Annotated in this window: 50 protein-coding genes and 4 pseudogenes (2 of these 54 cut by a window edge); 49 read left to right on the top strand and 5 right to left on the bottom strand. The window is 30.0% G+C overall.

Going from position 1 to position 57,671, the window contains the following annotated elements; genetic code table 11:
* From FMG_RS05075 to FMG_RS09580, 15 genes are all read left to right on the top strand, one after another.
* Positions 1 to 10: the end of a leucine-rich repeat protein gene (locus tag FMG_RS05075; protein ID WP_004817210.1), read on the top strand. The gene continues 2,342 nt to the left of window position 1, outside the view; the window shows 10 of its 2,352 coding nt (coding positions 2,343-2,352); the start codon falls outside the window, past its left edge; it ends in the stop codon at positions 8 to 10.
* 14 nt (positions 11 to 24) lie between these two features.
* Entirely contained in the window at positions 25 to 891 is an 867-nt protein-coding gene (locus FMG_RS05070) for a CD1107 family mobile element protein (RefSeq protein WP_002836659.1), read from the top strand.
* A 63-nt stretch (positions 892 to 954) separates the two neighbouring features.
* On the top strand, positions 955 to 2,676 hold the full coding sequence (locus FMG_RS05065; protein WP_012290743.1) for a DNA topoisomerase 3: 1,722 nt from the start codon (positions 955 to 957) through the stop codon (positions 2,674 to 2,676).
* A complete protein-coding gene (locus tag FMG_RS05060) occupies positions 2,669 to 3,631 on the top strand; it encodes a DNA cytosine methyltransferase (protein ID WP_002836657.1) in 963 nt (320 codons plus the stop codon). The genes FMG_RS05065 and FMG_RS05060 overlap by 8 nt, the downstream gene beginning before the upstream one ends.
* 35 nt (positions 3,632 to 3,666) lie before the next feature.
* The gene (locus tag FMG_RS05055) at positions 3,667 to 5,880 is read left to right on the top strand and encodes a hypothetical protein (RefSeq protein WP_002836656.1); all 2,214 of its coding nucleotides are present in this window, start codon (positions 3,667 to 3,669) and stop codon (positions 5,878 to 5,880) included.
* 82 nt (positions 5,881 to 5,962) lie between these two features.
* The gene (locus tag FMG_RS05050; protein WP_012290742.1) at positions 5,963 to 13,606 is read left to right on the top strand and encodes a helicase-related protein; all 7,644 of its coding nucleotides are present in this window, start codon (positions 5,963 to 5,965) and stop codon (positions 13,604 to 13,606) included.
* Positions 13,607 to 13,649: 43 nt separating this feature from the next.
* Positions 13,650 to 14,306 (top strand): hypothetical protein, encoded by a 657-nt coding sequence (locus FMG_RS05045; protein WP_012290741.1) that lies wholly within the window; start codon positions 13,650 to 13,652, stop codon positions 14,304 to 14,306.
* A 178-nt stretch (positions 14,307 to 14,484) separates the two neighbouring features.
* Positions 14,485 to 14,691, top strand: coding sequence for a helix-turn-helix domain-containing protein (locus FMG_RS05040; RefSeq protein WP_012290740.1), 207 nt, complete (start codon positions 14,485 to 14,487; stop codon positions 14,689 to 14,691).
* Between the two features lie 22 nt (positions 14,692 to 14,713).
* A complete protein-coding gene (locus tag FMG_RS05035) occupies positions 14,714 to 16,342 on the top strand; it encodes an ATP-dependent nuclease (RefSeq protein WP_012290739.1) in 1,629 nt (542 codons plus the stop codon).
* Positions 16,332 to 17,435 carry a UvrD-helicase domain-containing protein gene (locus tag FMG_RS05030; protein WP_012290738.1) on the top strand — a complete coding sequence of 368 codons (1,104 nt, stop codon included), beginning with the start codon at positions 16,332 to 16,334 and terminating at the stop codon, positions 17,433 to 17,435. Before FMG_RS05035 ends, FMG_RS05030 begins: the two co-directional genes overlap by 11 nt.
* A gap of 181 nt (positions 17,436 to 17,616) precedes the next feature.
* A complete protein-coding gene (locus FMG_RS05025) occupies positions 17,617 to 18,267 on the top strand; it encodes a response regulator transcription factor (RefSeq protein WP_012290737.1) in 651 nt (216 codons plus the stop codon).
* 1 nt (position 18,268) lies between these two features.
* Entirely contained in the window at positions 18,269 to 19,129 is an 861-nt protein-coding gene (locus FMG_RS05020) for a sensor histidine kinase (RefSeq protein WP_012290736.1), read from the top strand.
* 52 nt (positions 19,130 to 19,181) lie between these two features.
* Positions 19,182 to 19,862 carry an ABC transporter ATP-binding protein gene (locus FMG_RS05015; RefSeq protein ID WP_012290735.1) on the top strand — a complete coding sequence of 227 codons (681 nt, stop codon included), beginning with the start codon at positions 19,182 to 19,184 and terminating at the stop codon, positions 19,860 to 19,862.
* A complete protein-coding gene (locus FMG_RS05010; RefSeq protein WP_012290734.1) occupies positions 19,855 to 22,290 on the top strand; it encodes an ABC transporter permease in 2,436 nt (811 codons plus the stop codon). Before FMG_RS05015 ends, FMG_RS05010 begins: the two co-directional genes overlap by 8 nt.
* A 73-nt stretch (positions 22,291 to 22,363) precedes the next feature.
* Positions 22,364 to 22,579 (top strand): hypothetical protein, encoded by a 216-nt coding sequence (locus FMG_RS09580; protein WP_012290733.1) that lies wholly within the window; start codon positions 22,364 to 22,366, stop codon positions 22,577 to 22,579.
* 74 nt (positions 22,580 to 22,653) lie between these two features.
* Here FMG_RS09580 and FMG_RS05005 read toward each other — a convergent pair whose 3' ends face one another.
* Positions 22,654 to 23,985: a relaxase/mobilization nuclease domain-containing protein gene (locus FMG_RS05005; RefSeq protein ID WP_041250602.1), complete on the bottom strand. Its 1,332-nt coding sequence runs from the start codon at positions 23,983 to 23,985 to the stop codon at positions 22,654 to 22,656.
* Position 23,986: 1 nt separating this feature from the next.
* Entirely contained in the window at positions 23,987 to 24,343 is a 357-nt protein-coding gene (locus FMG_RS05000; RefSeq protein WP_012290731.1) for a plasmid mobilization protein, read from the bottom strand.
* Between the two features lie 330 nt (positions 24,344 to 24,673).
* Here FMG_RS05000 and FMG_RS04995 point away from each other — a divergent pair, with 330 nt between their 5' ends.
* The 13 genes and pseudogenes from FMG_RS04995 (at position 24,674) to FMG_RS04935 (ending at position 38,008) form a co-directional block, all read left to right on the top strand.
* Entirely contained in the window at positions 24,674 to 25,267 is a 594-nt protein-coding gene (locus FMG_RS04995; protein WP_012290730.1) for a TetR/AcrR family transcriptional regulator, read from the top strand.
* A 17-nt stretch (positions 25,268 to 25,284) separates the two neighbouring features.
* Entirely contained in the window at positions 25,285 to 25,866 is a 582-nt protein-coding gene (locus tag FMG_RS04990) for an MptD family putative ECF transporter S component (RefSeq protein WP_002836642.1), read from the top strand.
* Between the two features lie 24 nt (positions 25,867 to 25,890).
* Positions 25,891 to 26,592: an energy-coupling factor transporter transmembrane component T gene (locus tag FMG_RS04985; protein ID WP_012290729.1), complete on the top strand. Its 702-nt coding sequence runs from the start codon at positions 25,891 to 25,893 to the stop codon at positions 26,590 to 26,592.
* Positions 26,585 to 27,976 (top strand): ATP-binding cassette domain-containing protein, encoded by a 1,392-nt coding sequence (locus tag FMG_RS04980; protein ID WP_012290728.1) that lies wholly within the window; start codon positions 26,585 to 26,587, stop codon positions 27,974 to 27,976. The genes FMG_RS04985 and FMG_RS04980 overlap by 8 nt, the downstream gene beginning before the upstream one ends.
* Before the next feature lie 35 nt (positions 27,977 to 28,011).
* The gene (locus FMG_RS04975) at positions 28,012 to 29,754 is read left to right on the top strand and encodes an ABC transporter ATP-binding protein (RefSeq protein ID WP_012290727.1); all 1,743 of its coding nucleotides are present in this window, start codon (positions 28,012 to 28,014) and stop codon (positions 29,752 to 29,754) included.
* A complete protein-coding gene (locus FMG_RS04970) occupies positions 29,751 to 31,484 on the top strand; it encodes an ABC transporter ATP-binding protein (protein WP_012290726.1) in 1,734 nt (577 codons plus the stop codon). Before FMG_RS04975 ends, FMG_RS04970 begins: the two co-directional genes overlap by 4 nt.
* Positions 31,485 to 31,520: 36 nt before the next feature.
* Complete coding sequence (locus FMG_RS04965; protein WP_041250601.1) at positions 31,521 to 32,870, top strand: MATE family efflux transporter; 1,350 nt, start codon at positions 31,521 to 31,523, stop codon at positions 32,868 to 32,870.
* 319 nt (positions 32,871 to 33,189) lie between these two features.
* Positions 33,190 to 33,600, top strand: coding sequence for a sigma factor-like helix-turn-helix DNA-binding protein (locus FMG_RS04960; RefSeq protein ID WP_009345230.1), 411 nt, complete (start codon positions 33,190 to 33,192; stop codon positions 33,598 to 33,600).
* Positions 33,601 to 34,035: 435 nt separating this feature from the next.
* Complete coding sequence (locus FMG_RS04955; protein ID WP_009345237.1) at positions 34,036 to 34,245, top strand: excisionase; 210 nt, start codon at positions 34,036 to 34,038, stop codon at positions 34,243 to 34,245.
* A 77-nt stretch (positions 34,246 to 34,322) separates the two neighbouring features.
* Entirely contained in the window at positions 34,323 to 35,558 is a 1,236-nt protein-coding gene (locus FMG_RS04950) for a tyrosine-type recombinase/integrase (protein WP_012290724.1), read from the top strand.
* A gap of 144 nt (positions 35,559 to 35,702) precedes the next feature.
* Positions 35,703 to 36,161: pseudogene (locus FMG_RS04945) on the top strand (lysine--tRNA ligase); the annotation flags it as partial.
* A 207-nt stretch (positions 36,162 to 36,368) separates the two neighbouring features.
* Positions 36,369 to 36,806, top strand: a complete 438-nt coding sequence (locus FMG_RS04940) for an FMN-binding protein (RefSeq protein WP_041250651.1) — start codon at positions 36,369 to 36,371, stop codon at positions 36,804 to 36,806.
* A complete protein-coding gene (locus tag FMG_RS04935; protein WP_002840495.1) occupies positions 36,806 to 38,008 on the top strand; it encodes an ABC transporter permease in 1,203 nt (400 codons plus the stop codon). Before FMG_RS04940 ends, FMG_RS04935 begins: the two co-directional genes overlap by 1 nt.
* A gap of 230 nt (positions 38,009 to 38,238) precedes the next feature.
* On the opposite strand, the gene FMG_RS04930 is transcribed toward FMG_RS04935, so the two are convergent.
* The 3 genes from FMG_RS04930 to FMG_RS04920 all read right to left on the bottom strand — a co-directional run bounded on the left by FMG_RS04930 (position 38,239) and on the right by FMG_RS04920 (position 40,781).
* Positions 38,239 to 39,120 (bottom strand): IS3 family transposase, encoded by an 882-nt coding sequence (locus tag FMG_RS04930; protein ID WP_012290721.1) that lies wholly within the window; start codon positions 39,118 to 39,120, stop codon positions 38,239 to 38,241.
* Between the two features lie 28 nt (positions 39,121 to 39,148).
* Positions 39,149 to 39,418, bottom strand: a complete 270-nt coding sequence (locus FMG_RS04925; protein WP_012290720.1) for a helix-turn-helix domain-containing protein — start codon at positions 39,416 to 39,418, stop codon at positions 39,149 to 39,151.
* A 769-nt stretch (positions 39,419 to 40,187) separates the two neighbouring features.
* Positions 40,188 to 40,781 (bottom strand): Crp/Fnr family transcriptional regulator, encoded by a 594-nt coding sequence (locus tag FMG_RS04920; protein ID WP_002837989.1) that lies wholly within the window; start codon positions 40,779 to 40,781, stop codon positions 40,188 to 40,190.
* Positions 40,782 to 40,875: 94 nt separating this feature from the next.
* Between FMG_RS04920 and FMG_RS04915 the strand changes: the two genes are divergently transcribed.
* From FMG_RS04915 to FMG_RS04825, 21 genes and pseudogenes are all read left to right on the top strand, one after another.
* Entirely contained in the window at positions 40,876 to 41,634 is a 759-nt protein-coding gene (locus FMG_RS04915) for a class I SAM-dependent methyltransferase (RefSeq protein ID WP_002840481.1), read from the top strand.
* Between the two features lie 59 nt (positions 41,635 to 41,693).
* A pseudogene (locus FMG_RS09960) lies at positions 41,694 to 42,413 on the top strand (iron chelate uptake ABC transporter family permease subunit).
* Positions 42,400 to 42,846: pseudogene (locus FMG_RS09840) on the top strand (ATP-binding cassette domain-containing protein); the annotation flags it as partial. The pseudogenes FMG_RS09960 and FMG_RS09840, both read left to right, overlap by 14 nt.
* Entirely contained in the window at positions 42,826 to 43,146 is a 321-nt protein-coding gene (locus FMG_RS09835; protein ID WP_316242554.1) for an ABC transporter ATP-binding protein, read from the top strand. The pseudogene FMG_RS09840 and the gene FMG_RS09835, both read left to right, overlap by 21 nt.
* Before the next feature lie 57 nt (positions 43,147 to 43,203).
* On the top strand, positions 43,204 to 43,488 hold the full coding sequence (locus FMG_RS04900; protein ID WP_012290714.1) for a hypothetical protein: 285 nt from the start codon (positions 43,204 to 43,206) through the stop codon (positions 43,486 to 43,488).
* A 37-nt stretch (positions 43,489 to 43,525) separates the two neighbouring features.
* Positions 43,526 to 43,681 (top strand): annotated as a pseudogene (locus tag FMG_RS09570) (MobA/MobL family protein); the annotation flags it as partial.
* A gap of 138 nt (positions 43,682 to 43,819) precedes the next feature.
* Positions 43,820 to 44,392 (top strand): uracil-DNA glycosylase family protein, encoded by a 573-nt coding sequence (locus tag FMG_RS04895; protein ID WP_012290713.1) that lies wholly within the window; start codon positions 43,820 to 43,822, stop codon positions 44,390 to 44,392.
* Between the two features lie 67 nt (positions 44,393 to 44,459).
* Positions 44,460 to 44,747 (top strand): AraC family ligand binding domain-containing protein, encoded by a 288-nt coding sequence (locus FMG_RS04890; RefSeq protein WP_012290712.1) that lies wholly within the window; start codon positions 44,460 to 44,462, stop codon positions 44,745 to 44,747.
* 197 nt (positions 44,748 to 44,944) lie between these two features.
* On the top strand, positions 44,945 to 46,222 hold the full coding sequence (locus FMG_RS04885; RefSeq protein ID WP_012290711.1) for an ABC transporter permease: 1,278 nt from the start codon (positions 44,945 to 44,947) through the stop codon (positions 46,220 to 46,222).
* A 10-nt stretch (positions 46,223 to 46,232) separates the two neighbouring features.
* A complete protein-coding gene (locus FMG_RS04880) occupies positions 46,233 to 46,877 on the top strand; it encodes an ATP-binding cassette domain-containing protein (protein ID WP_002841853.1) in 645 nt (214 codons plus the stop codon).
* A 10-nt stretch (positions 46,878 to 46,887) separates the two neighbouring features.
* A complete protein-coding gene (locus FMG_RS04875) occupies positions 46,888 to 48,264 on the top strand; it encodes an ABC transporter permease (protein WP_012290710.1) in 1,377 nt (458 codons plus the stop codon).
* 78 nt (positions 48,265 to 48,342) lie between these two features.
* On the top strand, positions 48,343 to 48,999 hold the full coding sequence (locus FMG_RS04870; RefSeq protein ID WP_012290709.1) for a response regulator transcription factor: 657 nt from the start codon (positions 48,343 to 48,345) through the stop codon (positions 48,997 to 48,999).
* On the top strand, positions 48,996 to 50,309 hold the full coding sequence (locus FMG_RS04865; protein ID WP_012290708.1) for a histidine kinase dimerization/phospho-acceptor domain-containing protein: 1,314 nt from the start codon (positions 48,996 to 48,998) through the stop codon (positions 50,307 to 50,309). The genes FMG_RS04870 and FMG_RS04865 overlap by 4 nt, the downstream gene beginning before the upstream one ends.
* Before the next feature lie 11 nt (positions 50,310 to 50,320).
* Positions 50,321 to 50,887: a hypothetical protein gene (locus FMG_RS04860; RefSeq protein WP_012290707.1), complete on the top strand. Its 567-nt coding sequence runs from the start codon at positions 50,321 to 50,323 to the stop codon at positions 50,885 to 50,887.
* Between the two features lie 138 nt (positions 50,888 to 51,025).
* Complete coding sequence (locus tag FMG_RS04855; RefSeq protein WP_012290706.1) at positions 51,026 to 52,057, top strand: metal ABC transporter solute-binding protein, Zn/Mn family; 1,032 nt, start codon at positions 51,026 to 51,028, stop codon at positions 52,055 to 52,057.
* Position 52,058: 1 nt separating this feature from the next.
* Positions 52,059 to 52,700 (top strand): metal ABC transporter ATP-binding protein, encoded by a 642-nt coding sequence (locus tag FMG_RS04850; RefSeq protein WP_012290705.1) that lies wholly within the window; start codon positions 52,059 to 52,061, stop codon positions 52,698 to 52,700.
* Positions 52,693 to 53,499 carry a metal ABC transporter permease gene (locus FMG_RS04845; protein WP_012290704.1) on the top strand — a complete coding sequence of 269 codons (807 nt, stop codon included), beginning with the start codon at positions 52,693 to 52,695 and terminating at the stop codon, positions 53,497 to 53,499. Before FMG_RS04850 ends, FMG_RS04845 begins: the two co-directional genes overlap by 8 nt.
* A 116-nt stretch (positions 53,500 to 53,615) precedes the next feature.
* On the top strand, positions 53,616 to 54,506 hold the full coding sequence (locus tag FMG_RS04840) for a YitT family protein (protein ID WP_012290703.1): 891 nt from the start codon (positions 53,616 to 53,618) through the stop codon (positions 54,504 to 54,506).
* 12 nt (positions 54,507 to 54,518) lie between these two features.
* On the top strand, positions 54,519 to 55,376 hold the full coding sequence (locus FMG_RS04835) for a CvfB family protein (protein ID WP_012290702.1): 858 nt from the start codon (positions 54,519 to 54,521) through the stop codon (positions 55,374 to 55,376).
* Complete coding sequence (locus tag FMG_RS04830; RefSeq protein ID WP_012290701.1) at positions 55,357 to 56,109, top strand: peptidylprolyl isomerase; 753 nt, start codon at positions 55,357 to 55,359, stop codon at positions 56,107 to 56,109. The genes FMG_RS04835 and FMG_RS04830 overlap by 20 nt, the downstream gene beginning before the upstream one ends.
* Positions 56,110 to 56,128: 19 nt before the next feature.
* Positions 56,129 to 57,671, top strand: the 5' portion of a protein-coding gene (locus FMG_RS04825) for a cell wall-binding repeat-containing protein (RefSeq protein WP_012290700.1). It continues 17 nt past the right edge of the window; only the first 1,543 of its 1,560 coding nucleotides appear in the window; the start codon lies at positions 56,129 to 56,131; the stop codon falls past the right edge of the window.

Genomic DNA, 57,671 nt, shown 5'->3' with positions numbered 1-57,671 from the left:
TGTAAAATAAGAAAGGATAGAAAAATGAATAAGAGTATTAAACGAGGAGTAGCCATAGCGTTACTCCTTTTTACATTTACAGTACCAGCAACTACATTTGCAATGACAAATGAAGGGCAAATAGAAAGTCAAAACGAATCAATCTATGAACCACAAAAAGAAGAATTTGAAAAAATGTTGAAAGATGATGTTTTTACACCGTCAAAAGAAGAAATTCCTTATCAAGATGTTCCAAGAATACCAGGAAATACAAGTGAAGCAAATAAGCCTTCAAATAATCCTCCAAAGAAAACCCCACTTGTAAAAGGTGGTAATACAAAGGCAGTAAATAATCTTGCGACACAAGAAAATAAGGCAAGAGGTTCAGTAATTGAAAATGTAGATAGGAATGGAAAAGATATAACACCAAGTGGAGATACAGAAAAAGATAAAGAAAATCCAGTAGATGTGAGACAATTTTTAACATTTCAAACTAAAAGTGGAAAAACTATGCACCTAATAGTGGATCACTCATCAAATCAAGATAATGTAAGGCTATTGACAGAAGTAGGAGAGAAAGACCTACTTAATATGATTGAATCAGAAGACAAAAATACTATAAAGGTTGAAGAGCCTAAGAAAGAAGAAGTAAAAAAAGAAGAACCTAAGACTGTTCCAGTAAAAGAAGAAAAGAAAAGTGGAATAGGTTCATTTCTAATTATTGCACTTGTAATTGGAGGAGTTATAGGAGCAGGATACTATTTTAAGGTAGTCAAAGCTAAGGAAGATAAAATGTTGGAAGACTTTGAAGAAGATGATAAGGATTATATTAGTGAGTCAGAAGATGAATCTGACAATGAAGAAAGTAATGAAGAATCTTTAGATGAAGACGATGAAGATGAACTATTATAATAATTTTTAAAAGTTTGAGCGAGAGAGAAATCTTTCGCTCTTTTTTTATTTATGGAGGTATTAATGAAATTAGTAATAGCAGAAAAGCCAAGCGTAGCAGTTACAATTGCAAAAGTAATTGGAGCAAGAACAAGAAAAAACGGATATTATGAGGGGAATGGATACATTGTTTCTTGGTGTGTCGGTCATTTAATTCAAATGGCAAGTCCAGAAAGACACGACGAAAAATGGAAGAAATGGACAATAGAAAATCTTCCTATAATTCCAGAAGAATATATTTATGAAGTATCTAAAAGCACTAAAAAACAATATGGAGTTTTAAAGAAACTTTTAAACGATAAGAATATCGACACAGTTATAAATGCTTGTGATGCTGGAAGAGAGGGAGAACTTATTTTTAGGCTTGTATATAATCAAGCTAAATGTAAGAAGAAAATTCAAAGACTTTGGATATCTTCAATGGAAAACAAAGCTATTGAAGATGGTTTTAGAAATCTTAAAGACGGAGAAAAATTTGAAGACTTATATGGATCGGCAAGTGCAAGAGCTATTGCAGATTGGCTGGTAGGAATGAATTTAAGTAGGCTTTATTCTTGCATTTACAAGGAAACATATTCAGTTGGTAGAGTACAAACACCAACTCTATATTTAATAGCTAAAAGGGATAGTGAAATAAATCTATTTAAGAAGCAAAAATATTATACAGTTGACCTATCTTATAAAGGATTGAAACTTGTATCAGATAGGATTGATAAAATCGAAGTGGCAGAGCAACTTTTAAACTTGATAGAAGATGAAATAGTTATTACAGAGGTAGAGGATAAAGAAATAAGCACAAAACCAGATAAGCCTTATGATCTCACTACCTTACAGAGAGAAGCAAATAAATATTTTGGATATTCAGCAAATGACACTTTAAATATGGCACAAGGTCTGTATGAAAAAAAGCTAATCACATACCCAAGAACAGATAGCAGGTATTTAACCGATGATATGGTTACTACTATGAAAGAATTATTAGAAGGACTTGAAGAAGGTTTTAAAATCAACGAATCAAACTTTAAGTCTATTTTTAATTCATCTAAGGTTACAGACCACTATGCGATTATTCCTACTATATCAGGTATTGGAAAAGTTAAAGATTTATCTGATAAAGAAAGCAAAGTCTATAATCTAATTAAGGATAAACTACTTGCTTCATGTTCGGATAACTTAAAGGAATCTAGTAGAAAAATCAGATATGAATATGATAAATTTAACTTCAATGCAAGTGGAAAGACTATAATCGATGAAGGTTATACCAAGTATCTAAAGGCTTATGGAAAAGAAAAGCAAGAAAATGAATTACCAGATGTAAAGACTGGAGATAAAATTAAGCTAACTTCTAAAAATATATCGGAGAAATTTACAAAAGCTCCAAGTCATTATAATGAAGATACACTTTTAAAGGCTATGGAGAATGCAGGGATTGAATCACTGGATAAAGATATAGAAGTGGAGAGAAAAGGCTTAGGAACACCAGCTACAAGAGCAGGAATTATTGAAAATCTTATCCATAAGGACCTTATAAGAAGAGATAAGAAAAATCTACTTGTAACAGAAAAAGGCAATAGACTTGTATCAATTGTAGAGGATAAGTTTAAGTCAGCTAAAACAACATCTGAATGGGAAATGAAACTTGCAAAGATTAGCTCTGGTGAAGTAGATAAAGAAGACTTTTTAAGAGAAATAGAAGATAGTATAAGGGAGCTTGTAGATAGGTACAAGAATAATCTAAATGAATAAGGTAAAAATATTGGAGCTTTTCGGTGGCATAGGTGCTATTAGAAAGGCTTTTATTAATTTAAAGATATCTTATGAAGTAGTTGATTATGTAGAAATAGATAAGGCTTGTGTTAAATCATACAACGCACTTTATGGAGAGGCTTATAAGCCAAAATCAGTAGTAGGATATAAAGCTCCTAATGAGAAGATAGACTTAATTATGCATGGAAGTCCTTGCCAAGACTTTTCAAGAATAGGGAAAAAGCAAGGAGGAGTAAAGAATTCAGGAACTAGATCAAGCTTACTATTTGAAACAATTAGAATAATCAAAGAAATGAAAGATAAACCTAAATGGATAATTTGGGAAAATGTAAAAGGAGTCCTTGATAGAAATATGAGGGACTCCTTGTTTATTTATCTAAAGGAGTTAGAAGACCTTGGATATGAAAGTAAGTATGAAATTTTAAATGCAATGGACTTTGGGATACCTCAAAAAAGGGAGAGGATATTTGTTGTTTCATGTCTAGGAGCAAATAACTTTTCTTTTAATAAATTGGAGAGGAAAGAAACTAGACCACTAAGTGAATTTTTAGAAAAGGATGTAAGTGAACTTTATACAATGACCCAACCCTATATGCTGAAATTTTTAAATAAAAGCATAGATAACAGTTTTAGAGGGCGACTCAAAGTGATTAAAGATTTTTCTTATACTATTTCTACAAAACAAATGAGAGTACCTAATTCTGGAATAATAGATATTGGAAATGGTAGGTATAGGTATTTAACAGAAAGAGAATGCCTAAGACTCATGGGTTTTGATGATAGTGATATAGACAAATTAGAGGAAGTGCATTCAAGAAGAAAAAATTGCACTTCAAGCAAACTATATAAGCAGGCCGGCAATTCTATTGTGGTTGATGTTTTAATGTGCATTATTAGTTCAATAATGCATGTTAGTGCAAACTTATTATTGTGAATGATATAATAAAATAAAAGACAGGAGGATATGATATGGATATTCTAGAATGTAAATTAAAGAATTGTTATGGAATAGATGAGTTTAACCATGAATTTGATTTTACAAATACAAATGTGATTACAGTATATGCAAAAAATGGATTGATGAAAACTTCTTTTGCAAAAACTTTTAAGAAAATTCAAGATGGTAAAGCTGACGAAATACGTGATGAAATATTCGATATAAAAGCAGAAGTTAATGTGAGCATAGATGGACAAGATATAAGAAAAGAGCAAGTGTTTGTAATAAAAAGCTTTGAGAATTATTATGAATCTAGTAGTGTAGCAGATTTATTAGTAGACGAAAAAACAAAAAAATCTATCACAACTTTATTAAAGCAAAAAAATAATTTTTTAAAAAAGTTAGTGCAATATTCAGGATTAAAAATTGAAAAAACACAACAAGGAAGAAAAATTTATGAATTAGAGCCTACAGTAGTTTCTGACATGAATTTAAGTGAAAAAAGTTTTTTATTAAGCTTGAAAGAATTATGTGAAGCTGAAAATAAAACGTATTTACCTAATGTTAAATACTCTACAATTTTTGATGATAGTGTAATTAAAAAAATAAAAGACAGTAGTTTTCAAAATAAAATAAAAGAGTTTTGTGAAGCTGCTGAAACTATATACAGTAGTTATACTTTTTTTGAAAAAGGTCAATTCACATTTCCAAAATTGAAGAATGTTGCAAAAAATTTAGATTCAGATAATTTTTTTGTAAGAGATAATAAACTTAATTTAAATAATAGCATAGTAATTGGTAATAATGATGAACTACAAGAGAAAATATATGAAATAGAGGGGAAAATTAAAGATATTCCAGAATTTCAACAGATAGAAAAGTTACTAAGTGATACAAAAGGCATATTATTAAGAGATACAATAGAAAACAATCCTGAACTAATAGAGTTTTTGAAAATAGAAAATTTAGATAATTTAAAAAAAGAATTATGGACTTCATATATAAAGAAAGAAAAGAAATCTTTTGATGATTTATTAGAGATATATAAAGAATTAGAGGAGAATATTAAAAATCTCAATATAGACAATACATTGTGGAATCGTTCTTTAGAAATATTTGAAGATAGGTTCACTGTTCCATATAAGATGAAAATATCAAATTTAAAGGGAGCGATAATAGGAGAAAACCTACCACGTGTGGAGTTTATATTTGAAAAGGGTGAAAATCAAGCAAGTTTAGATAGATCAAATTTAGAAAAATTAGACGTGTTAAGTCAAGGAGAGAAAAGATCTTTATATTTGTTAAATATAATATTTGACATAGAAAAAATAAAAAAAGAAAGCAATGAAGTCCTATTTATAGTAGACGATATAGCAGATTCTTTTGATTATAAAAATAAGTATGCTATTGTAGAATATTTGTATGAAATGGCAACAATTGATAATTTTAGAATGATAATTTTATCTCATAATTTTGATTTTTATAGAACAATTTCTTCTAGACTAAATGTACCTCGTACATCTAGATTTATCGTTGAAAACAAACAAGATTTAAATTTGATAGAAGAGAAATATCAAAAACAACCTTTTATAACATGGAAAACTAAACCAGATAAATATTCCTTATTTGCACTTATACCATTTGTTAGGAATCTAATTGAATATAGTTTTGATAAATCTGTTAATGATTCAAATTATTATGATAGCGATTATGAGCTATTAACTAATTTACTACACAAAAAAGAAAATTCAGGAACTATTAATTTTAAAACTTTAGGGAAAGTATATAAAGAATATATAGGGAGATTTGATATACCAAGTGAGTTTAAAGAGGATGATCTGGTTATAGAAAAGCTTTATGAAACTACTGAAAACTTAACTAGTAACTTAAATTTGCTCGAGCATAAAGTTTTATTATCAATGGCTTGTAGACTTAAAGCTGAGGAAATAATGTTAGATAAAATTAATAATTATAATGGTATGCTAAATTGGAAAGTGAAAAATAATTTGAAAACAGGAGATAAAGCGGAATTTCTGAATCATGTAGATAAAACTAATAATATGACCAGGGTATTATTTGATGCATATAAGCAGATTGCGAATGAAGAACAAATTAATATAGTTAATGAAGTTAATATAATGACTCCAGAAAATATTCATATAAACTCTTTTATGTATGAGCCTATAATGGATATGGATATTAACGAATTATTGAACTTATATGGAAAACTTAAAGAATTAATATAGGTCATTTAATTATATTACATTATAGACGGTAGATTATTTAAAATCTATCGTCTTTTTTATTACTCAAAAAAGGAGGTAGGAAATGCAAGTAAATGATTTTAAGAACATACAAGAAGCAATAAAGTATGAAGTTTTACAAGATGAAAAAGAATATTTAAAACTCTTAAAAGTTATAGGTAACAATCAGAAATATGATTTTTCTAGCCAACTAAGTATATACAACAAAGAACCTGAAGCTAGAGCTTGTGCGACATTTGATATGTGGAAGAAATATTTTGGTCGAGTTGTTATGAGAGGTCAAAAGGGTATTCCAATTTTAGTTGGAAGTGATGTAAATCAAAGAATTTCATATATTTTCGATATTAGTCAAACCACATCAATGGATAGGAATATTAATGAGGTTAGCTTATGGCAGTTTGACCACGAAAACCATAACGAGGCTTTAAAAGAAATAATAAGAGATTCTTCATTTGAAGCTAGTGATTCACTAAACGAAAATATATTTTCTTTAAGTCGAATTTATGGAGATGAATATATTAATTTGGCTATTGCTGATTTGAGAATAGATGTAGAGGATAGACTGAGTTTTGAAAAGTTTATGAGAGACTCAATATCCTATGCGATAGCTAATAGGTTTAATACAGCCTATCCTATGGATATGGAAAATTTAAAAAATAATTTTTCTAGGATTAATACAATTTCTTTAGAACAGATAGGTCTTGTAATATCAAGAGTTAGCGAAGATATTATAGATAGCACAATAGAAAAATCTAAGGAAATGGATCGAGCTAGGCTGCTGACAGAAAGGGCCGGTGGCGACTATAATAGAGATATAGAAAATATAAATGAAGATAGAGGAGGTCAAGATGATTTATATAGACGAGATGATAGGTCAAGAAGTAGAGATGGACGAGTTTTCACAGATGGAAGCGACAGAAGAAATAGCAATGAAGATCGAAGAGAAAACCTTGGACATGATGGAGAAGGATCTGGAATTTATGGAGAGATTTCCGAATCCAACATACGCAGTTCTAAGACTGTCTTACCTGGTAGGGAGCGAAGACATGGAGAACTGGAAGAAACTTCAGAAAATGTACGAGGAGAAAACACTTTTGAACCACCTGAAGGAAATTCAGAATCAGGCAGTGGACTTTATCAAGAGAGAGAAAGTCAAGATGATGAAAGCACAAGGATTGACAGAGAAAATGATGAGAGGGAATCCAGAGGAATACCAAGGACAGATGAACAACTTGATGGCAACAGTGAAGAAAATGGCAATCAAGGAATACGTGGAAGCTTAGAAAATGAAATAAGTCCAGAAAAGGAAGCTGATGAAGCTTCTTTTTTTGATGGCAAAAACACTGAAAATAGAAAAGATTACTGGATTGTAGAATTTAATGAAAATCACGAATTAGTTCCCGATTATAGTGGGCAGATAGTAACTAAAGACTTAATCAATATCCTAAGACAAAAGGATATTGATATTAAAGACCATAATCAAACTCATGGAGAAAATGAATTTGGAGAAATGACTGATGATTATATCGGATATTTCAAATTCTATTTTGATCACTATGTAGACGGCGAAATTGTCGAACATTATAGAATTGACCTTGGAGATGGTGAAGAAGTTAATGAGCGTGAATTTTCATATTTAGAAGAGCAAGTTGCACTAAGTGAGGAAAAAGCTTCACAAGAAGAAGTTAAGGAAAAGATAGAGCCTAAGTTTAAGATAGGTGATCAGGTTAGATATAAAGATAAGGACTTTACCATTACAGATTTTGATGAACTAAGTGGAGGACTTAAAACTGTAACCATTAGAGATAATATGGAGTATATGGGAGGTATGATTAGGGGTTCGGAAGTAATTCCATATAGAAACGATTCATACCTTGAAGAAATCTTTGAAAATCTAACTCAAACATCAGAAAAATTAGCAGTAAAGGTTGGAAAAGAATTTATTTTAGAAGATAAGAATACCTTTGATGGAATTAACTTAATTGAAGCTGGAACTAAGGTAGAAGTTAATGGGGAAGAATTCCCTTTATATAAAGGTGAAACATTTGAAGAAAGTAGAAAGATTGATGACCTTTTAGATAGTGGAAATTATGAGATATACAAATTATCTGAGCATGAAAAACAAATTGAAAGACAAGTAGAGCAAGAAAGCTTTATAGATAACCACAATCTTGAAATTGACCAAATGATGGATAGATACAATGTTCCAAGAGAAGCAGCCGAAAACTTATTGAGGGGTAAAGAGGATTTAAAAAATCTAGGCTATGAACCTAATAAGGAAAGGCTAAGTTTTGCTAGAAATTATGACTTGAAAAATCATATCTACTCAGAATACCTAACACCATCAGAAAAGCTAGATAAAAATATAAAAGCTATTAAGATGCTCAAAAGACTTGAAAATGAAAATAGGAGTCCAAGAGAGTATGAACAAGCCTATCTTGCTGATTATCTAGGATGGGGTGGTCTTGCCGATGTCTTTGATGAAGAAAAGGGAGGACAATGGCTTGAAGCAAGAAATATTTTAAAAGAAAATCTAACAAATGATGAGTATTTGAATGCTAAAGAGTCTACTCTAACATCATTTTATACACCTAGAGAGGTAATGGATGGAATATATAAGACCATAACAGATATGGGTTTTAAGACTGGGAATATCCTTGAACCATCTGCAGGAGTCGGTAATTTTATTGGAAGTATGCCAAGTGAAATACAAAGCTCTAAAGTCTATGGAGTAGAAAAAGATAGTCTAAGCGGAAGAATAGCAAGAGAACTTTATCCTGAAGCTAATATTCAAATTAAAGGTTTTGAAGAAACAAACTTCTCAAATAATTTCTTTGACTTGGTAATAGGAAATGTTCCCTTTGGAGATTTTAAAGTTAACGATCGTGAATATAACAGAAATAACTTTCTGATTCACGATTATTTTTTTGCAAAGTCAATAGATAAGGTTAGGAATGGAGGAATTATTGCCTTCATAACTTCATCTGGAACTATGGATAAAAAAGATGAATCTGTTAGAAAATATATTAATGCAAGATGTGAGTTTTTAGGAGCTATGAGGCTTCCTAATACAATATTTAAAGGACTTGCTGGTACAGAAGTTACTTCAGATATTATTTTCTTGAAAAAGAGAGATTCAGTTATAGAAAGAGATGATGATTGGATTCATCTAGCAACTGATAAAAAGGGTTTGACTTATAATAAATACTTTGTAGATAATCCTCAGATGGTATTAGGGAATATGAAAGAAGTATCTGGCAGATTTGGCAATACTATTACTTGTGATGAAAAAGAAGATGAAAAGTTAAAAGACTTAATGGATATTGCAAGTAAGGAAATATCTTCAAATTCAAAATATGAAGAGGTCGAACTATTGGAAGATGAAGAATTAAGTCTTCCAGCAACAGATGATGTTAAGAATTTTTCTTACACTATTATTGATGAAGAGGTCTACCTAAGAGAAAACTCAGTCTTAATCAAGCAGAATATATCAGATAAAAATAAAGAAAAGATAAAAGATTATCTTGATGTAATGAATGCTTTAAAAGATGTAATAGAAAAACAAAAGGACTATTTTTCAGACGATGAAATAAAAGAGTCACAAGCAAAGTTAAATGAAGTCTATGATAACTTTTCAAAGAAACATGGCTTTATTAACTCCTTATCAAATACTAGAGCCTTAAAGGAAGACTCAAACTTTCCTTTGGTTTCATCAATAGAAATACTTGATGATGAGGATAATTTCAAAGCTAAGAGTGATATATTCTCAAAAAGAACAATAACAAAGGCAAAGGTAGTAGATCATGTAGACACTTCCCTTGAAGCTTTAGTCTTATCAGTTTCACAAAAAGGATATGTAGATTTTGAATATATGGAATCTATCACAAGTAAAGATAGGAACACCTTAATTGGTGAGCTTGAGGGCGAGATATTTTTAGATATTAAGGATACAGACCTAATAAATAACAGAATGCCCTTTGAGAACTTTGACAATGACGATCCATTTCATTTTTCATATGTATCGGCTGATGAATATTTAAGTGGTAATATCAGAGAAAAGATTGGCTACCTCAATTCATATATCGGAGAAATTGAAAATGTAATAGATTTAGCACCTTCTGAAAAGAAAGATACACTATTAAACGAGTTAGGCAAACTCAAATATCAAAGAGAAAAATTACAAGAAGTTATGCCTGAAGAACTTACTGCTTCTGATATAAATGTAAGGTTAGGAGCAACCTGGATACCTCAAAAAGATATAGAAGACTTTACTTTTAACCTTTTAAAAACACCAGGTTATGATAGGTGGAATATAAATGTTAGGTTCTCGCCACACTCAAGTGAATGGAATATTGAGGGTAAAAGTGTTGACTCGACTAATGACCTTGCTAACATGACTTATGGTACAAGTAGAGTAAATGCCTATAAGCTGATTGAAAATGCTCTTAATCTAAAAGATACAAAAGTATTTGACCAAATAATAAATGATGATGGGTCTAAGACTTCTGTATTAAACAAAAAAGAAACTATGCTAGCAAGTCAAAAGCAAGAACTGATAAAAGAAGAATTTAAGAATTGGATATTTGAAGATCCTGATAGAAGATATAGGCTAGAGAAGATTTATAATGAAAAATTCAATTCAATTAGAAATAGAGAATTTGATGGTTCTAACTTAACTTTTGATGGAATGAATACTGAAATTAGACTTCGAGAACATCAAAAAAATGCAATAGCTAGGACTCTTTATGGTGGAAATACACTACTTGCCCATGTAGTAGGAGCAGGAAAAACTTTTGAAATGGTAGCTTCTGCTATGGAATCTAAAAAGTTAGGACTTGCAAGTAAATCATTATTTGTAGTTCCTAACCATCTAACTACTCAAATTGGTAGGGAGTTTATGCAATTATATCCGTCAGCAAATATTATGGTGGCCGATAAAAAAGACTTCCAACCTAAAAATAGAAAAAGATTTATTGGCAGGATTGCAACGGGAGAATATGATGCAGTTATTATAGGACACTCTCAATTTGAAAAAATACCAATGTCTAAGGAATACCAGGTAAGGCATATACAAGATCAAATAGATGATATAGTTTCCTTTATTGATGAGAACAAAAGAAATAGAGGAGAAAATTTCACAGTAAAACAACTGGAAAAGACAAAGAAGAAACTCTTGGTAAGACTTGAAAAACTAAATGATGACTTTAAAAAAGATGATGTAATAACCTTTGAAGAACTAGGAGTAGATAAGTTATTTATAGACGAAGCTCATAATTACAAAAACTTATTTTTGCATACCAAGATGAGAAATGTTGCGGGTATCGGTCAGAGTGAAGCCTTTAAGTCTTCGGATATGTATATGAAATGTAGGTATATGGATGAAATGACAGATGGCAAGGGAGTTGTTTTTGCTACTGGTACACCAATATCAAATTCAATGACAGAGCTTTATACCATGCAAAGATACCTTCAGTATGACGATTTAAAGGCAAGAGGATTAGAACATTTTGACGCTTGGGCTTCTACTTTTGGAGAAACAGAAAACACCTTTGAATTATCTCCAGAAGGCACTGGTTATAGGCAAAAGACAAGATTTTCAAAGTTTTATAACTTGCCAGAGTTGATGAGCATGTTTAAAGAAGTAGCAGATATAAAGACTTCAGATATGTTAAATTTGCCAGTACCAGAAGCAAACTTCGAAGTTATTAAAACAAAACCTACTGAGGAACAAAAAGAAATATTAGAAGCTATTTCAGAAAGAGCTGATGCGGTTAGAAATAACCAAGTCGAGCCTACAGAAGATAACATGCTAAAGATTACAAATGATGGTAAAAAACTTGCCCTTGACCAAAGATTAATAAACCCACTACTTCCAGATGATCCTAATTCGAAGGTAAATGTATGTGTAAAAAATATCTTTTCAATCTGGGATAAGACAAAAGAAAATTCATCGACCCAATTAGTATTTTCAGATATGTCTACACCAAAAGGAGATGGAGAATTTAATATCTATGATGATATTAGAAATAAGCTAGTGAATATGGGAATACCTAAAGAAGAAATAGCCTTTATCCACGAAGCAGATACAGACAAACAAAAAGATGAATTGTTCTCTAAGGTAAGAAGAGGAGAAGTAAGAGTCTTATTAGGTTCTACTCAAAAAATGGGAGCAGGTACAAATGTACAAAATAAACTAATAGCCTTACACGATTTAGACGTCCCATGGAGACCGTCTGACCTAGAGCAAAGAAGTGGTAGAATTGTTCGTCAAGGTAATGAAAATGATAAAGTCAATATCTTTAGATATGTAACAGAAAATACCTTTGATTCTTATTTGTGGCAGACGATAGAGAATAAGCAGAAATTCATTTCTCAAATTATGACTTCAAAAACTCCAGTAAGAGTTGCAGAAGATGTTGATGAAGCAAGTCTATCTTATTCAGAAATTAAGGCTTTAGCTACAGGCAATCCTCTGATTAAAGAAAAGATGGATTTAGATAACGAAGTTACAAAATTAAAAATGCTTGAAGCAAACTACAAGTCTAATAAATACAAGCTTGAAGATAAGGTAAATAAAATTTATCCTCAAAGTATTTTAAAAACTGAAATGGAAATACAAGCAGTTAAAGAAGATATTAAAAGTGTTGAGAAATTAGGAGAAGGAGATAGTAAATTCACTTCAATCAGTCTTGGTGCAAATAAAATTTTAGATAAGAAAGAAGCTGGAGAAAAGCTATTAGAAGAAATAAAAAAAGTAAAGATAAATGATAGCAAGGTCATTGGTAAATATAGAAATTTAGACTTACAAGTTTCATATAACTTTATGACTAATACTCACACTTTTAAACTCCTAGGAAAAGCAGAATATTTAGGGGAGTTTTCAAACTCTACTGATGGTAATATAACAAGGCTTGATAATGCAATTGAAAAAATGCCTTCAAGACTTGAAAGGTTAAATCAAAACCTTGAAAACTATAAAGAATCTTTAGAAAATGCCAAAGTAGAATTAACTAAACCATTTGAAAAAGCAGATGAGTTAAGGGATAAGACACTAAGACTAGCTGAGATTAATAAACTTTTAGATATGGGAGAAGTAGAAGAACTAGAAAACCAATCGCCATTATTAGAAGATTTAAAGAGGGCGATAGTTGATTATTCTAACTACGAGTTTTCAGAATCTAATAGCTATGAAGACTTTGACAAACTATACCCTGATTTAAGCCATATAGGACTTGCCTATACAGAAACACCTGATGGGAAGCACTCTATTCAATATGAGGTAAATTTGGAAGAAAAAACATGGACTCAGTATGTAGATAATGTTGCTATTAGAACAGAATCTTTTGTAGAAGAAGATATATCTAATTCACAAGCTCTTAAAGATATGACTGAAGCCATAAAGATGTCAAGTTTTGATGATCTGGTATCAGTAGATGAAGAAGATTTAAAACAAGCTTTAGGATTAGAAATAGATGATGATGGAAACTTCTATGATCCGCTAGCAAAAGATCTTGACAATGATGGAATACCAGATAGGTATGACAATGATTTTAAAGATAGTGATTACTTTGAATCAACTTATGATGTAGAGGATAATCTTCATGCAAGAGAAGAGAAACCATCAATATTGGGGCAAATATCAAAATTCAAATCAGAAGAAGAAAAAGATAAAAATCAAGAAAAAAGTGAAAAAGGACAAGAAAGATAGAGGAGGGCGAATAGCTCTCCTTATTTAGTACAAGGAGGAAATTATGGAATACAAAGATATTAGAGAAAATTTAGAAGAAATGATGAATGATAACTACAAGGATTTTATAAAAGCACTTGTGAGCATAGAAAAAGGTGTTAATGATGAAAAGGCACTTGAAGAAGTCTATGTTTTATATATGAACAATGACACAACAGGTCTACTAAGTGATGACTTTGACTATATGATTAATGATATGAAAGAACAAGGAAAGCTTATTGAAAATACCAACGAACTTGAAGAAAAAGATGATCTTATAAATCTCGTGGGTAATATAGCAGGTCAAGTAGAAAATCTTGAACGAGAAAATACAAATGGAGAAAAGTTCAAAGTAAGTAATTTTTCAATTGTTTCAAAAGATGACGATGGGAATAAGGTATATACAAATTGTTCAGCCTATGGAGATAAGACAAAAGATATAGAGAACTTAAAACAAGGCGATTTTGTTAAAATATTTGGACAAGTAAAAACAAGTATTGATAACAACGGAAAGGAACATAAAAATGTTCGTATTTTGTCTTCTAAGCTCTTAAAAGCAAAAGAACAAGTAAAGAGTCAAGATAAAGATAAAAAGTCCATATTAGGGCAAATAAAAAGCTTTAAGACAGATGACAAAACTAAGTCAACTAAGAAAGACCATAACAAAGGTGCAGAGAGGTAAATATCGGCAGTCTTCGGGCTGCCTTTATTTTTTTGCTTTTTTAAAGTGATATATCAATTGATTGAAAATAACCTATAGTTAATGTTATAATAAATTTGTATGTAATAACAAACATAAGTATATTTTAAATGTATATATGTACGAGATTAGCTATCGAAAAAACAATCTTGGAGGTTATATGGAATTAAGTTATAAAAGGTTATTTAAAAAACTTATTGATTTAGATATGCAACATAATGAGCTTATGGAAAAAGCAAATGTAAGTAGGAGTACATTTTATAAATTAAAGAATGGTGAGAATGTAACTACCGATGTTTTGCTCAGAATTTGTGATGCATTGGATTGCGACATATCAGAAATTGTGGAGTGTATTAAAAATGATTGAAATAATAAACGGAGATTGAAAATTGATAAAAAAAGTTAGGATTAAAAATTTTAAATGTTTTAAAGATTGGTTTGAATTAGACTTAAATGGTGGCATAAATATTTTGGTAGGAAATAATGAAGAGGGTAAATCAACTATACTTGAAGCTATACATTTAGCATTAACTGGTTTTTATAGAGGTAATTATATTAATCGAGAATTATCTCAATATTTATTCAATAGAGAAGTTGTAGAAGAATATTTAACAAATATTAATTCCAACAGTCCTTGTGCATTACCAGAAATTATAATAGAAATATACTTCTCTGAGTTAGATGATGCAAATTTGGAGGGTAGTGGTAACGACTTAGGATTAAAAGAGGAAATAGGATTTGCATTTAAAGTATTATTTGATAATTCGTATGAAGATGAATATAAACTATTTATGGAAAAAGGAGAGTTGAGCAGTTTACCTATAGAATATTATAAAAGTGAATGGCTAGGCTTTAATAGAGAAAATATTACTACTAGAGGTATTCCTTCAAAATCGTTTTTAATAGATAATTCTTCTTATAAATATAAGGATGGTTCAGATCAATATATTTCTAATATGATAAGAGGAACATTAGATAATGAAGATTTAATTTCCATATCAAAAGCTTTTAGAGAAACTAAAGATGATTTTAGTAAGAATGAAAGTGTTAAGAATATTAACGAAAAATTAAGTGAATCCAAATCAAATTTGGGAAAAAAAGTTAGTTTAGGTGTTAATTTAGGGAGTAATTTCAACTGGGAATCAAGTATGATAACGGAATTTGATAGTATTCCATATTCCAATGCTGGTAGAGGGCTACAATGCTTATTAAAAACTGAGCTTGCTTTAAATAATATTAATACAAATAAAGATAAAATAATTTTAATTGAAGAGCCAGAAAACCATTTGTCATATTCTAACATGAATAATTTAATTAATATTCTACAAGAAAATAGTAATAAGGAATCTAATCAAATAATTATTTCAACTCATAGCAGTCTTGTTTTAAATAAATTAGGCTTAGAAAATTTAATACTTTTATCAAACAAGAAAAGCTCTAAAATTACAAATTTAAGTAGTGATACAGAAAAATATTTTAAAGCTGTTTCAGGATATGACACATTACGAGTATTATTATGTGATAAAGCTATACTGGTTGAAGGTCCTTCAGACGAACTAATTATACAAAGAGCATATAAAGATAGATATGGCAAATTACCAATTTTTAATGGTATCGATATAATTTCTGTTGGAACATCTTTTCTAAGATTTTTGGAACTAGGAGATAAATTAGACTTAAATCTCTATGTAGTTACAGATAATGACGGAGATGTAGAAGCTTTAATTAGAAAATACAAAGATTATGAATCTAGTGAAAAGATTAAAATATATTATGACGAAAAGACTTATAGTGGAGATATGGATAAATTTAATTACAATACTTTAGAACCCTGTATTTTAAGAGCAAATGACTTGAAAACTCTCAATAGTATATTTAATACTAACAAAAAAGATAGTGACTCTATATTAAAATACATGAAGAAAAATAAAACAAATTGTGCAGTAAGTATATTCGAATCAGAATCAAAAATTAAATATCCAGAATATATAAACAGGGTAATAGAAGATGTTGAATAAATTATATATAGCTGCTGCTGGAGCAGGTAAGACAACATTAATTGTGAAGGATGCTTTAAAAAATAAAGATAAGAAGATTTTGATAACAACATATACAAATGCAAATTGTGATTCTATAAAAAAGAAAATAATTAAAATAAATGGAACTATTCCTAAAAATATTGAAGTTTTAACATGGTTTTCATTTTTACTCAAACATGGATTAAGACCATATCAAGATATAATGTTTAGTCAGAGAATTAATGGAATACTACCTGTCAACGGTAAGAGTGCTAGATTTAAAAAAAGAAATGATCCTAATTATTTTATTAATAAAGAAAATCTAATTTATACAGATAAAATATCTGATGCGATTATATTCATGGAAGAAAAAAACCCAGGTTATATTTTTACTAGGATTTCAAGAATATATAATTTAATATATATTGATGAAGTTCAAGATTTAGCAGGGTATGATTTAGATGTTTTAAAATATTTAATTGATGTTGGTATAAATTTGATTATGGTTGGAGACTATAGACAAGCAACTTATAGTACTCATAATACATCAAAATATAAAAAATATAATAGTGGAAAAATAGTAAATTTCTTTAAGAATGAAAATTCACATTTAAATGTTGAAATTGATGAATCAACTTTAAATTGTTCACATAGATCCAATCAAAAGATATGTGATTTTGCTTCAAAAATAGCTAATGATAATCTCATAATAAAATCAGAGAGTAAATTCAAAGATAACCATGAAGGGGTATTTTTTATATCCAAAGAAAAAGTAGACTTATACCTTGAAATATATAAGCCTGTTCAACTTAGACACGATAAAAGAACAAGGGTTAATGAAAACTATAAGGTATATAATTTTGGTGACTCTAAAGGTTTACAATTTGAAAGGGTATTAATTTACCCTACAAGCCCCATTTTAAAGTGGTTAGAAAATCCCGAAAGTAAATTGGTTGATTTAAGCAGAGCGGGTTTTTATGTTGCAGTCACAAGAGCTAAACACAGTGTAGCTATTGTTTGTGATAAAAAATTTCTTAATAGAGATAAGATCAAGCCATTTTTATTACCAGAAGATTTCTTTTATAAATTATAGATTAGATATTGAAAACTTAAAAATCTATATTAATCAGATTCACTAATGATATTTTTATTATAATCTATAATTTTATATTTAAATTTTAATTATTTGTTAGTGGATTTAATTTGCTTATAGATGAGTGTTATAGAATAAAATTTTTTAATAGATTCCAAAGTTGATACATGAGAGGGTTAGAATGAAGAGTGTTTTGATTATAGAGGATAACAAAGAAATTGCTTTACAAATGGAAAAGTATTTAGTTAATAATGGTTATGAAGTAGAGATTGCATCATCTTTTTACGAAGCGACCTATATGATGAATGTAGACATTGATGTGGCACTACTTGATATAAATCTACCAGATAAAGACGGTCAACATTTGATTAAAAAGTTAAAAGATAAGGACATAAGAGTTATAGTTACTACTGTAAAAAATGATGAAGATTTTATAATTTCCGCCCTAGATCAAGGAGCAGACGACTATTTAACAAAGCCATTTTCCCTTGCCATATTAAGGGCAAGAATTGATGCGGTTTTAAGGACAATACCTATATCACAAGATAAAAGTATATCTTATAAGGATATAAAAATAGATTTAAATCAGTCAAAAGTTTATTTTAAGGGAAATCTGGTGGATTTAACTTCGCTAGAATATGAAATCCTAGTCTTATTTATTAAAAATCCTCACAGAGTTTATACCAGAGATCAGCTGTTAGAAATGTTTTGGGAAGACAGAGATAAGTTTGTAAATGACAATACTCTTACATCAACTATTAAGAGAATCAGAGAAAAACTTAATAGGGAAGTTATTTCTACTGTTAGGGGCATAGGTTATAGGATGGATTGAGATGATATATATATTTTGGATAATAAGTCTTTTACTTCTTTATTATTTTTTAGAATCAATAAAGAAAAATAGAATAAATGGGCTTATAGATCTGATAGAAAATATGAAAAATCAGGACTACAAAATTCCTATGAAGCAAGACGATTTTTCGATTTTAGAAGATAAAATTTACAAACTATTTATAGAAATAGTCGAAGCAAAAGAGAAAAGTACTAGAAATAGTGAAAAGCAAATCGAATACCTAGAAGACATCGCCCATCAAATCAAAACTCCTATTACATCTATGCTTTTTTCCATAGAAAATTTGGAGATGGACTTTCCAGATAATAGAGATATAGAGATTTTAAAAAGGCAAACTATTAGATTAAACTCTCTATCAGATATTTTGCTCAAATTATCAAGCCTTGATGCAAACAAAGATTTAATGAAAGAAGAACAAATTCGTTTGGATGAATTAGTGGATTATGCTTTAGATAGTTTAGATTTAAGAAAATCTACCAATGTAGAAATAGAGAAGAGTTTAAAGAAAAATAGCATCATTGGAGATTTTTATTGGCTGGCAGAAGCTCTCATTAATATTATGAAAAATGCTGACAATAGACCGACTTGTGATAAAATCACAATTTCATCTTATAAAAATCCCCTTTATACAAGATTAATAATCGAAGATAATGGCGGTGGAATAGAAAAAGAAAATATCAAAAAAATCTTTAAACGCTTTTATAAAACACCCGACTCAAATGGCTTTGGAATTGGTCTTGCTATGGCTAAGACAATTATAGAGAAAAACAATGGAGAAATTTCTGTTTCTAATGCAAAAGATGGAGCAAGATTTGAAATAAAATTTTATAATGTCACCTAAAAATCACTTTACTTTTATATACTTACCTTGACATATGAAAAAGGAGACAAGTATGGAAATATTAAAAGTAGAAAATTTAAGAAAAGAATATGGCGAGGGTAATTCTAAGGTCATTGCCTTAGATGGTGTCAACCTTGAAATTGAAAGAGGAGAATTTGTAGCTATTGTTGGACCAAGTGGGTCTGGTAAATCAACACTTCTACATATCATAGGAGGAGTGGATAATCCGGATGATGGAAAAGTTTATATAGATGGTAACGACATCTCAAAGTATTCCTCAAAAGAATTAGCCTACTTTAGAAGAAGAAAAGTCGGACTAATTTATCAATTTTATAATTTGATTCCCAACTTAACAGTTCGTCATAACATAGAACTTCCATTAAAACTTGATAAAAGGAAAATCAATCAAGATGAATTTTCAGATATAGTAAAAAAACTGGGTATAGAAAGTAAACTTGACTCTTTTCCAAGTGAGCTTTCAGGAGGTCAGCAGCAGAGAGTTGCCATAGCGAGAAGTCTTATCTACAATCCATCTATCATATTGGCAGATGAACCGACTGGAAACTTGGATAGAAAAAATTCTAAGGAAATAATTGAAATTTTTAAATATTTTAACAAAACCTTAAAACAGACAATTATCCTAATCACCCATGACGAAGAAATAGCCTTGCAAGCAAATCGAATTATTACAATAGTAGATGGAAAAATTGTAGGAGATGAGAAACATGAATAAGAAGAATTTTCCCATTTTTATTTCCTTATTTATTGTAAGTCTATTTTTCACCTTTATTTTTTATTTTGGATATAGAAGCTTGAGATCCAACTATGGTAATTATATGGCTTCAAGCTTTTATCATGGGGAGATTAAAGAAGAACTCTCAAATGAAGATGTTGAAAAGTTAAAGTCCATTAAAGATATTGACTTGGCTGGGAAAATGTCTCTTGATCCTGACAACGGAAAGCTTGGAGACGATTTAGTCGTTATCAACTACCAAGACCAAGCAATCAATAAGATGAGAGAGTATTCAAGACTTACCCGCGGCAGATTTGCTGAAAAGGAAGACGAAATTGTACTATCTAAAAGCCTTGTAGAGAAAAATAAACTTAAAATAGGCGACAATCTAGAACTTGATTTGGGCAAAAGGTTTCTAAATGGCGAAGAGATAGGCCCCACAAGTGCAAATACTGACAGAGAAAAATTTGAGAGCCAAGGTTCTAAAAGTTTTACTTTAGTCGGTGTTTATGGTGATGTCTACAATAAGTACAGCAAACTAAGTTTTGCTTTAGGTCAACAAGATAAAATGACCACTTTTAGAACCTTTGTAAAATTTCATTCATTTGAAGAAGCTTACAAAAATAGAGATAAGATACAAAGTGAAATAAACAAAATACTAGGTAAAGATGTTCATTTAGAATTTTCTAAAAGTCTTATAAACTATTATGGAGTAGAACACGAACCCTTACAAAATATAAAGAGCAAGGCTGTTACCGTTCTATCAGTTCTTGGCTGTATAGCAATCTTTGTGTTTTTTATAAAAAATATCTTTTGGGTTTGGGGGTTAAGGAAGATTCGAGAGCTTTCCATTTACAAGTCTATAGGATCTACCAATGGACAAATATATCTGTTACTTCTAAAGGAAGGACTTGTTACAACTGCAATTCCAATACTTTTAGGACATCTTGTAGGCTTTTTCTCTATATATTATCTGTACAAATACATACAGATAGACAAACAATTAAGTGAATTTAATCTAGTAAAGTTTAATCCCTTATTAAGTTTAGCAATACTTTTGGTTTCTTTTACAATTGTGGCACTAGCTATTAAATCCCCTGCGAAAAAGATTTCTAAAATAAACATTATAGACGGCATAAGAGGGAATATAGATTTTTCAAAATCAAAGAAGAAAAGAGCCAAAGATTTTTGGAAGGAATTAAAACTTAACAACTTAGCTTCAATAAAATCACAGAGATATATTTCTGCAATAGGGATAATTATTATTTCAGTATTTATAATCACTATAGGCATATCAACATACTACAGAGATTATTCTAGTTACGATAATGGCTATAATTTTTCTGTTGATTATTTTAGTGAAAAGAATCAAGTCCCAAAAATATTAAATGAAATTGTAGATAAAATTCCTAACGACAAGTCATATATTTCAAAAGATAAATATGTTCAAGTGGAAAATACAAATGAATTTTCAAAAGAAGCAAAGGCAGCAGGTTTAGACGAGGAAGCGAGAAAGAATATAGAAAAATATAAGTCAGAGGGTATGGATGGATTTATCATCGCCTTGGAAGAAAAAGACTTAAAAGAACTTGGAGGAAAGAAGGGTGAATTTGTCCTCTACAATACAATTCAAGAAGATTCTTCTATTCCAATAGCTAAGGCAAAGAGAATTCCATATTTTGAAAATCCACAGACTTTGGATATTAACTTTGAAAATGATTATAATAAGACTATTAAAATTTCAAAGACTATAACAGATTTGGGAAAATATAAGTCAAGAACAATGCCATTTGATGTAAAAGTTTATACAGATTTTGACACTTATTTTAAACTTATGGAAGAATCAGGTGATGAGAAATATACAGGATATGCCTATACTTTGAATATGAAGGTAAAAGACTCTGATACCAAAGATGTAAAAGAATATGTAGAGGCCATGATTAGAGAACAAATTTCACCTGAAGATAGATTTAATATCACAATAGGTGAAGAAATCGCAAAAAATGAATATAAGGACGTGAAAAGTTTCATAAAATTTGCAATAGGTATTGCTTCAATCATCTTTGTATTAAATATCACCAATGGTTACTCGTCCATTAATTTAAGCCTAATGAGCAGAAAAAAAGAAATTGGTAGTCTTTACTCTTGTGGAATGGATGTAGATGAGTTAAAGAACATCTATCAAAAGGAATTTATTGGGGAGCAGGTAAAATCCTTTATAATTTCTATTATGGTGAGCTTAGGAGTTATGTTTATAATATCGATAATCGCTTCTGATTTAAGAATGAATACTTTAATAAAATATTATGATTACAAAAGCTTCCTAGGATTCTCACTAGTCGTCTATGGTATTAATCTAATCATCTATCACTTCTCCTTAAAGAGAATTTTAGACAGACCGACCATAGATTTAATTCGAACAATATAATTTCAAATAAAGAGGAATATTTATGAAATAGAAATTAAGCAAGAAGATATTTCTACTTGGACTTGTAATATTTGTGATTTCCTACCTACTTCCAGTAGATATATTTGAAAGCTTTACAAAGCTAAGACCAACTGGACTGACATCAATGTTTGTCTGTCCAGTTATTGGACTAATAGGTTTAATATTTGGGGTGAAGGAAAAGGATAAGTTGTTCATAGTGTTGAATATTCTATTAATCTTGTTAATTCCTATAGCAATGTTTGTAGGACATCTAGTAGGATCTGTTTAAGTGAGATAATAAGTTTAGATTAAAAATTTGTAACTAATTTTAAAAAAGCTATAAGTTTATCCGCTTATAGCTTTTTATCTCTCCACTTCCTTCCCATAATAATTTTCATAGTTTTTCCTATATTGAACAAGATCAGAAAATTGTTCTTTATTCAAAGAATACTCTTGCATAAGGGTGTTCTTTTTTTCTTGCAATTTATCGAGATTTGATAGTATTTCTTTTGTGTTTGGAAGCTTTTTATAGTTTTCTAAAATTTCTTTTGCGGCTATTTTATATACGGAAAGTTCGCTATAATACTCCTCTGCAAATTGCTTATCTTCAGGATTTTTCTTGTGGTATTTGTAGATTTCACGATACTTATTTATAGTATTTATATTTTCCATATCTTGAGATAAACTCTTCATTTCAGTTTCAATTTTTTTTATTTTATCTAATAAGTCTTGTCTATCATCAGCAGATTTTTTGATTAGATCATCGAGTTGAGTAATTGAATTAATTCCTTGCTCTCTAAGCTTAATTATCGAGTCAGCCATTGTTTTTATATTATGTTTTCTTGCCCAGACTTCGTAACCTTTAGAGGATTGAGCTTTTTTATTAGTAGATATATCAATAACACTTCCTACTCGTTTTTTAATAGGATTAGCTTTGTTTTTAATAACTAAATCTATTCTTTCTTTGATTTTTTCTTCTGTATAATCTTCTCCGATAGTCTTAGCTCTTGTAAATCTTTGCTTATCTTTATGACGAAAAGCAATGTGTTTACCAAACTTAATTTCATAATCAAGAGATTTCATATTTTCTAAAAACTCTTCCCAAGATTTAGACTTATTAATCATTCTGTCTATATCAAATTGCAGTTTAGACTTCCAAGAATTTCCTTTCTTGTTTTGGTCATACTCATACCAAGATTTACCAGCAGTTTTGTATTTTCTTTTGTAAGCTTCATAATATTCATCAATGACTGAAAGCTTATTTTCTTTACATAATTCGTCACTTTGATATCTGATTTTATGGTAAGTTTTTTTGTTAGATTGGTAGCATTTACCAGTCTTGTAATTAACATTATTAAAAATAATATGGTTATGGATATGTCCTCTATCTATATGAGTTGCAAGAACAAATTCATAATTTTCTTTTAAAATTTTCTTACATAATTCCATTCCTATTTCGTGAGCTTTTATAGGGTCAACCTCTCCTGGTAGAAAAGATTGGATTAAATGTCGAGCTAAAACTGAACCTTTAGTATCATTGTCTTCTCGTGTTTTCATAAACTGAATATGAGCAGTAGATGGATGACATTTGAATGAAGAAACCAAGACTTTTTCATCAGTTTTTTCACTCTTAGTAATGTAATCTATTGCCAAATTTAGAGTCGATTTTATAGGATGTATTTTTGTAATTGCCATATTAATCACCAGAACTTTCTTTTGATTTATTAAGAAGTAGGGAATGGATCTGCCATATTTCTCTTGATAATTTTTCTATCTGCTTATTCATTGATTCAATTTCATTCTTGTAAATAACACCAGTTGTATTAGTAGCTTTTGCAATCTGGTTTATGTTATTTGTTGCATTTGAAAGCAGCCATTGCAGGTTTCTAAATGGTTCTAAATCTACTACATAAATTTCTTTTTCTAATACACATTTCCTAAGAAAGTGGGACATTGTTTTGCAATTAGCAAGTTTCATTTTCTTTTCGAAGATTTCTTTTTCTTCATCTGTTAAATATATTTTAAGTTGATTTCTTCTCTTTCTATTATCCATAGTAGTTCTCCTTATAATAAAAAATTGGGGTCTTAGGGTTCTCCCTAACAAGGTAAAATTGATAAAAAAAGAAGCAGTCCATATAGGTTCTGCTTCATCAATTTTTCGTAAGTGGGTACTCACTTACTGTGCTTGCTATTATAGTTATAAGCGTTAAGCGTTTATTTAGTTTTATTAATTATACCGCATTTAAATAAATTAATTAAGAAGTATACGGTAGAGTAGAGCAAAATTTATAATTTGATTGATATTGAAAATATTTTTCAATTAAGATATAATAAAAACCGAGGGATATCTCGGTAAAATTATCAAATGTGAGGAGGTCTTTTATTGAAGGATAAGGAATTAAAAGTTGGTCAAATAAGAAAAAAAGAAATTCGAGATGCAGCAATGAGATGTTTTTTGAATAAGGGATTTCAAAATACAACGATGGAAGATGTGATTAAAGAAGTTGGCATGAGCACAGGTGGCGTCTATCATCATTATAAAAGCACAGCTGAAATGCTTAAAGATTTAATGCTTGATGGAAATCAGTATAGAAATAATTTAATTGATAATTATTTAGAAGCTCACATAGGTCAAGATAAATATGAACAGATGAGTGAAATTTTAGTGGATAAGTGTCTACCAGATACAGATATTACTAAGGTTTATTCTCTTTTATTACAATCAAAAAAATATAATGAAGATTTAGAGAAGATGTTTCAAGATTTGAAAACAGAAACAGTAAATCAATTAGATTCAATATCTAATAAATTAGGAATTGATTCAAAGATTTTTGAAGATGGTTTTTTAGTAAATTATATAAATGGAATGATATTAAGCTCGCAAGTTCTTAATGCAAGAGATTCATATGATGAGAATAGGAAATATCTAAAAGATACAATTTTAAATTATATTTTAGATTTAGAAAAAAATAGATAACTAAGGAGGTTTCAGAAATGAATAAAAAATTAGAAGTTAGAGATTTAATTAATGTTGGTTTGTTTGCAGTACTTGGGTTTATTTTTATGCTAATAGGCTCATTTACAGCTATGGTTCCTGTTTTGATGCCAATTGTTCCCTTAGTACAGGGAATTTTAGTTGGACCTAGTAACATGCTTTTTTCAACAAAAATTAAGAAGCCAGGAATGCTTTTTATTCAAACAATGCTAATATCTTTAGCTTATGTCATCATGGGTCATGGTCCATGGGCACTTTTAACAGGAGCAATTGCAGGATTTATTGGAGAAATAATATTAAAATCAGGCTCTTATGACAGTAAAGGAAAATCTAGATTAGCATTTTCTTTTTCAAGTCTTTGCACTTTAGGAAACTATGTTCCGATTATCATCTCAAGAAATGAGTATGCACAAGGGCTTTTAAATCAAGGTTATAAGCAAGAATTTATTGACACAATGATGAAAGTTATGCCTGATTGGATTTTAATAGTTATGGCTATTTTAGGATTTATTGGTGCTTTTGTAGGTTGTAGCTTAGGAATTGTGTTTTTGAAAAAACATTTTTCAAAAATTGGTAAGTAAGAATTAGGGAGCGGGTTATTAGATATGATAAGGATAGATTTTAGAGCAAAATTATTTTTAATGATGGTTATTTCTTTTATTATGACAATTGGAAATATTCAAAGCCTAAATCCTATATATTATGTATTAATATGTATGCTCCCTACTTTTTTATTATTTTTATCTGGACATATAAAATCCGGGATTAAATCAATCATACTTTTTATAATATTGAATATTATAGAAATTAATATTAGGGAATTAAATGATTCTATAATATTATCACTTATACACATAGTTATAATTATAATAAAAAGAGTTTTTGCACCTATGGTTATGGGAAATTATATAATTTTAACGACTAGTGTAGGAGAAGCAATTTGTTCATTAAAAAAGGTGAAGTGTCCTGATCAGATAGCCATTCCTGTTGCGGTTATGGTTAGATATTTTTATGCAACAAGAATTGAGTATAGACAAATAAAACAAGCTATTTATTTGAGGGGTATAAGTTTTAGGAAATTTTTAAAGAATCCTATTTTATTAATTGAATATAGTATAATCCCACTATTGATGACCCTATCAAATTCTGCTGATGAATTGACAGTAGCTTCATTAACTAAGGGTCTTGCTGTCAATCAAAATAGATCAAATATTAGAGAAGCAAAGTTAACATTTGCTGACTATTTAATTTTTTTTGTTTCTATTTTAGTTTTATTTTTTTATATAAGAGGTAGAAAATATGCTTAAAATAAGAAACCTTGATTTATCTTTTGATGATGAAAATATCTTAAAAAATCTAAATTTTGAATGTAAAGCTGGCGAAATTACAGTTATTACAGGACATTCTGGATGTGGAAAAAGCACACTATTAAAAGCAATTAATGGAGTAATACCTGAATACCTTGATGGTAATATTAGTGGAGAAATAAAATATAACAGCCTAGATTTACTTAGTAAAAATATATTTGAAAGATCATGTATTATTTCAAATGTATTTCAAAATCCAAAATCTCAATTTTACTGTATGAATTCCACTGAGGAGTTAGCCTTTCAGCTAGAAAATAGAAATACTGACAAGTTAGAGATAATCAATAGAATAAAGAAATACTCAAAACTCTTAAATATAGAATACTTATTAGACAAAAATATATTTGATTTATCTGGTGGAGAAAAGCAAATGATAGCACTTGCAGCTTGTGCAATTTCTGAAAATGATATTATCTTATTAGATGAACCATCTTCATCATTAGATAATGAATCTATAGAAAGGTTAAAAGAAGCCTTAGTGAAATTAAAAGAATTAAATAAGATAATAATTGTTGTGGAACATAGATTATTTTATTTAAAAGATATAATGGATAGGCTCTGTATTATTGATAATGAGTCTTTAAATTCATACGAAAAAGAAGATTTAAATGATTACAATTTGAAAGCTATTGCAGAAGGATATGGACTTAGAACATTTAATAAAATAGAGAAAAGTGATTTAGAGATTAATAAATATTATAAAGTGAATTTATTGGATGATAAAAATAATTTTAGCAGTGGAGATTTATCATGTCATAATTTTAAGAAAAAATATGAAAAGAATAAAATTTTTGACTTTAGTATTTCCTTTAATAAGGGAGTAAATTTTATCATTGGAAAAAATGGAATAGGGAAAAGTACTTTCATTAAATTATTGACCGGTACTACAAAAGGTCACGGAGATGTATTTGTTAATCAAAAAAAAGTTACAAAACAAAATAAAGAAATTTTTATGGTAATGCAAGATCCTAGCTCCCAGCTTTTTACAGAAAGTGTATTATCGGAAGTATCAACAGTAAGTGAAGATAAAAGCCTAAATGAAAAAATGTTGGAAAAGATGGGATTATTATCAAAGCTTGAAAAACATCCTCAAAGTTTATCGGGAGGAGAGAAGCAAAGATTGTTGATTGCTATAGCAAGGCTTAGTAATAAACCTATTATTATCTTAGATGAGCCTACAAGTGGATTATGTAAACCACAGATGAATACATTAATTAATTTCCTACACGATATGGAGAGAGAAGGAAAACTCATTATAATTATTACACATGATTTTGAATTTATAAAACATTGTGATGGTACAATATATGAATTTCTAAAATAAAATGCAAATGGATACAATTATGGAGGTGTTAAATTATGAAAGAAAAAAGTCCTGCTGTAATATTGTGGGAGCTTGCATATAAGGAACATTCAAAGTTAAAAATATCTGTATTTATAGCAAGTATCGGTGTTATTGCCGGAATTGTTCCATACATTGCTGCAAGCCGTATTTTAGTCTATTTATTAAATGGAATTGCAGATTTCAAGGTCTATTTTTTATGGATGGGAATAGGTCTGTTATCTTATATTTTAAAATCTGTTTTATACTCTACGGCGTTATCTGTATCTCATAAAGCGACTTTTAGTGTATTGAAAGATATTCGCTTGAGAATGATTGATAAACTTCCGAAGATGCCGTTAGGAGAAATAATCTCTGTTCCAAGCGGAAACTTTAAGCAGATTATAGTGGATCAGGTTGAAAGTATGGAGAAACCGCTCGCTCACCTGTTGCCTGAAATGACATCGAATCTCTTAGGTTCTTTGAGTATATTTATTTACTTATTATTTCTTGATTGGAGAATGGCTCTTTTATCATTAGTATCCATTCCTGTGGGGATGCTTTTTATGGGACTCGTAATGAAAAATTATGCTGTTCAATATGAAGGATCTGTAAAGGTAAATCGAGAAATGAATTCTGCAATCATTGAGTATGTTAATGGAATAGAAGTGATAAAAACATTTAATCAAGACAAGAGCTCGTACGCAAAGTACAAAGATAAAGTCATTGCAAATGCAAGATACTTTTATGAATGGATGAAGAGCTGTCAGTTACCTGTATCTTTATCTAAAAACATATCTCCTACTACAATGATCACAGTGCTTCCATTTGGTTGGTATTTCTACATTAGCGGCAGTTTAAGTGCAGAAGTATTTATATCTGTAATTATTCTATCTTTAGGTATTGCAGGACCTTTACTTGAAACAATCAATTTTGTTGATGGTCTTGCTAAGATAGGGACTATTGCAAATTCTATTAACTTAATTTTAGAAGGAAAAGAACAAAAGCATTCTGATAGAGAAGTGACTATCCAGCAATATAATATTGATTTACAAAATGTAAAGTTTGGATATGAAGAAGAAAAAGAAATTCTTCATGGAATATCCCTAAACATAAAAGAAGGGACAACAGTGGCTTTTGTTGGACCAAGTGGAAGTGGCAAGTCAACTTTAGCAAAATTAATAGCTGGATATTGGGATAGCATGGAAGGAAATATAAATATTGGTGGACACAATCTTAAGGAAATTCCATTAAAGCAATTATATAGTTTGACCGCCTTTGTTTCTCAGGATAATTTTTTGTTCAACGAAAGTATTAGGGAGAATATAAGAATGGGCAATCCAAGTGCCAGTGATAAAGAAGTAGAAGACATTGCTAAGAAATCGGGTTGTCATGATTTTATTATGAAAATGGAACATGGTTACGATACGGTTGTCGGAAGTAGTGGGAGCCATGTTTCTGGTGGAGAAAGGCAAAGAATATCAATAGCGAGAGCAATGCTCAAAAATGCACCTATTGTAATACTTGATGAAGCTACTTCATATATAGATCCTGAAAATGAAGTGATTATAAAGCAAGCTTTATCAAAGCTTATAAAAGATAAAACGGTGATTATTATTGCTCATAGGTTATCAACTATAACAGATGCAGAACAAATATTCTTAATTGAGAATGGAGAGCTTGTTTCACATGGTAAGCATGAAGAACTTATGGAAGATTCTGAGTTATACCAAAAGATGTGGAATGCTCATATTGGAGTAAAGGATGGTGAAATAAAATGATAAGTGCCTTAAAGAAAATTTTAGATTTCTCAGGTGATGAGAAGAAAAATGTATACCATTCTATATGGGTAAGTTTCTTGTTTGCAATTTTTCACATGCTCCAAATCAGTGCAATATACATTATTGTTAAAGCTATTGTTGAAAAAGATATGAGTATGACACCTGCATGGATTGCTTTGATACTTCTTGTTATAAGCATAGTTGGCAGAAGTGTTACAAATTATTTTTCACAATTACAGCAATGCCATGCAAGTTATTTCATGGTGGCAAATAAAAGAGTAGCAATAGGTGAAATGTTAAAAAAAATACCTATGGGATTTTTCAATGAAAACAATATTGGTGAAGTGGTTGGAATTTCTACAACTGTTTTAGAAGATGTAGAAAATACCGCAGCAATGGTTATGGTAAATACATTATCAGGTTTTATAAACACGATAATATTTACAATAATGATTTTAGCATTTGAGTGGAGAATAGGTTTTATTGTTGCAATTGGATGCCTATTGTACTTATTTGTTCTATCAAAAATGGAAAGCAAATCAAGGAGTGTTCTTCCTAAAAGACAAAAAGCATCTGCTAAATTGGTTGATGCCATTTTAGAGCAAATTGGAGGAATGTCTGTTATAAAATCCTTCAATTTAACAGGAAAAGGAGATGAAAAAGTCAGAGGTGCTATTGAAAATAGCAGAAAAATAAATCTTGATTGTGAAAAACTGTTTACACCTTATACAATTTTGCAAAATATTCTTTTGGACTTGTTTAGCATTTTGATAATAGGTGCAGGTATTTTCTTTTATCTTAATGGAGAACTCTCATTCTTAAATACAGTTATGACGATTATAATTTCTTTTCTTGCTTTTTCTCAAATAAAATTGGCAGGAAGTGCAACAACCTCCCTCAGAGTTGTTAGTGGATCTATTGAGCAAACAAAGAAGTTAGAGGAATTTCCACAGATGGATATTGATGGAAAAGACATAAAGCCTACTACTTTCGATATTTCTTTTGATAATGTAGAGTTTTCATATTCAGGCAAAAAAATTCTTGATGATATTTCGGTCAAGATACCACAAAACCAAATGACAGCTATAGTTGGACCTTCAGGAGCTGGAAAAACTACCTTTTGCAATTTGATAGCGAGATTTTGGGATGTAGAGAAAGGAGAAATCAGCATAGGTGAGCATAATATTAAAGAATATTCATTGGAGTCATTAATGAGACAAATTAGTATGGTTTTTCAAAATGTTTATTTATTTCAAGACACTATTGAGAACAATATAAAGTTTGCCAAGCCTGATGCTACACATGAGGAAGTTATAGAAGTTGCAAAGAAAGCGTGTTGTCATGAATTTATTATGAAGCTTCCTGAACAATATGAAACAGTTATAGGAGAGGGAGGTGCAAGTCTTTCTGGTGGAGAAAGACAAAGAATATCAATTGCAAGAGCAATGATAAAGAATGCACCTATCATTATTTTCGATGAAGCTACTGCAAATGTAGATCCCGAAAATGAGGATAAATTACAGGTTGCCATGGAGGAACTTACAAGAAATAAAACAGTCATCATGATTGCACATAGATTGAAAACAATAAAAAATGCAAATCAAATTCTTGTCTTGGCTAATGGAAAGATAACGCAACAAGGTACACATGAAGAACTTATTCAAGTTGATGGTATCTACAAAAAATTTGTTGAAGCAAGACAAGTGGCAGCAAAGTGGCAGTTGTCATAAGTTATAAAAATGTTGAAAAAAACTGGAGGAAGTCATATGGGAAAACAAGATATGAAAACACAACTTTTAACCAAAAGTCCTAAAGATTTATTGTTTCAGTTAGCTATTCCGGGAATTATAGGAATGATAGTTATAGGGCTATATCCATTTATGGACGGAATTTTTGCTGGATGGATTATTGGAGACTATGCAATGTCTGCTATTAGTATATCCATGTCCTTAACAATAATAAATGGTGGAGTATCAGCACTTATTGGAGTTGGTAGTGCATCAATATTATCAAGGGCGATTGGAAAGGGAGATAAAGAAACAACTGACAAGATATTTGGAAATTTTTGTTATTGGGTAATTTTATTCTCTATAGTTATCACAATATTAGGTTTGATATTTGCACCTAATTTTTTGGATTTAGTAGGAGCAAAGGGGAATATTAAAGAACTTGGAGTCAGATATTTAAGAGTAGTTTTTTTTGGCTCCATATTTGTTAATTTTGCTCAAGCCGGAAATATGACAATGCGTGGTGAAGGTGCATTAAAGCAATCCATGATTATTATGGGGGTAGGAGCAATATTAAACATTATTTTAGATCCTATTTTCATGAAGTTGATGGGAGAATATGCGATTGAAGGGGCAGCTATTGCAACTGTAATCTCTCAAATTGTGCAAGCTATATTAACCTTCCGCTATTTTTCAAAGAAAAGTGCTTTTGTGGGGATTCATAAAATCCAAAAGAGTAAGGATATTTCCAGTGAAATGTTTAGCATAGGAAGTTCTGCAATGATGATGCAAATTTTGTTTGCAGTACAACAAACATTCTTGTTTAAGCAAGCTTTCGCATACGGTGGAGATAATTGGGGAATTTTAATGGCTGCTACAATGAGATTGTATATGTTCTCCTTTATTCCTCTTTGGGGAATGAGCCAAGGTTTACAGCCTGTTATTGGGGCAAATTTCGGAGCAAAGCAATATAAAAGAGTAAAAGATACAATGAAGGTTTTTATGTACGGAGCAACTATTCTTGCAGCTCTTTCATGGATACCATCGATGTTTTATTCAGAAAAATTACTATCACTATTCAGTGTAAGAAGTGAAATCATAGAAGCTGGTGTTATGAATTTCAAGATGTTTTATTCCACATTTATTTTGTATGGAATTATGATAATGACACTTACATTCTTTCAATCTATTGGAGATGGGAAAAAAGCAAGCATGATTGTAATGCTTAGACAGCTGATTTTGTTTATTCCGGCTATATTATTGCTTCCAAAATTTTTTGGAGCAAGTGCAGTTTGGTGGGCTGAACCTATTGTAGATTTTAGTATGATTATGTTGGGACTGTTTTTAATGCTTAATGGACTTAGGAAAATGGGAAAAGACAAAGCGTAAATACAAGGACATTTGATATAAAAGCGAAAATAATCAAAAGAGGCTGTAGGTATGGATGCTATTTATCTATAATGAACGGGGGGAAAGGGAGATGAACAAGTGTATAAGTTACCTTGTAGAATTGAAATGGAATAAAAATACTCCTTTTTTCTATAATTCTTGTAGTTGTCTGTCTTTATATATTCTCGTCTAAACAATTAAATATTGTAAAAGAAAGAACGGATTTCTTTCATTTCAGAGGACTTCTTATGCCAAGATGCAGGAGTCCTCCTTTTTTGTCTGAATAACAAATAGACAAAAAAGAAATGGAGGAAACTTTATGGCAAAAGAGTATTACCTTTATGTCAACGGACAAAGGGTTAAAGTCAGCGAGCAGATATATAAAGTCTACTGGCGAGAAAAAGAACACGAAAAGTATTTGGAGCAGGTGGACAAGAAAAACCACTTGCTCTTTTTTTCATCTCTAAATCACGATGGGAATTTTGAAAATAATCTAGAAGATAAAAACGTTGATGTTGAAAAAGTTGTAGCTACACAAATAATGATTGAAGCACTAAGAAATGCTATGTCAAAGTTAAATGAGGAGGAACGGGAAATAATCGAAAGATTATATTTCAATGATGAAACACTTCGTGCAGTAGCAAAGACTCAAAATATATCACATCCTGCTTTAATAAAAAGGCGAGATAAGATTTTAGAAAAACTAAAGAAATTTATAGAAGAAATATAGTTTCTGGTTACCAAAGAGGGCAAATTTTCCTTTATAAAGTGAGGGGAGTTTTGTCCTCTTTCTATGTTAAAAGAAATTTAAACAATATTTGAACCTTAACAATTGAATAGACCAAGACAAGACATTAATCATTTTTGGAGCGTAATAATCTATCCGCCAAGATCTTTCTGCTGAATAATTCGGCAAAACAAGTACTGCTAAGCAAAAAGCAAGGGAAGAAGAAAGGGAGCGATAAGTAAGAGTTTGAATATAGGGAGGGATACCCTATTCGCTACGAAGAAAATGAGGATAATGATACTTCTAAGGTTGAAGCCGGCTCATCCTGAACAGAGGCGGAGGTGAGATTCCTATGTTGCTAATCCAAGGCACTTGTCAATGTCAAAAAACTTTAAAAATATTAAAATAAATATTTTAAATATATTATTTGGAGGATTTATGATTAACGAAAATATAAAAGGTGTTCGTGTTTCTGAGAAAGCATTTCTAACATTAAAAGAAGCATCTGAATATTTTAATATTGGTCAAGATAAAGTTAGACAATTAACGGATGAAAATGATTGTGATTTTGTATTATTTAATGGTAGTAAGCGTCTTATTAAGAAAAAGTTAATGGAAGAATATTTAAATAGACAGTTCTCTATCTAATCTAAAACTATATATAAAACACGCTTAATGCGGTATAATAATTATAGCGTGTCTTTTATCAAAAAAGGAGAATTTTTATGGTAAAAAGACGCAAAGATAGTAAAGGGGTTGTTTTAAAAGACGGTGAATATCAAAGATCAAATGGCACTTATGAATTTAAGTGGCAAGACAAAATAGGTCGTAGAAAATCTATCTATGCGAAAACTCTAAAAGAATTAAGAGAAAAGGAATTAGATATTTTACGCAATACTATAGATGGAATCAACAACGAAGGAAGTAGCTTATCTGTAAATGATACTTTTAAGCTATGGACAAAGGTAAAAAGAGGTTTAAAAGATAATACCTTTAAAAATTACATCTATATGTATCAACAATTTGTCGAACCGACTTTTGGTCGTATTAAACTATCTGATATTAAAAGATCTGATGTTAGAAGTTTTTATAACAGATTAAAGGAAGATCAGGGATTGATGGTTTCTACCATAGATTGTGTTCATACTGTCTTACATCAGGTTTTAGAATTAGCAGTGGATGACGAATATATAAGGTTTAATCCATCTGACAATGCTTTGAAGGAATTGAAAGTAGCTTATCGAAATGAATCTCCGAAGAAAAAAGCCATGACAATAGAAGAACAGGTGCTATTTGAAGAATATTTATCTAATAGTGATGAATATAAAAAATGGTATCCAATATTCATTGTTATGCTTTGGACGGGAATGAGAGTTGGAGAAGTTACAGGATTGCAATGGGACGATCTAGATTTTGATAATGGTCTTATAAATGTAAATAGGACTTTGGTATATTATAGTAAAGGTAAAGGATTAAACAATAGATATGCTATTAATACACCGAAGACAGCATCAGGTAAGCGAAGTATTCCTATGGTTCAAAAAGTAAAAGATGCTTTTCTTATGGAAAGAGAGTTACAAAAGACTTTTGGAATCGAATGTTGTGATTCAATCGATGGATTTAAAGACTTTGTATTTTTAAACAGATTCGGAAAGGTTCACAATAATGGAACACTTAATAAAGCTTTAAGAAGAATTGTTAGAGATTGCAATTTAAGTATAATGGATAAAAATAAATCGAGCTCTAATGATATTCTATTAGTTCCACATTTAAGCAATCACATTTTCAGACACACCTTTACTACAAGGCTTAATGAACAAAATATAAATACAAAAGCAATGCAGTCTATTCTAGGTCATTCTGATATTAGTACAACAATGGATATATATGTAGATGCAACAGAAGATTTTAAGATAGAACAGATGGGAGAATTTGAAAAAGCGATGAAATTTATATTTTAGAATTTACGACAGCTTACGACAAATTTACGACAATTTGCTAGAAATCTATAGGCACTTATAGAGAGTTAGCAAATTGTCGTAAATGGAGAAGTACCATAAAATAGACTTTTATAGAGATTTAGACAATTATCTAAGGTAGAGGGGATTTTCCCAACAATGAAGCCAGTTGGAAATAATTCTTCTGATAGTTCAAAAGATGGTGAAGACAATACAAAAGCTAAGAAATTAGACTTATCAAAAGTAAAAGTTGAACCATTATTTGAAGATTTTGTAGATTTTGATAAATTCTCAGAATCTGATTTCAGAGTTGTGAAAGTAAAATCTTGTGAAGAAGTTCCAAAATCTAAGAAATTATTAAAATTCACTTTGAATGATGGATCCGGAAAAGATAGAATCATATTATCAGGAATCAAAAACTACTACAGTGCAGAAGATTTAGTAGGTAAAACATTACTTGCAATAACTAACTTGCCACCAAGAAAAATGATGGGTGAAGAATCTTGCGGAATGCTTTTATCTGCAATCTGCGAATATGAAGGAGAAGAAGTATTGAATCTTATAATGTTAGATTCAAACATTCCAGCAGGATCAAAATTATATTAAAGAACACGCTAAAAATGAAACTGGGGTTTGTAATGAATCCCAGTTTAATTTTTAGGGGTATGTACGAGATGGATATTTAGAATAATTTTATTACCGATAAGATTAGTGTTTAGTTTGCTCATGGCTTTTTTAACCTTTATATTAAGTTTGAGTACTGCGTTGTTAAGCGTAGTTTCTACTTTGATTTTTGTAATTGGATTAGCTAGCATTTTTCAAGGAGACAAGCAAATTGTAATTGTATTAATAATTTTTTCTTTGGGGCTTGTCCTAGTTGCTTGTGGAGCAGATAAAAAAGAAGAAGCCCTAAGTGTAAGCTATAAAGACGGCAAATATCATGGAGAATCTGCCAAAGATGAAAGAGGCGGACTTGTAAAGGTGGATATAAGTGTTAAAGACAATAAGATTGAATCTTGTACAATGCAAAACATTGATGGAGATGGAAAAGAAAAGGATGAATCTTATGGTCAAAGCCAAAATGAAGGACTATATAAGATAGCCCAACAAGCTATAAATCTTGCAAAGTCATATCCAGATAGATTAGTGGAAAAAGGAAATCCTGAAGGAGTGGACGTTATTTCGGGGGCAACACAAACTTACAAGCAATTTATAGAAGCTTGCAATAATGCTCTTGATGGTGCAAAATAATGAAAGATTTATACACAATTAATTTAGCAAAAAAGAATATAGAAAATAAAAAGGCAAGGTCAGTTACCTTGATTTTACTTGTAGGAATTTTAACTTTTATTTTATTCATGTCATCATTTATAATTTTTTCTCTTAAAAACGGCATGAAATCTCTATCAGATAGGATGGGAGCAGACATTATAGTAGTCCCAGAAGGTTATGATTCCAAAATTACAGGTGCAATATTAAGGGGAGAACCTAATACATTTTTTTTTGACAAGGATATATTAAATAGAGTAAAAAAAATACCAGGAGTTGAAAAAGCCTATGGTCAAGTTTATCTATCTACACTTTCTGCTGGATGCTGTTCTTTTCCCATTCAAGTTATAGGAATTGACTTTTCTGATGACTTTAGCGTTAAACCTTGGCTTGAAAAACAGATTAAAACTCCAATTAAAGCTGGGCAAGTTGTTGTAGGTGCTAACATTGTGGGGACTATTAATCATAAGGTTAAATTTTTTAATCAAGAATTTGAGATAAAAGGTAGGCTTGCAAAAACTGGCATGGGTTTTGATAATTCAGTTTTTATGACAATAGAAGAAACTCATAGATTAGCCAAGGAATATGAAAAGATAATTAATCATCCGGTGGCAAAAAAAGATGATATATCTTCTATTTTAGTAAAAGTTGAAAAAAACAAAGATCCAAAAACAATTCAAAAACTTATTAAGGAAGAATTTAAAAAAGAAAAAGTGTATCCTTTATTGCCAAGAAAAATAATGACAGAAGTTTCAGATTCAGCAAAAAACATGCTTGTATATGTGTATATATTGATAGCTTTGATTTGGATACTAGCTTTCTTTATTTTAAGTCTTGTAAATACCTTATCAGTTAAGGAAAGGAAAAGAGAATTTGCAACCATAAGGATATTAGGAGCAACAAAGAAAAAACTCAGTGAAGTAGTTCTTATTGAATCTATGCTAATTAATGGTACAGGTGCAGTCATAGGTTCTGTGCTTTCCTTTGTTTTAAGTATAACTTTCAATAATGTATTTTCATCACTTTTGAAAATGCCTTTTTTAAGACCGAATATATTCCTTATGATTTTAATGTTAATAATAGTAATAATTTTGGGAACCTTGTTAGGTCCAATATCTTCAATTATTGCTATTAATAAAATAAATAAAGTAGAATTATTATTGATGCAAAGAGATAATGATTAAAATAGGCTATTTGTCAAATTTTGGGGAGACTTGTTAACTCGAGTCTCTCTTTTCATTTAAAAATCCATACTTAAACGCTAATAAAAGGTCAAAAATAAAATAACTAAAAAACCATTAAAAATAAACATAGCAATAAGGTGACCCCAAAAAGTTGGATTTTATACCAGAGACATCTAGAAATATTTGTCTCTGGTTTTTTGTCCTCATATTTCCCCTAGGAGAAATCGCAGCTAAGCTGCATTCAATTTCCTATATTCAACTGGACTTAAATATCCAAGTTTTTCTTTTATTCTATCTTCATTGTAATATTTTATATATTCTTCTATTGTCTTTTTTAGTTCGTTAAATGATTCAAACGTTCTACCATAGTAAATTTCTTGTTTTAATATCCCAAAGAAATTTTCCATAGGGGAATTATCCAAGCAATTTCCTTTTCTAGATATACTCTGTAAAATTCCATCACTTTCTAACCTATTAGTATATTGTTTTAATTGATACGCCCAGCCTTGATCCGAATGAAAGATTCTTTTATATTTGCAGTCTGAAGTCTTTTCTATCGCTTCTTCAAGAGGAGTTATTATTGCCTCTAATGATGGTGAAGTTGTTATTGAATAGCTAATGATTTCTCCATTAAACATATCCGAGAAAGGATTTAAGTAAAGTTTTTTTACTTGCATATTCCCAGATTTATCTTTTTCATAGTATTTGAATTCACTTGTATCTGTTGTGATTTTTTGATGTACTACAGAAGTGTTAAATATTCTTTTTATCCTATTTGGTGCTACTTTACCCACTGTTGCCTTGTATGAGTAATATTTTCTTGATTTACGTGCAAAATTTCTAACTTGAAGCTTTAGTTTTTGTACCAGTCTTTGAACTTTTTTCTTGTTTATTACAAGACCAATTCTTCTAAGCATTGCATGTATTCTTCTGTATCCATAGTTTGGATTATCTTTTCTTATTTTCTTGATTTGATTCTCAAAGGCTTCATCTTTATTTTTTCTGTCAAATCTTTTTTTCCAATACATGTATGTTGACTTAGGGAATTTTAAATAGCTAAGCAAATCTTTTAATAGATATTTTTCTCTTAATGAGTCAATTATTCGAGCCATTCTCTCATTTTCTGATCTTCCTCGTCCTCTAATTCCATCTTTTTTTTAGAAAATCTATTTCCATTTGTGCCCAGTAAAGCTTATCTTTTAGTTCAGCAATTTCATCTATTTCTTCCTTATAATATTCTTTCTTTACTTGTTCGTTATTTTTATTTTTATCTTTAGTCATGCTTGAAGGTCTTCCTCTCTTTTTAGGTCTAAGTCCATCAAGTCCTTGATTTCTAAAATCAATTACCCATCTAGCAATGATTGCTGGATTATTAATCTTAAATTGATTAGAAAGTTCTTGATAGGACATTTCTCCTGTTAAGTACAACTTTACTACATTTTTCTTAAATTCGAAAGAGTAACTATTATTTTTTCTAGAAATTTTTAAGCCTTCATATCCTTGTGTTTTGTATGAATTAACCCATCTTCGGACTACTGAATGATAACTAAGTCCATATTAATCAGTTAAATATTTATATCCTCCTTCTTTATTTAAGTATTCTTGTACTATTTTCATCTTAAATTCTGTACTAAATTTTTCATGAAAAAACTGACCTCCTCTAAGTTGGTTTTGGGTCCAACTTTTTGGGGTCAGTTCATTATGAAACTGGGGTTTGTTATAAATCCCAGTTTAATTTTTACAATTTCATTAATAGAATTATTAAACTATATAATAAAATCAATTTAAAGAAAATTAATTATTAGATGATATCAGACGATAGATATTAAAAACTCTATTGTCTTTTTTATTTGGAAGAACAAAAAATAGTAGAAATGTCAATAAATTTACTGCCATGCAGATAATAGCAGCTTATTCATGTGTGAGAGTTTTAGCTGAAACCTTAGTAGGACTTCCCGTTTATTTATATAAAACAGGCTTATCATTTGAAGCAGATAGGATACCAAAAGATAGAAATTTTCAAGGGTAAAAGTCTAGGAAAAAGAACCTAATTCATTATGGAGATTTGTTTGTTATATAGCTAAAAATATCATTTGAGTTTAAAATGAGATCCGTATTCTCTTAGGACTGATTTTTTGTAATTTTTGTTTATATTTAATTAGTCTTATGAGTAATACTTTTATATTAATCCCTCTTTTTTCATAAGAGATAACTCTCTTGAAAGAGCAGGCCTATTACAAGCTAAAAATTTAGCTAAGTCCTCTCTGGATAATTTATTTGAAAATAGGTAATCTTTTCCATACCTATCTATATACATATTAATTTTTTCCCTAATCTTAGGCTTAGAATATATATCTAATTTGTAAGTTAAGTATGAAATTTGCTCATCATACAATTTTATAATATTTTCCATAAAAATCGGTCTGATTGAACAAGACCTTTTATTTTCTTCAAAGATTTTGCTAACATCAAGTGCTAAAACTTCAGAATCTTTTTTTGCGACTATGAGTCTATCAGCTAGGGAAGAAAAATTTAAAGAAAAAGAATCTGAAGTCTCATAAATTCTATCTATAATTTCTTTATCATCATCTATTGTAGATAGATCAATTCTTCCCTTTAAAACTATACCTGCCTTAAATCCCTTAGAAAAATCATATAGGTATCCGCCTTTACTAAAAACTAAGATTTTATGATCAATACAAGAAAGTATGTGGTGTATAGTACTTTCGTCTAAACCATAAAATAATTTACTTTTCACAATAATTTTTTCCATAAAATCCTTTCTTGTTGCTTTAGCAACTGCAATAAAAATTATCCATGATATAATTATAAATGTAATGATAATTATTATCAAGGAGGAAGATAAAATGGAAAAAAATAAAATTGTTTTTGGACATGATTTTTTAAAGATGCTTGGAAGAACAAGACTCAGACCAGGCGGCGGTATTATGACTGATTGGTTGCTTGATCAGGTACAGATAGATAAAGATATGCAAGTTTTGGAAGTTGCTTGCAATAGAGGAGATAACCTAATAAGAGTTTATACGAAATATAAATGCAAAGTAATAGGTATAGACAATGACCAAGTTGTCATAGATCAAGCCCTAGAGAATATAAAGCTTTTAGGCTTAGACAAAGAAATTGAAGTTATGAATATAGATGCCTTAAAGTTGGATTTTGAGGATGAAACATTTGACTTAATAATTAATGAGGCAATGCTCACCATGCTTCCAAATGAAGAAAAAGCAAAGGCTCTTAAAAATTATCACAGGGTTTTAAAAAAGGGCGGCTATTTATTAACTCATGATGTAGCAGTAGAAAATGAAAGCGAAGATATAAGAAGGCAACTTTCGAAATTTACAAACATGAATGTGTATCCTCTAACCGTAGAAAATTGGAACAAGCTATTTATAGAAAATTCTTTTAGACCTTTTTCACAAAGGACTGGTAGGATGCTTCTCTTAGACAGGGATACGATCATAAAAGATGAGGGGCCAGTAGGGGCTGCAAATTTTTATAAAAATGCTTATTCAGAAGAAAATAGGGATAGATTTGTAAAAATGTTAGAGAGGTCTAAAAATACAAAAATTTCTTATGTAGTTTTAGCAAGTAAAAAGGAGGATTAGATGAAAGTTATAAAAAAATATCACTAATTTTATGTCTGACAGTGTTTGTCTTATCAGGTATGACTGCTTGTTGCAATACAAAAACTGAACAAAAATCAGAAAGCAAGGAAATGACTCAAGCTGAGAAAAAGGAAGAAACTAAGGATAAAAATAAAAAAGTTAGGACAATTACAGATCATGCAGGTAATGAGATAGAAGTTCCAGAGAAAGTTTAAATAATAGTAATAGATCAGATACCTATTTTATCTACCTATATGGCTTATCATCATGGGAAGGCTCCATACATCGTAGGATATGCTGGTTCACTAAAGCAAGTAATTTCAAATACAGTTTTAAAGGATATAGCTCCAGAGCTTCTTGATAGCCAAAATACAGTTCAAGCTCAATCTGATATTAATATTGAGGAAATAATGAAGCTTAAACCAGATGTTATTTTTTACAATGCTTCGAATAAAGAACACTAGGAAACTCTTAAAAAGACAGGGATTCCGTGTGTAGGATTTGCTACAGTTGGCACAAATGGGCCATCTATATCAATGTGTGGGCAAGTCGGATGGATTGGTTTGATAATTCCTCACATGGCAAGGATAATGGTGGGAGCTAATAATACTCATACTCTACCTTTTAGCATATCTTTAGGAGCAAGTCTTATGGTACTAATAGAAGCTTTATCAAGAGCGGTTTCTGTAATAGAACTACCTATTTCAGTTCTTACGGCAATAATTGGAGCTCCAATTTTTATAAGCCTAATTAGAAAAACTGGGGGTGGGTTCAATTAAATTAGAAGTAAAAAATGCAGGATTTTATTATGATAAAAATCATGAATTATTTAAAAATTTATCTTTTAATCTGAATCAAGGTCAGGTTTTATCTATCTTAGGGCCCAATGGTGTTGGCAAGACTAGCCTTATAAGATGGATATGTGATTTTGAAAAATAGAAACTAGTAAATAGTTTTATGGATGAAAAAGATATTACAAGTTTTAATAGAAGAAACTTATGGCCCAAGATATCATATGTTCCTCAAAAAAGATCATTTTCTTTTGAATATTCTGGAATTGATATGGTAGTGTTAGGGTTTTCTAGTAAACTTACACCATTTGCAAAACCAGGTGCTAGAGAATATAAGAAGGCAAATGATATTATGAAAAGCTTAGCTATAGAAAACCTTAAAGACAAGTCATGTTCTGTGATGAGTGGAGGAGAACTTCAGATGGTTCTAATAGCCAGAGCCTTAATATCAGACCCAAGCTTAATCATATTAGATGAGCCAGAAAGTGGTCTTGATTTTAAAAATCAGCTTAAAATAATTTCATTAATCAAAAAACTATCCAAGGTAGACAATATTAGTGTTATTATAAATACTCATTACCCAGCCCATGCTCTTGAAATATCGGATAAATGTTTGATGTTAATGGGAAATGCTAGACATAAAATAGGCAAAACTTCTGATATTATCTGCAAGGAAAATATGAAAGAAGCATTTGGCGTAGAGGTTATACTTGAAAAATAAAAAAATATGAGAAAGAATATGAGGCTGTAATACCAATTAGGATTGTAGAAGATTAAAATGAAAAATATCAGTAAGGGAAAAACATTTAAACCAGAACAGGTCATGCCTATAAAAGAAAATCAAACTATAAGCAAGAAACTCTTAGATTTATGTGATTGTCATATTTTACTTATGAGTCTTGACCAAAACACGGATATTTCCCTTGAATTTTATGCTGATGAAAGAATATATCTTGTTTTAAAAGGCGAGATTAACATTAATAATGAAAAACTTATAAATAATGAATTAATACTTTTTGAAGAAAACAGGATTTTTGACATAGGAGCAAGGGATAAAAGATAAAATAGACGATACAGAAGAAAGATTAAAGAAAATAAAAAATCAAGAAAAAAATTCTAATGTACAACTAGCAAGATAATTCATAATAGGACTAACAAAAGAATTATCTTTAGGTGAAAATAAAAACCTAGTCGAAAGATTTATAAAAGAAAATCTAACATCACAAGGAATGATAGTAGATTATGCAATTCATGATTAGAGTCAAGATAAAAATGGGTAATAATCTAATGTAGGTTAAAATTTTTACTAGGCTAAGAATAGATTTTTTAAGAAAATTGTTACTCGTCCTAAAGCTTGGTAAGGTTCTAATTCTAATGAAAGTGATGACAAAATTATGAAAGAAAAACTCATTATTAAAAAATTAAGAGAAGATCGCAGGAATGAAATCTACACGAATAGAGGAATTAACCCAATATTCCAGCTAAATCCAAAATCAAAAATTTTGATAATTGGGCAAGCTCCTGGGGGAAAGGTTGAAGAAACTGGTATTTTATTTAATGATAAGAGTGGGGAAAATCTTGTCAAATGGTTGGGGATATCGGAAGACATCCTCCATAGTGAAGATTTTTCTATAATTCCAATGGATTTTTATTATCCTGGAAAGGGAAAATCTGGCGATAAGGCTCCTAGATCTTTTATTGCAAAAGAATACCATCCACTATTATTAAATGAATTGAAGGATATAAAGTTAACCATTTTGATAGGAGCCTATGCTCAAAAGTTTTATTTGAAGGATAAATTTAAGAAAAATTTAACTGAAACAGTAAAATCTTACAAAGAATTTTTGCCAGAATATTTCCCAATAGCCCACCCAAGTCCACTAAACAACAGGTGGATATCAAAAAATCCTTTTTTTAGAGAGGAGGTTTTGCCTGACTTAAAGAAAATTGTAAAAAAACTGAGATAAATTGTGTTTGTAAAAATTTATTGTATATCATTTTTTATGGTAATGGTCATCAACAAGGAGAGAAAATATGAAAAAAATAAGTGCGAATATTTTAGGCGGCAAATTTGAGCATTTGGTGGATGAGGATAACTTACAAATAACCCATCTACAAATCAAAAAGGGCGAAGAAATACCAAGTCACAAGTCAGATAAAAGTGTAGTAGTTGTAATTTATAACGGCAAGGTAGATTTTAAGGGAGAGAACGGAAACCAGATAATAATCCCAGGTGATATAATCACAATGGATCCTAATGAAATCCATGCTCTTAAGGCTCTTGAGGATAGCGATTTGATGGTTATAAAAGTAAAAATTTAAGAATATATTTAGCTAATATAGGCAGGTGGTTATTTTATCAACCTGCCTTTAATTGTATATTTAAGTGTGCTGATCGAACGAAGTGAGAGAAACAAAAAAAACACCGGCTAAGCTGGTGGTTATGATTGCCATGAATTTCATATACATTTCATAAAACTGTTGTAAGATATACATATAACAAAATTAAGGAGAAATGTATGTTAAAAAATGCGATTTTTTATATAACAAGAAAACGAAATAGAACTTTGATAATGCTGATAATTCTAACACTCGTATTATCATGTTTATATGCTTGTTTAAGTATTTCGAAATCACAAAAAACACTAGAAAAATCATTGTATGAAACGTCCAACTCATCTATTGCAATAACTAAGAAAGAAAAAAATGGATACTTTAAAATAAATGATTTTGAGAAATTAAACCAAATTAAAGATATAAAAGAAATTTCATATCATTATGAAGGTTTAGCAACTTTGACTAATTCTGATGTCGTTGAAAGTGAACAAAAAGTAATGCGTGAAGATTTATCTCCAAACATGAAAAACCTAGTTTCTATTGATGCGATGACAAATCAAAAACGCAATCAATTATTTACAAGCAATGTTTTTACTATAAAACAAGGCAAGAATCTCGATAAAAATGATGATAATAAGATTCTTGTTCATGAAGAATTTGCTAAGAAAAACAAACTGAAACTTCACGACAAGATAGGCCTCAAATTTTTAAATATGAATGGTAATGGGGATGCAAACAAAGAATCTCAATATGAGATTGTTGGGATATTTTCAGGAAAGAAACAAGAAAAATATACAGGATTTTCATCAGATTATAGCGAAAACTCTATGTTTGTAAATTATAATTCAGCACAAAATTCATTAAATATAAAAAGTAATGACCAAATTGCCAATAAAATCTTGCTGCATACACAAAATTCAGATTCAATGGATAATGCAATAAATCAAATAAAAAACAAAATTGCAAATTCTTCAAAATACATTATAGAAAAAAATGATAATGCATTTAAAGAAGTAATTGATTCGATAAACGGTGTAAAGCACATAATACAAATGATGACATATTCTATCATGGTGGCCGGACTTGTAGTCTTATCATTAATCTTAATATTATGGTTAAGGGAAAGAATCTATGAAATAGGAATACTTTTATCAATTGGGGTTAGTAAACTTAAAATAATAGGACAATTCATAATGGAGCTTGTTTTTGTATCTATTCCTGCGGCGATGTTCTCATTAATTAATGGAGATTTTATCATCAAACAAATAGCATCAGGAATTACAAAATCAGAAAATGCATCATTTTCAACAAGTTTATTTATAAATAAATTATCAGATAAATTAGAAGTATTTGCTAAAAGCTACGGATTACTTTTGATAATAATTGTTATTTCTGTAATTATAGCAGCTGGAATAATATTAATAAAAAAACCAAAACAAATTTTATCACAAATAAGTTAGGAGAAATAAAATGGATATTTTAGAAATTAAAAACGTATCATACAGTTATTCAAGTTCAAATGAAGAAGTTTTATCACTAATCAACAGAGGTTTTGAACAAGGAAAATTTTACGCGATAATAGGAAAGTCGGGTACAGGTAAATCAACTCTGTTATCATTATTGGCAGGATTAGATTCACCAGATACTGGACAAATCTTATTTAAAAATAAAAACATTGAAGAAAAAGGACACAGTTATCACAGAAAAAATAATATCTCATTAGTTTTCCAAAACTATAACTTAATAGATTACCTTACTCCTCTTGAGAATATTAGATTAGTAAATAAAAATGCATCAGAAGATATTTTATTGGAGTTGGGACTGGATAAAAGTCAAACTAGAAGAAATGTCATGAAACTTTCTGGTGGTCAACAACAAAGAGTTGCAATTGCAAGGGCTTTGGTTTCAGAAGCTCCAATAATATTAGCAGATGAACCTACTGGTAACTTGGATGATATGACGGCTGGTGAAATCATAGCTATATTGAAAAAACTTGCATTGGAAAGAAATAAGTGCGTAATAGTTGTTACTCATAGTAAAGAAGTAGCAAAAGCTGCTGATATTGTTCTTGAATTAAAGGATAGAAAACTACAAGAAGTAGTTGACAATATTTAGGGAGGAAATTATGATAAAAAACGCATTTGCCTATGTAACCAGAAAAAGTCTCAAATCAATCATTATTTTAATCGTAATAATGTTGATGTCATCATTAAGTTTGATTAGTTTATCAATAAAAGATGCAACAGACAAAGCATCTGAAAAAACTTTTGGAAATATCACAAATAGTTTTTCGATGGAAATCAACAGACAAGTTAATCCTGGAACACCAAGAGGTGGTGGAAATGTCAAAGGACAAGACATCAAAAAAATCACAGATTCACCTGACATTGAAAGCTATGTAAAAAGAATAAATAGCGTGGCTGATCTGGATGGATTAGATATAATTGAAACACAAGAAACTTTGGCCAATCAATCACCAGAGCGTGCGAAAAATTTTAAAAGCACTGTAATGTTAACCGGAGTCAACGAATCATCCAAGGAAACAAAATTTGTATCTGGAGCATACAAATTGGTAGAAGGTGAACATTTGAAAAATGACGATAAGAATAAGATTCTTATGCACAAAGATTTGGCTGCTAAAAACCATTTAAAAATAGGAGATAAGTTAAAATTAAAATCAAATTTATTTGATGCAGACAACGAAAAACAAGCCAATGAAACTGTAGAAGTTACAATTAAAGGTTTGTTTGATGGACACAATAATGGTGGGGTTAGCGCTGCACAAGAATTATATGAAAACACATTAATTACTGATTTGAATACAGCAGCCAAAGTTTATGGCAATACCGAAGACACAGCAGTTTATCAAGATGCGACATTCTTCGTAAAAGGAAACAAAAAACTAGAAGATGTAATGAAAAATCTTGGGAAACTTGATATTAATTGGCAAGAATATAATTTAATAAAAAGTTCATCCAATTATCCAGCATTGCAAGAATCAATCAGTGGAATATATGCAATAGCTGATAAATTATTTATAGGATCTCTAGCATTTGCAGGTTTAGTAGTAGCTTTATTATTGTTTTTGTGGATGAATGCAAGGAAGAAAGAAATCGCAGTATTGTTGTCGATAGGAATGTCAAAAGCAAAAATATTTGGACAATTTGTCACAGAATTATTGTTGGTTGCTATACCAGCATATATAGGATCATTTTTCTTGGCTAGATTTGCAGGAGATAAAATTGGAAATAATATACTTCAAAAAGTGACAGGAAATATCGCTGATAAGATCGCCAAACAATCTGCATCAACTGGACTTGGTGGTGGAGCAGAAGTTGATGGTTTCAATAAAACATTGACAAGTCTAGATATCAATATATCAACAAAAGCATTAATGTATGTAGTAATATTTATGACAATTGTATTGCTGATTTCATTAATTATCTCATCGACAAATATTCTTAGAAAAAATCCGAAAGATTTATTAATAGACACAAAATAGAATTATCGGGGCAAATGCTCCGATAATTTTGTAATTAAACCAAATATTGTATAATAAAATAAAAGAGAGGAAGAAATTATGAACTTACTTGTAGTAGAAGATGACAAAATGATACGAGAAGGGATTTGTGAATTTTTGTCTGAATTTGGATACAAAACCTATCAAGCAGAAGATGGAAAACAAGCAATAAGTATATTTGAAAATAACGAAATCAACTTGGCAATACTAGATATTCAACTTCCATATATAAACGGACTTGATGTTCTCAAAAAAATTAGAGAAACAAGTGATATTCCAGCTATAATGTTGACTGCATTCAGTGATGAAGAATATAAAATAAACGCATTCACAAGTCTAGCTGATGGATACATCGAAAAACCTTTTTCGTTACCAGTCCTCAAAGTTAGAATAGAGTCATTAATCAAAAAACATTATGGAAATAACGAAACTTTTAATTATAAAAACACTGAGGTTAATTTTGCAAGCTACACTGCTAAACTAAACGGCAAAAAAGTAGATGTAAATGCCAAAGAATTAGAAATACTCAAATACATGATAGAAAATGAAGGACAAGCACTTACTAGAATGCAAATAATTGATAGCGTTTGGAAAGAAACTGACGAAATACCATTTGACAGAGTCATTGATGTTTACATAAAAGAATTACGCAAAAAACTAGAATTAGATTGCATTGTAACCATAAGAAACGTCGGATATAAATTGGAGAGAAAATGAAAAATTTAAAAATATTTCCAAAAATGTTCATACAAATATTCGCAGCAATAGGACTTACGGTGTTGTTTATACATTTTATGGTGTTTTTAATATTTCCAAAAACATATTTGGAAGATAGAAAACAAGAAATAAATAAAAAAGCAAATGAAATTTCCATGACATTGAATAATAAAGATATTAGATATGTTACTCAGTCGCTAAATTTTTATTCTAATAACAATGACATAAAAGCTTACGTTAAAAACAAAAACAACAGTAACGAATTGCAAATTAAAGAAATAATTGGATTTGACAAAAAAAGTGACAATAATTCACTGATAATTGAGGAACGAGAAATTAATCTAAATACAGGAGAAAAAATTTCGCTTCAATTCGTATCAACAGCCGATATGAAGCGAGATGCGAAAAATTTGAGTTTAAGATTTCTTCCGTTTTCGCTTATTATTTCCATAATTTTCTCGGCAATCGTTTCATTAATATACGCGAAACTAATCAATAATAATATACAAGAAATAAAACAAGTTACTGATAAAATGATGAACATGGACAAAAAAGCACTACTGGAAGTAGATTCTACAAATGAAATTGGTCAATTAAAGGCACAAATAAATGATTTGTACACTACATTATTGCATTCAATTGACGATTTGGAATCAAAAAACGAAGAAATCATCAAGTTAGAAAAATTAAAATACGATTTCTTCAGAGGAGCATCACACGAACTCAAAACCCCTGTTGCGAGCCTCAAAATAATTTTGGAAAATATGAAGTACAACATAGGAAAATACAAAAACAGGGATTTGTACATTGACGAATCTCTGAAAATTATTGATGGATTGTCACATAGTATTTCGCAAATACTAACATTGTCATCAATTGAAAATTTGAAGAATGACGAAGAAAATGTAGCGATTTTACCAATATTAAATGATATAATTAATAAGCAGGAAGTAATTGCAAATCAAAAACACATCACAATCTACAATCATATTACAGATGAAAAGATTGTTATTGGCAAATCAGCTCTTAAAATAATACTATCTAATGTGATTGGAAACGCCGTAAAATACACTGATGAATATGGCACAATTACTATCAAATCAGATGGAGAATGGTTTGAAGTAATTAATACTTGCGAAAAGGCAAGCGAATTAGATACCACTAAAGTGTTTGATGTGAATTGTGATTTGAACAAAGAAAACAGTAACGGACTTGGATTGTATATCGTTGGCAACTTGCTCAACAATTACAAAATCGATGCGGTTATTGAAACACAAGAAGAAAAAGTAAAATTCAAAATCAAGTTATAAAGGAGCACAAAATGTATATTTTAGAATTGAATCAAAATGGCGAAGCAACTGAATTAGCATTATTTGACACAATTGAAGAAGGCAGAGAATTCATCAAGAAAACAAATTGTTATGAGATTACAGAAGAAGATGGATTTGTATATGAATATATCAATCCTGAAAAATTAGATGATTATTTGGAACTGGAATACAATGGAAATATAATTCCAATGACCAAATTCATGTTCACAGAACAAGGAAAAGCAGAAATCTTCTGGAAAGAAATTCCAAATCTTTCAGAAAAAGGAAATGGAATCGTTGATAGTTCTACAAGGGTTGATGCTTATGTAATAGCTAACAAAGATGTGAAAACATATATTGAAGCAAGAGAAAAATCCTACAACGAAGTAAAAAAATACTTGGAAGAAAAAGGATATGACGTAGACAGAGCATACTTCGGATCAGAAGATGGAGAAGCAATAGTCTACAGAAAAAACGAAAAAGACGATTGGCATTTTCTAACACACATGGATCCTTCATTTTTTGAAGATAAAACACCACAAGAAATAATTGAAGAAATAAATGAAGATTTGAATTAAATTGAATAAATTAGCAGAGCTCTTCTTAAAGAAAATAAGAAGAGCTTTTTAATTTGTATAAAATCCTTGACAAATTAAAAAATACGCTCTAGAATGATAATGCAAATAACTTGCATTAGAAAATTAGATGGAGGATTTATGAAAAGATTTTATAGGATATTATTATTGGCTCTTATGATTGGAGTGGCTTCTGGCTGTGCTAGACAAAATAATGATATTAACAATCAAAAAGTTCAAGAACAACAAGAAAAAACTGATGATAAATCAACTGATAAGTCAGATTCAAAGAAATTATATGTTAGTTTCTATCCGATTGAATACATGGCAAAAGAAATTGCGAAGGATACAATTGATGTAGTAAATGTTATGCCAAAAGGTGCTTCAGTTCACGAGTGGGAACCTACAGCACAAGATATTAAAAACTTATCCGATTCAAAGATGCTTATCGTTAATGGCCTTGGATTGGAAGGTTGGTTAGAAGATGTTAAATCAAGTTTGAAAAACACAGAAATTGTCGATTCATCTGCAAATATTGAAAAGATAAAAGCTGATGAAGAACATGACCACGACCATGACCATGAAGAAAAGGAACACGATCATGACCACGAAGAAAAAGAACATGACCATGATCACGAACATCATCACCATGGAGAATTTGATCCACACATTTGGATGAGTCCAAAACAAGCTAGAATTCAAATGAAAAATGTTTATGAAGCTATTGTAAAATTTGATGCAGAAAACAAAGATTTCTATGAAAAAAATTACAAAGAATTAGATAAAAAGTTTGAAGAATTAGACAAGAAATACGCTGAAGTATTAGCTCCACAAAAGGATAAATATTTCATAGTTCCACATGAAGCGTTTGGATATTTGGCAAGAGATTATGAGATTAATCAAGTTCCAATTGAAGGTATTAATTCAGATTCTGAACCTGATTTGAATAAGATGAAAGAATTGACTAATTTTGCAAAATCACATAAGATAAATACAGTATTTTATGAAATGGGAGAAAGCGATAAGATTGCAAATTCTTTGGCTAAGGAAATCAATGCAAAGACAGCTGGGTTATCTACAATTGAAGCTAAGACTCAAGAAATAGAAGATGGAAAAGATAATTATTTTTCATTGTTAGAAAAAAACTTGGATGCAATCTCACAAGCAAAATAATATGAATAATATAATTAGTGTAGAAAATTTGAATTTTTCGTATAGAAACGAGAAACTATTAAGGGATATAAATTTTAATATTGAAAAGGGAGATTTCGTAGGTATAACCGGAGCTAATGGCTCCGGTAAATCTACGTTATTAAAGCTTATTTTAGGATTTCTGAAAGCGGATAGTGGAGAAATTAAATTTGCTGGAGGAAGAGATAATTTTAGTTTTGGATATGTTCCGCAAAACAATCACGAAAAGAGCATTGCTTTTCCAATAACTGCATGGGAAATAGTAGCGATGAATGTCACTGATGATAAAAACATTAAATCTCATGAAAAAATCGAAAATGCATTGTCCATTGTAGAAATGAAGGATAAGAAAAATTACAACTACAATAATATGAGTGGTGGTGAACAAGAAAGAGTTATGATTGCAAAGGCATTGGCGAATGACCCACAAATTTTGATTTTTGACGAACCTACTGCAGGATTGGATCAACGTAGTAAGGAAAATTTATTTGATTTGTTGAAGAATTTGAATAGTCATCACAACATAACTATTTTGGTAGTTACGCACGAGCTGGATTTTACTAAAGATTATTTTAATAGAATTTTCAGATTAGATAATGAATTTGTTGAGGTGAAAAATGTTTGAGATGTTCTCTTATGATTTTATGAGAAGAGCTTTTATTGTGGGGATCCTAGTTTCAATTATTGTTCCTCTGATAGGAACCTTTGTCGTCAACAAGAAAAACTCCATGGTAGGAGATGCTTTGAGTCACAGTTCCTTAGCTGGTGTTGCATTGGGACTTATTTTTGGAATAAATCCTGTTATAGCAGCGATTTTCGTATGCGTGATTGCAGCTTTTGGTATAGAAGTCATCAGAAAAAACTTTGCCAAAAGTTCTGATTTATCCACTGCAATTGTTATGAGTAGCGGTATAGGACTTGCTGCAATATTGTCTGATTTCGTTCCTGGTGCTGCGAACTTCCAATCTTTCATGTTCGGATCTATTGTAGCTATACCAGATATTGAATTGTACACAGTGGTAGTTGTGAGCATGATAGTTATTGTGGCTTATGCTACGTTGTACAAAAAATTGGTCTATATTATTTTTGATGAAGATGGAGCGAGACTTTCTAATATAAATGTTGGACTTATAAATAAAATCTTCACTTTTTTGATAGCTATTACTGTTGCTATTGCATCTAGGACAGTTGGTGCGCTTATGGTTTCGAGCTTGATGGTTATTCCAGTATCTTGTGCAATTATGGTATCTCATTCTTTCAAAAAAACGGTGATTAATTCATCGCTTTTTGGGATTCTATTTACGATTATAGGAATTAATTTGTCTTATTATTTACAATTAAAACCAGGCGGATCAATTGTTTTAACAGGACTTGTAGTTCTGATAATTTTGATGGTAGTAAATAAATTTAGAAAAAATAATTAGGTATAAACACTGCATTATGAATTTTAGATTAATTTATTTTGTGGTGTTTTTTTAGTTTATAAAACGTTGTAATTTGCATTTTTTACAAGTATAATTAAAAGATAGGAGGCGATAGCATGAACAAAATGATTAAAAAATTATTAATATTAACAATAGGAACATTAATACTTACTTTTGGTTTTTTCTTTTTTATAATGCCTTTTAATTTAACAATAGGAGGAATTTCTGGGATAGCAATTAGTTTGAATGCATTTTTCCCACAAATTCCAACGGGTATTTTTGTGATGATTATGGATACAATTTTATATATCATTGCATTTATTATTTTAGGAAAAAGCTTTGGTGTTTTGTCGATATATTGTTCTTTTATTTTCGGAGGTTCAACGACATTATTGGAAATTTTACTACCAAACTTCAAACCTTTAACTGATGATATTTTGATTAATTTGATTTTTGGAATTATTATTTCTGCTATTGGAATGGCTTTAGTTATCAATCAAGGAGCATCAACTGGTGGTACGGATATTATAGCAATGATTATCAGAAAATATCTCTCAATAGATGTTGGTAAATGTATGCTTGTGGCTGACTTTTTTGTAGTGTTACTTGGTATGTATACTTTTGGAACAAAAAGTGGTATGTATGCTATGTTAGGTATTTGTATCAACTCAATTGTAATTGATAAGGCTATCGCTGGTTTAAATACTAGAGTAAATATGATGATAACAAGTGATAGATACAAAGAAATTAACACATATATAATTGATCAAATTTCCAGAGGATCTACTATTTTTAAAGCAGTTGGTGGTTTTTCTGATAATGAAAAATTTGTTATTAATACGATTGTTTCAAGAGGGGAGTATATCAAGATTAAAAATTATGTAAAATCAATTGATCCTAAAGCATTCGTATGTATTTCGTATGTCAGCGAAGTGCTTGGTGAAGGATTTACTTATGATCCAGTTGATAATCCAGAACTTGAAATACTTCCTGGTGGAATGAGTTAGAATGGAGAAAAAATGTATAAATTAGGACAAAGAGAAAATTTAAAAATTGATAAAATAAACACCGAAGTTTTGTTGAAAAAAGACAACGAAAATAATTTTGTTAGAATGAATGTAGACGAACTTTCTGGAGAAAAAGTTGGAGATGTTGTAGATGTTTTTATTTACAACGACAATAAAAAACTTTTGGCTACTAAAAAGCTATCTAAGATTGAACTTGGCAAGATGGCAAGACTTGAAGTTAAAGATATTACTAGAATAGGCGCATTCTTGGATTGCGGGTTGGATAAGGATATTTTGTTGCCTTTTAAGGAACAAACTTCAAAATTAGTAAAAGGTCAAAAATATTTGGTGTATTTGTATATAGACAAATCAAATAGATTGGCACTTACTATGCGAATCAAAAATTTATTGAAAAACGATAGTGGATATGTAAAGAACGACTGGGTAGAAGGTGTTATATACAACATAGTTGACGGTCTAGGAGCTTTTGTTGCTGTAGACAATAAATACGAAGGGCTTATTCCTTCAAGCGAACTAACTGGCGTTGTGGACTTAGGAGAAGAGGTCAAATGTAGAGTTACGGATGTAAAATCTGATGGTAAATTGGATTTGTCATTTTTTGAACCTGCATACAAACATATCTCATCAGATGCTGATGCAATAATGGAAGAGCTAAAAAATTCTGATGGTTTTATAAATTTTAACGATAAAACAGATGCAAATAAAATCAAATCGGTATTTAATATGTCAAAGTCGAGTTTCAAAAGAGCTGTAGGAAGACTATTAAAAGAAAATATGATACAATTTTATAAAGACGGAATAAAATTAACTAGTAAAGGAAGAGGTAATAATGGAAGACAACAAAGATAAAATATTAGCAGTAGTAAATGGTGAAGAAATTAAGCAATCAGAAGTTGATAATTTTATTCAAGCTTTAGGTTATAGAGGAGCACAATTCAATAACGAAGAAGGAAGAAAAAGATTAACTGATGAATTAATCAATAGAAAACTTTTATTCTTTGACGCTAAAAAAACTGGCTTAGATAAAGATGAAATATATGTAAAAGAAGTTAAAAAACAATCCGAAGAATTGTTGAAGGATTTTGCTATGGCAAACATAATCAATTCTGTTAGAGTATCAGATGACGAATTGAAAGAATATTATGAAAACCACAAAGATAACTTCAAAGTTCAACCAACATTCACAGCTTCTCATATTTTAGTTGAATCAGAAGATTTGGCTAAAGAAATCAAAGAAAAAATTGATAACGATGGTGATTTTGCACAATTAGCAAAAGAATACTCTACATGTCCATCAAAAGAACAAGGTGGAGATTTGGGAACATTCCAACAAGGTCAAATGGTTAAGGAATTTGAAAATGCTTTGATTGAAAATGAAATCGGGGATATCGTAGGACCTGTGAAGACACAATTCGGTTATCATATTATCAATATAAAAGATAAAACTGAAGGAAAAGTAAAATCTTTTGAAGAAGCTAAGAATGAAGTTAAACAAACATTATTACAATTAAAACAACAACAAGCATATATTGATGCTACTGACAGATTGCAAAAAGAATACAAAATCGAAAAATTTTATTAATAATAAATGGAGAAGTTAAATGAATAATCTTAAGAAGAAGATAGTAGCTTTATGTTTAACATTTAGTATGGCATTTAGTACAAGTACTGCTGTATTTGCAAAGGAACAAAATGATAAAGAAAGTCCAGTAAAAGTTCAATCAGCTATGACTAGAATTGAAGGACGAGATAGATTTGTCGTTGCAAATAAAGTAATGGAAGATTATTACCAAAATTCTAAAAAAGTCGTGCTTGTATCAGCAATTAAATTTCCGGACAATATCAGTTCTACTGTTATGAGTCAAGGAGAAATCCCAATATTATACACTTATTCTGACAAATTAGATGCATCCACTGAAAAACTTTTAAAATCAAAGAATTTGGATGAAGTTATTATAATAGGTGGAGAAAAATCTGTAAGTAAAGATGTTCAAAATCATATTGAAAATGATTTAAAAATCAAAGTTGTAAGATACGATGGATACGATAGATATGCGGTTAATGCTAAAATTGTTTCAGAAAAATTCTCTAGTAATAAATCAGAAAAACAAAACTTAGTTGTTGCTAGTGGTGAAGTATTTGCAGATGCTATTAATGCTACATCATTGGCACAAAAATACGATGCACCAATATTATTAGTATCAAAAAACAAGATTTCGAATCATACTAAAGATTATTTACAATCTTTCCAAAATAAAAATATCGGGAAAATATTTGTGGTTGGTGGACAAAACACTGTATCTGACAAAGTTTTACAAGAAATCAGATCAATCACTAATGTCAAGCCACAAAGAATTTTTGGCACAAATAGATACATGACTTCAGTAAGAGTTGCAAATGCAAGTTTCACAGCTCCAACTAAAGCAATATTTGCTAGCGGAGAGGTGTTCGTAGATGCATTAGTAGCAGCCCCACTTTCACAAAAATTCAAAGCGCCAATACTTTTGGTTTCAAAATCTTCAATAACAAGTGATGTAAAATCATATATTGGTAGCAATTCATTTGAAAAAATGTTTATCGTTGGTGGAAAGAATACAGTATCAGAAAAAGTTAAAGACTTGATAATGAATAACAAATCAGAAGATACTGTAACAACTGATCCGAAATATCCAGGCAAAAAAGTTATTCGTAGAAAGCCATTACCAGGATTAGAAAATGAGAAAGAATTTCCAGTCCAAATTAGTGATGATACTATTTTGATGGTACGCGGTCATTATGATGATAAAATGGCAGATGAAATACTAACACTTTTGAATCAATATCGTAAAGAACATGGACTTAAAGAATTGAAACAAGATAATTCATTAACTCCAATTGCAAAGACAAGGGCTACAGAAATTGTTCATTTGTTTGAACATGTTAGACCAAAAGGCGGTTTGGTAACAGATATTTCAAACATTAACGGAGAAAATATCTATAACGGACCATATACTGCAAGTGGAGCAATGGAAGCATGGAAGAATTCTCCAGGACACAATGAAAATATGTTGAGAGAAGTGTTCACAAGAGTTAAAATAAAAGTATTCGTTACAAAAGCATATTACGAAGATTCTGATCAAACTTATGACAGATATTACGCAGTTC

The sequence above is a fragment of the Finegoldia magna ATCC 29328 genome, from assembly GCF_000010185.1.
Taxonomy (GTDB): domain Bacteria; phylum Bacillota; class Clostridia; order Tissierellales; family Peptoniphilaceae; genus Finegoldia; species Finegoldia magna_H.
The sequence above is the reverse complement of the archived record's forward strand: the minus strand, read 5'-3'. Positions and strand labels throughout refer to the sequence as shown.

Coding starts and splice junctions, on each gene's coding strand:
- FMG_RS04870 (WP_012290709.1), top strand. CDS start 48,343: ATGAACTTACTTGTAGTAGAAGATGACAAAATGATACGAGAAGGGATT.
- FMG_RS04875 (WP_012290710.1), top strand. CDS start 46,888: ATGATAAAAAACGCATTTGCCTATGTAACCAGAAAAAGTCTCAAATCA.
- FMG_RS05025 (WP_012290737.1), top strand. CDS start 17,617: ATGAAGAGTGTTTTGATTATAGAGGATAACAAAGAAATTGCTTTACAA.
- FMG_RS04950 (WP_012290724.1), top strand. CDS start 34,323: ATGGTAAAAAGACGCAAAGATAGTAAAGGGGTTGTTTTAAAAGACGGT.
- FMG_RS04855 (WP_012290706.1), top strand. CDS start 51,026: ATGAAAAGATTTTATAGGATATTATTATTGGCTCTTATGATTGGAGTG.
- FMG_RS04975 (WP_012290727.1), top strand. CDS start 28,012: ATGAAAGAAAAAAGTCCTGCTGTAATATTGTGGGAGCTTGCATATAAG.
- FMG_RS04980 (WP_012290728.1), top strand. CDS start 26,585: ATGCTTAAAATAAGAAACCTTGATTTATCTTTTGATGATGAAAATATC.
- FMG_RS05055 (WP_002836656.1), top strand. CDS start 3,667: ATGGATATTCTAGAATGTAAATTAAAGAATTGTTATGGAATAGATGAG.
- FMG_RS04865 (WP_012290708.1), top strand. CDS start 48,996: ATGAAAAATTTAAAAATATTTCCAAAAATGTTCATACAAATATTCGCA.
- FMG_RS04850 (WP_012290705.1), top strand. CDS start 52,059: ATGAATAATATAATTAGTGTAGAAAATTTGAATTTTTCGTATAGAAAC.
- FMG_RS04965 (WP_041250601.1), top strand. CDS start 31,521: ATGGGAAAACAAGATATGAAAACACAACTTTTAACCAAAAGTCCTAAA.
- FMG_RS04830 (WP_012290701.1), top strand. CDS start 55,357: ATGGAAGACAACAAAGATAAAATATTAGCAGTAGTAAATGGTGAAGAA.
- FMG_RS04860 (WP_012290707.1), top strand. CDS start 50,321: ATGTATATTTTAGAATTGAATCAAAATGGCGAAGCAACTGAATTAGCA.
- FMG_RS04915 (WP_002840481.1), top strand. CDS start 40,876: ATGGAAAAAAATAAAATTGTTTTTGGACATGATTTTTTAAAGATGCTT.
- FMG_RS05045 (WP_012290741.1), top strand. CDS start 13,650: ATGGAATACAAAGATATTAGAGAAAATTTAGAAGAAATGATGAATGAT.
- FMG_RS04880 (WP_002841853.1), top strand. CDS start 46,233: ATGGATATTTTAGAAATTAAAAACGTATCATACAGTTATTCAAGTTCA.
- FMG_RS04930 (WP_012290721.1), bottom strand. CDS start 39,120: ATGGCTCGAATAATTGACTCATTAAGAGAAAAATATCTATTAAAAGAT.
- FMG_RS04970 (WP_012290726.1), top strand. CDS start 29,751: ATGATAAGTGCCTTAAAGAAAATTTTAGATTTCTCAGGTGATGAGAAG.
- FMG_RS04845 (WP_012290704.1), top strand. CDS start 52,693: ATGTTTGAGATGTTCTCTTATGATTTTATGAGAAGAGCTTTTATTGTG.
- FMG_RS05050 (WP_012290742.1), top strand. CDS start 5,963: ATGCAAGTAAATGATTTTAAGAACATACAAGAAGCAATAAAGTATGAA.
- FMG_RS09835 (WP_316242554.1), top strand. CDS start 42,826: ATGAGTGGAGGAGAACTTCAGATGGTTCTAATAGCCAGAGCCTTAATA.
- FMG_RS04900 (WP_012290714.1), top strand. CDS start 43,204: ATGAAAAATATCAGTAAGGGAAAAACATTTAAACCAGAACAGGTCATG.
- FMG_RS05000 (WP_012290731.1), bottom strand. CDS start 24,343: ATGGATAATAGAAAGAGAAGAAATCAACTTAAAATATATTTAACAGAT.
- FMG_RS05030 (WP_012290738.1), top strand. CDS start 16,332: ATGTTGAATAAATTATATATAGCTGCTGCTGGAGCAGGTAAGACAACA.
- FMG_RS05040 (WP_012290740.1), top strand. CDS start 14,485: ATGGAATTAAGTTATAAAAGGTTATTTAAAAAACTTATTGATTTAGAT.
- FMG_RS04925 (WP_012290720.1), bottom strand. CDS start 39,418: ATGTCCTATCAAGAACTTTCTAATCAATTTAAGATTAATAATCCAGCA.
- FMG_RS04960 (WP_009345230.1), top strand. CDS start 33,190: ATGGCAAAAGAGTATTACCTTTATGTCAACGGACAAAGGGTTAAAGTC.
- FMG_RS05060 (WP_002836657.1), top strand. CDS start 2,669: ATGAATAAGGTAAAAATATTGGAGCTTTTCGGTGGCATAGGTGCTATT.
- FMG_RS04885 (WP_012290711.1), top strand. CDS start 44,945: ATGTTAAAAAATGCGATTTTTTATATAACAAGAAAACGAAATAGAACT.
- FMG_RS05015 (WP_012290735.1), top strand. CDS start 19,182: ATGGAAATATTAAAAGTAGAAAATTTAAGAAAAGAATATGGCGAGGGT.
- FMG_RS04990 (WP_002836642.1), top strand. CDS start 25,285: ATGAATAAAAAATTAGAAGTTAGAGATTTAATTAATGTTGGTTTGTTT.
- FMG_RS05005 (WP_041250602.1), bottom strand. CDS start 23,985: ATGGCAATTACAAAAATACATCCTATAAAATCGACTCTAAATTTGGCA.
- FMG_RS04920 (WP_002837989.1), bottom strand. CDS start 40,781: ATGGAAAAAATTATTGTGAAAAGTAAATTATTTTATGGTTTAGACGAA.
- FMG_RS04890 (WP_012290712.1), top strand. CDS start 44,460: ATGAAAAAAATAAGTGCGAATATTTTAGGCGGCAAATTTGAGCATTTG.
- FMG_RS04895 (WP_012290713.1), top strand. CDS start 43,820: ATGAAAGAAAAACTCATTATTAAAAAATTAAGAGAAGATCGCAGGAAT.
- FMG_RS04955 (WP_009345237.1), top strand. CDS start 34,036: ATGATTAACGAAAATATAAAAGGTGTTCGTGTTTCTGAGAAAGCATTT.
- FMG_RS04985 (WP_012290729.1), top strand. CDS start 25,891: ATGATAAGGATAGATTTTAGAGCAAAATTATTTTTAATGATGGTTATT.
- FMG_RS05070 (WP_002836659.1), top strand. CDS start 25: ATGAATAAGAGTATTAAACGAGGAGTAGCCATAGCGTTACTCCTTTTT.
- FMG_RS04840 (WP_012290703.1), top strand. CDS start 53,616: ATGAACAAAATGATTAAAAAATTATTAATATTAACAATAGGAACATTA.
- FMG_RS04835 (WP_012290702.1), top strand. CDS start 54,519: ATGTATAAATTAGGACAAAGAGAAAATTTAAAAATTGATAAAATAAAC.
- FMG_RS04935 (WP_002840495.1), top strand. CDS start 36,806: ATGAAAGATTTATACACAATTAATTTAGCAAAAAAGAATATAGAAAAT.
- FMG_RS05065 (WP_012290743.1), top strand. CDS start 955: ATGAAATTAGTAATAGCAGAAAAGCCAAGCGTAGCAGTTACAATTGCA.
- FMG_RS05020 (WP_012290736.1), top strand. CDS start 18,269: ATGATATATATATTTTGGATAATAAGTCTTTTACTTCTTTATTATTTT.
- FMG_RS05010 (WP_012290734.1), top strand. CDS start 19,855: ATGAATAAGAAGAATTTTCCCATTTTTATTTCCTTATTTATTGTAAGT.